Below are 53,121 nucleotides of genomic sequence, written 5' to 3'. Positions count from 1 at the left end.
GGAGTCGGCGATGACTCTGACTCTAGATCTGCACCTGCCGCGGCTTCCGCGGCGCCTGGCCCACCTGCCCCACATCGAGCGTGATGCGGAGTTCTCCGCGGATCGCACCTATCGGCACTGGCTGACGCGGCGGTGGGGGACGGGCCCGGAGCTGATGTTCGTCTCGCTGAACCCCTCGGATGCCAACGAGCACCGCGACGACGCCACCACCCGGCGAGACATGCAGTTCGCTGAGGACTTCGGTTATGACGCCGCTCTTCTGATGAATCTCTACGCCGGGGTTTCCCGCGATCCTGAGCAGCTCGCCAGGATGGCCGATCCGATCGGCCCCGAGACCGATGCGCGACTTGATCGCGCGGCGGCTGAGCACGACGTCATCGTGTTCGCTTGGGGCGCCAATGCCGATCCGGCGCGGGCCCGCGCGGTGGCCACCCGGCTGTGGCGGGTCGCGGCCGCGACCGGCGGCACGGTGGCCGTGCTGGGATGGACCGAGGACGGGCAACCGCGGCACCCGCTACGGCTGCGCCGTGACACCCCGCTGCAGTGCTTGACCGCCTCGGCGCATGACGACATGCGCGACGTCGACCCGCGGTGGGCCCGGCTGTTGAGCGACAGCACTGTGATCGAGGGCCCGAACCTGGAGACGGCGTCATGAGCGGGGCCGTCGCATCCGAGGCCACCCCGGTGGCGATCGCCGAGCGCGTCGTGGCGGTCCTGGGGGAGCGGATCTACCGGGCCAGCCGCGAGGTCGAGCTGCAAAACGGCGTCGAGCTGGTATTGCGTGAGGCTGGGTTCGGCCTCGAGCGGGAATTCCGGCTCAGCGCGCAAGAGCGCCCCGATTTCCTGGTGCAAGGCTGCGTCGCGGTCGAGTTGAAGATGCGGGCCAGCGGCTCGGCGGTGCTGTCCCAACTGGTGCGGTACGCCAATCACCGCAGAGTCAAGGCGATCGTGGTCGCCACACCGCGGCTGTCGTCGCTGTCCGGGATGCCGGCGGAGATCCTTGGGAAGCCCGTGCGCGTCGCTGCCCTACCCGGACCGGGGTTGACCCGATGACCGCGCGCGTGGTCGGCCGGTACCGGTGGCTGTCGACCGGTTTCTGGGAGGTCGAGGCGGCACCGGATGTCATGATCCGCATCAAGCGCATCTTCCCGCGCGTTTCGGCCACCACGCGGGGCACGGTGACCCTGAAGGCGACCCTGGAGGTGGCGCGCGACCTGGAGTGGCTCGTCGATCGGCACCCGATGAGTGCCAGCGTGCAGGACCGGCGACGACTGCGGGCGCTAGCCAGTGAGCATCGGCGTACCGAGGCAGCTGTGCAGCAGGTGCTGGCCGGTCGACCGCTCGATGTCGGCGGTGGGCCGGGATGGGTGACTCCGGCTGTGCCGCTGCGCGAATATCAGCGCACCGCACGAGATTTGGTGTGGGCGACTGGTGGAGTCGTGCTCGCCGACGAACTGGGCATGGGGAAGACCTTCACCGGTCTGGCCCTGTTGGAACAGCCCGAGGCCCGTCCCGCCCTGGCGGTGACGCTCACCGGGGCGATGCCGCGGCAGTGGCGCCGTCAACTCAGAGAGTTCTATCCGCAGCTGACGTCGGTGGAGGTGCGCACGGGACCCATCCATTCCCTGCAGCGCCGGGGCCGCACCGCCGACCTGATCGTCATGAACTACGCGAAGCTCGATAAGTGGCAGCACCACCTCAAAGGTGTTGTGCGCACGGTGATCTTCGACGAGGTTCAGGAGTTGCGCCGCGATGAGTCCAACCGGTACAAGGCAGCCGCGACGATCTCGGCAGCGGCCACATACCGCATCGGGCTCTCGGACACCCCGATCTACAACTACGGCGGCGAGATCTACAACGTCGTCGACGTGCTGCGCCCCGGTGCCTTGGGTAGTCGGGAAGAATTCGCCCGCGAGTGGTGCCACACCAGCAGCTTGAATTCCAAGACCCGCGTGCATGATCCGGTGGCATTGCGCTCATTTTTGACCGCACAAGGCCTGCTGCTGCGCCGCGAGCTGGAAGAGGTGGGCATCCAGGTCCCGCCGGCCATCCCCATCGAATGGTCGGTGCCCTCGGATCCCACCGTTCTCAACGAGATCTCTGGCAACGCCGCAGCGTTGGCGCGGCTGATTCTCGATCAGTCGGCCAACCCACGCGAGCGGTGGACCGCAGCAGGTCAATTCGACTGGATCATGCGCCAGCACACCGGGATCGCCAAGGCGCCGTTTGTGGCCGACGTGGTGGATCTGATGTTGCAAAGTGAGTCTCGGGTGATGCTGCTGGGCTGGCATCACGCCGTGCACGACATCTGGGCCGAGCGGCTGCGCCGACACAATCCGGCCATGTACACCGGCCGACAGACCGACACCCAGAAGGCCCGGTCCCTGGAGGATTTCATCGCCGGCCGATCACGCGTGCTGATCCTGTCCCTGCGCTCCGGCGCGGGCATCGACGGACTCCAGAAGGTGGTCTCCACCGTGGTGTTCGGCGAGATGGACTGGTCACCCGCGGTGCACCGCCAGGCCATCGGGCGTGCGCGGCGACCAGGACAGACCAAGCCGGTGCGCGCCTACTTCTGCACCACCGACCAGGGGTCGGATCCGGTGATGCTCGAAACCCTCGATCTGAAAAAGATGCAGTACGACCTGCTCATTCAGGGCGTGGATGAGGGGCAGGCCCAAGCCACACCCGAGCGGATGACCGGCGAGCGTTACGACCAAATCCGGCGGATGGCAGCGCAATACCTGCGCCAGACCAGCAACGCCGAACCGATCAGGAGGACCGCATGAGCGCGGCGTTCGACTACGACACCCACCGCTTCGCCATCGGCGGCGGCGGGGCGTCCTCGGGCACCCGCTGGCATGCCGTTGACCTCGAATCGCTGGCCCCGCGAGTGGCGCTTGCGCGCGATGAGGCGCACCTGGAGAGCCGCAAACCAGCTGGGGTGGAGTCCTTTTCGGCGTGCGGGGTGAAAGTTCAGCTGCTGCGCGCGATGGGTCCGTTCGCCTATGACAGCCCGTGGTTGACCAAACTGCGCTGCGAGCGGTGCAGCTGGGTGGTCGCGATCGACCGCGGCACCATCGAGCAGGAAATCGCGCTCTATGTCGCCGACGCGGGGGAGGACCCGCGCGGGGTGCTGCTGCGCCAGATCTTCACCGCGATCCTGGCTGACGCTCCGCCGGGACAGCCGGGGACGGCCGACCATCGCAGCGATCTGCTCGCCCACGCCGCCATCCACCGGCCGCGGCTCACGGTCTGCCAGGGCTGCATGGATCACGGCTGCCGAGCTGCGCACGGACCCGCGGCGACGTCGTGCCCGCACCGGGAGGTGCTGTGCCTGGAGTGCTCATTCACCGCTGGGCCGTGGGCGCACGAACGTGAGGGGTCGCTGAGCGGGGAGTGCACGGTGATCTCGCCATGCTCGACGTTGCTGGCCTTAGCCGCGCATTACGACGTGGCGCTGCCGGGGACGGAGGGCCGGCGATGATCGCCAACAATCCCCGTCTGGCCGCAGTGGGGTCGGAAGCCAACCAGCAGCGCGCCCGCCAAGCCGGCCGCACCCAGGCCGTGCTGGCGCGGATCGCGGTGGAGGCACTGCAGGCGCAGCGGCCCAGCGTGCACCGCGACCGGTGGATCACCGCCCTGCAGCACCGCATCAGCAACCCCGACGCCGCCTTGGCCGAACTCGGCCAGACCATGACCCCGCCGATGACCAAGCACGCCTACGCCGCCCTGCTGCGACGCGCGCTGCGCGGCGGCGGGATCACCACCGAGGACGCATCAAACAGCTCAGAGGGGAGTCGACGTGGTTAAGCGTTGGATCGGGCGAGCAGCAGCATGGGCAGGCCTGCGCGGTAGCGCGGCCCCCGACACCCCTGGAGCCCTTGACGAGCGACTGGAGCGCGAAATCGCGGCGTCACTGACCGACGAGGCCCTGGCGTGGGCCGTGGGCACCTGGCGCAAGCGCTACCTGTGACGAGTGGGACGGGTGTCTATTCCTGCGACAACGACCGTGGTGGCGCTGGCAACGCTGCTGCGGAACGTGTCGCTCCAAGATCACCGGCCAATGGCGTGGTCGGATGGACAGTAACGACTCGGTAAAGGAGGTCTAACAAGCAGATCTAACCGTCTCGCGCCAACGAGACGACTTACAAATCAATAGCGGGATCAAGAGGACACAAGCCCCCCGAGGGGGATGTGAGGAATCAAGAGAAGTTCTCTCCCGGAGCGCCAACTCCGAGCCTCGCGAGATCCGAAGCGCCAACTTCGAGTCTCAGGGTCCTGCATCTATCAGGGAGAACACCGTGGAAGGTAGTTCTCAGGGTAGCGCTTACCCTGGACACAGATCAACACATCTGACCAGGGTTTCGCAGACATACCCCGTGACCTGCGTAAACGCAGGAACTTCATGGGCGTGTCGCGAAGCCCGAAACCTCGAGAAATGCGTTTGCCAGAACCGGCAGCGCGTGGACTTTTCCGACGCCGCCACCGTGCGCGAGCGCGTCGAAGCCGACGCCGCCCGCCTGCGGCTGCGCGGCGCACGAAAGCACGCACTGACAGCCGTGCTGAAGCTGCTGTGCGGCTGGAGCAAGATCGCCGACGACCGTGTCGGCCTGCCCCAGGTCGTCGAGCTGATCGCCGCGGCCGGCGGTCGCCGCTACGACCTCAAGACGATCGGCCGCGCACTGGCCGGGCTGGCGGCCGACGAGCTGATCGTCTACCGGGCCGCACAGGGCCGCGGAGCGCGGTCATTCATCGCCATCCACGACCGCTTCGTGGGCGACGTCAAGGTGCTCGAACGGGACCGTTCCGGGCGCGTCATCGTCGACTACAAAGGCCGTCCCAAGCCCGAATCCGTCACCTTTTCCGAGCCGCTTCCTTATAAAGACCAAACTCATTACCCCCCTACCCCCCGGACCGAAACGGCGGTGGCCGGCCCCCGACCGGTTGCGGTGAATGTCTCCTCAGCCGATCTGACCGACGTGATGCGCGCACTGCCGGCACCGTTGGCGCGGCTGCCCAAGCACCTGCGCTGGATGCTCGGACGCGAGATCCGCCAACGCCTGGAGCGCGGATGGCGCCCCGAGCAGATCCTCGACGTGCTGAGCGCCCCGATGCCCGCTGACATCGAGCGGCCGTGGCGGCTGGCGCTGTGGCGGCTGCGGCACAACGTCATCGGTTCCGGACCGCGGCTGCGGCCCCTGCAGGCCGCCTGGGACGCCCGGCAGGCCGCGGCCAACCGTGCCGCCGCCGAGGACGTCAACGCACGCTGGTACGCCGAGGTCACCGCCGCGACCGACCCCGAGCTGCGCGCCGAAGTACTTCACGCCAGCGAGGTCAAGTTCGGCCGCCCGATGAGCGACCCGATCGCAGCGCTGGCGAACGCGGGCCGTCGGGTCGCGCGGCTGTTCCCCGAGATGCCCTTGACCGCGGCGTTGGCGCGCTGGGCGGGCGACATCTTGGCCGAGTGCGAGCCGAAATCCGTTGTGAATGAGCCGGTTCCGGCGGCGTCGTCGCTGAGCACCGAGCTGCTGATGGACCTGGCGATCAGCGGTGGTTGCAACTGCGTGGTGTGCGGTTATGACCGTGGCATCTACCGCCCCGAGCTGCCGCTGAAAGCCATGGCGACCGTGTGTGACCAGTGCTGGCCGCACATCGCCGCTGACCTCGCCGCCGGCGAGGCCGACGCCGAATTCGAGGAGGCGATCCCCGCATGACCGATCTCGACGAAGCACCAGCCCGTACCCGCCGGCGCCCGTCGGTGCAGCCATACACCGATCTCGACAACGGCCGTCAACCGCCGCAGGATCTGGCCGCGGAGCAGTCCGTGCTCGGCGGGATGCTGCTCAGCAAGGACGCGATCGCCGACGTCATCGAGCGCCTGCGCCCCGATGACTTCTACCGGCCCAACCACCGCCAGGTCTACGACGCCATCTTGGACCTCTTCGGGCAGGGTGAGCCGGCCGACGCCGTCACCGTCGCCGCTGAACTCGACCGGCGCGGGGTGCTGCAACGCATCGGCGGAGCGCCCTACCTGCACACTCTGATTGCTACCGTGCCGACCGCGGCCAACGCCGGCTACTACGCCGGCATCGTCGCGGAGAAGGCCCTGCTGCGCCGCCTGGTGGAGGCCGGCACCCGTGTCGTGCAGTACGGCTACGCCGGCGCCGAGGGAGCCGACGTCGCCGAGGTCGTCGACCGCGCCCAGGCTGAGATTTACGACGTCACCGAAGACCGCGGTAGCGAGGACATGGTGCCGCTGGAGGCGCTGCTGCAGCCGACCATGGACGAAATCGACGCCATCCAATCCGGCGGCGGCCAAGCGGCAGGCATTCCCACCGGGTTCGTGGAACTCGACGAGATCACCAACGGTCTTCACGGCGGGCAAATGATCATCATCGCCGGGCGTCCTGGGCACGGAAAGTCGACCTTGGCAATGGATTTCATGCGATCCTGCTCGATCAAGCACCGCCGCCCGAGCGTCATCTTCTCGCTGGAGATGAGCAAATCCGAGATCGTGATGCGACTGCTCTCGGCCGAAGCCAGCATCAAACTGGCCGACATGCGCGCCGGCCGTCTCAGCGATAACGACTGGACAAGAATGGCGCGACGGATGAGCGAGATCAGTGAAGCGCCGCTCTACATCGACGACTCCCCGAACCTGACCATGATGGAAATCCGGGCCAAGGCCCGACGGCTCAAACAGCGAACCGATCTCGGACTGATCGTCGTGGACTACCTACAGCTGATGAGTTCGGGGAAGAAATACGATTCCCGACAGCAGGAGGTGTCGGACTTCTCCCGCAGCCTCAAACTGCTGGCCAAAGAGTTGCACGTGCCGGTGGTCGCGCTCAGCCAGCTCAACCGTGGCCCCGAGCAGCGCACCGACAAACGACCCCAGGTGTCCGATCTTCGCGAGTCTGGATCGCTGGAGCAGGATAGCGACATGGTCATGCTGTTGCACCGTCCCGACGCGCACGACCGCGACGATCCGCGTGGCGGCGAGGCGGACATCATCCTGGGCAAGCACCGCAACGGCCCGACCGCCAATATCACTGTGGCACACCAACTTCACATGTCCCGGTTCGCGAACATGGCACGCGGAATCTGACGATAGTGGCGGCGGCCAGCGCGGCTAACCAGGAAGATCCGACCTGCCTCACTAGGGTGTCGTGGATGATGCCCTTCGTGCGATGCGCGTGGAAAGCCGGCGCGCCCTCTGCTCGGCCAACTACTGATGCTCGATGACTGAACAGTCACGCCAGTACGTTATCCGCGGAGACGACGCAGTCGTCGAAATGTGGTCCGGGAAGCGCGTCCAGCACGGGTCTGATGTTCGCAGCGACTGGCAAAAATCATTGAAAGAGGCGTTACGGGACGCACTCTCGAAGCTGGACACCTCACACAGCACAGTGCTTGCCGGCCACTACAGCAGCACCACCCCGGTCGCCGCGCGCATGGGCGACGCGGAAAACAGCCTCTACACCAACCTCGCTGAGACCATCCCCCGCGCGTTCACCACGCTGCGCTTCGAGCGGGGGCACAGCTCACCAAAGTCGCCGCCCACGCCCATCGAACTGCCCAGCGGTCATCTGCACTACTACCGCTACAGCGTTGGCGGTACGTGGACATCTTGGGAGCCAGACCGCACGCTGGCACGCTGGGCACGCGTACCGCGTCGGATCGCCGACGGGACCGACACCGCTCGGCCAGTGTGGTTCGCTTTACGTGAGGCCAACGCGCGCCGGCTTGTCTCGGTGGCTGGTGATTGCGCCTTGGAAGAGGATGCGAGGTTCGGCGTGCGGGTGACCGTCCACGCCGCAAAGAACAAGTCCCACATCGCGATCACGAATAGTGAGTACGGCATCGACGGAGTGATCGCAGCCTTCCACGATGATCACCTATCCGATGAACTAGTTGCCGCCATGCTCCCGAAGCTGCGGTCGGTGTCCGAGGATGAGCTTCGGCGGGCACTGGGCAGCGTCGCAGGACCGGTGTTTCCAACCGCAGCCGTCGAGGTCTCTGCGCAAGGCGCGGTCAGGATCAACCCGGCCGACGAGCGCTGCTGGGTTGGTGAGTACTCGGTGCGGCGCGATGACTCCGTGGGGAGGTATCCCGAGATCAGCGGAGAGTTGTTCACGATCCGATCAACCACGCCAGGTGTTTAGACCTGGCGGAAGTCGGTGCTTATGCCGTCAGCGGCGCCAGGTACGGGTTGGCGCCGCTCGTCGAGCAGTGAAACTATGTCCCGGCTGCCTGGTGTGAAGACGTTGACCTGGTAGGCGAACCGCAAGACGACGCCCTCGGCTACAGCGATGGCGACATTCATGAGCAAAACAACGCCTTCGCGGTCCTCGTGGAAATGGGCGGGCCGAAGCTCGATTTGCGCCCAATCCACCGCGGCGACCCGAGGATTGTCTCCGAAGCTCGTCAGGGATGCGGTCATGGCGGTTTGGACGGCCACCTCAGCTAACGGTCCGGGGTATTCCTGCACCCGGAAGGGGTCGGGCGGATTTTGGCGAGGCAGGGGCACAAGGGAATACATGTTGTGGCGGCGGACTTCGCTGCCGTGATCAACGTGAATCTTTGCGTAGCCGGTGTAGATATCGAGGACTCCGCCGTTGGCGGGGACGCGAATCATCTGCGGCTTCTCGATGTCGCGAATGGGCATGTATGTGAAGGCGGTCGCCATCTACCGAGTCTATGAGGGGCGCGAGCGTTTCGTGGTCAGTTGGGTCGCCTGGGAGGCTTCAGGGCTGAGCAGTGATCGAACCGCCGCATGTCAGGGGTTAGAGGGAGGAGTGTAATAGCCGGGTGGTGAATTGCTGTGACGCAGAACCGATATGGGAGTTTGGGCGGTTGGCATCGGTGATGCAGGCTGCATCACCGGTGTGGGTAGCGCCTAGCGTGAGGCGTATCGCCGGTCGCGGAGAAACGGGGCTCCGGCAGGGTGCAGGAATGAGCGTTTGAGCTCACCGATCGACCAGCCCAGCATGTGTGAGAGCGGCACCAACGTCACGAGGCTCACGGTGGAATCTGGTGCGGCGGCGACTGGACCCGATCCTGATCGGCTCAGTGTGCGGTAGCCGCGCACCATATCCGAGAGTTCGTATCCCGGAGCCAGATCCTGGGTGTCCCAACTTAAGTCAAGGAAGGGCAGAGCGAGGTCCTCGCGGATGTCATCGGCGAAGAGGCCGACGAGGTAGCGGTCCAGGACTGTGATGTCGGCGACGAACAGGACAGGGTGTTCGTCGTCGCCGTCGGCGGTCTGGGTTAGCTCCCAGCGGGCGGTGCCGCGGCGGCGGATGTAGTACCGGGTTGGTGCGCCGGCTTCGGAGCGCAGCTGGAGATCGCCGTCCTCTGCGATGGTGGTGACGTAGTGCGCGGTACGTGCCCAGCCCAGGACGTCGGCCCTCAGGGTGAGTGGGTCAGGCACGCCGGCTAACGCTGATCGCGGTGGCGCTCGATGTGGCGGTGGGTGCGGGATGTGGCCGAGGTATGCGCAGCGGCGGCAGAGGTGGTGTGGTCGGGTGTCGCATGCCTGCGCGGCGGGGTGTCGAGCACGTGGGCGTGAGACGGGTGGTGGGGGAGGGTGCGGTCGATGCGGACGGTCATGGGGTGCTCGCTTTCGTTGCGGCGGTAGTGGTGTGGGTTCGGGAGGGGCGCTGGCGGGTGCGGTTGGCTTCCCATTGCTGGTGGAAGGCCTGCACGGCGGGACGGCTGTAGACCCGGCCGGAGGCTGGATGTGCGACGGGCGCGGGGAAGCCCGGCAGCTCGGCGATCTTGCCGGCGCGTTGGCGGGTGACGCCGAACTCGGCGGCGATCTCGGTGATACCGATGAGGTCGAGGGTGAACGGAGCGCGGCCGCGGCCGAGGAATTCGTCGGTGGGTAGGACCTGGAGGTGGGTGGGCTTGAGCAGTCCGGTGGCGGCGGCCGCGACGCGCAGGGCGGCATCGGTGGCGTCTTGGAGGGTGCTGGCGTCGACCTCGAGTCTGATCTGTAGCCGGCCGTCGGTGTAGGCGACGTCTGCGCCGGTGAGCGTGGTGGCCAGTGCCGCGGTGTCGGCCTCGGTGAGGCCGTCCGCGGTGTAGGTCAGCTGCGTTGTCCAGGTCATAGGGGTCTTCCTGCTGGGTCGAGCGTCAACGGCGGTGGAACTGTTGACAGCCGCAACGGTACCGTCGGCGCCGGATGCTTCGGGGGAACTTGCCGGTGCTGTCGTCGTGATGGTCGTGTCTTTCCTTGTGGCGTCGAGGCGTGCTCAGGCCGGGCGGTGGCCGGTGATCTGGTGGCGGCGGATCCGCGAGGTCCATGAACGCTCGCCGAGGGTCACCTGAACGTGAATGTCGTTGTCGACGTGTGTAACTGGGAACCAGTCGCCGCCGGTTTGGATCTGGTCACCGGGACTGATGTCGTCGTAGGACTGACGGGAGGCCTCGATGTGCAGGGTTACTCGGGTGAGCACGGTTTGGGTTTGGCCTTGATAGGTGTCGTAGTCCTTCACTGTCCCTGCCACGGTGACGCGATCGCCGCGCTGTACTTGTGTGAGGGCGGCGCTGGTGCTGAAGGTTTTGAGGACCTGACCGGTGTCGAGTGTGACGATCACGAGGCGTTTGTAATCGGTTCCGTAGCCGCGGAATCCGGTGACTTCGATACTCTTCGCGAGTTCGACGGTGCCGGCTAATCCTCGCAGCCGCTGTCCCGGCTGGCCGGCGGGAGTGTTGTTGAGCCCGGCGCGGCGCTTCTGCTCGGCATGAGCCTGATCCCATGCTTCGGCCAGTTCGGCGGCGTGATGCCGGGCAGCGGCCGCCGCCCTGGTGGCGTCGTCGGCGTCGCGCTGCAATGTGGCTTTGACACTGCGGCGGATCCGGGAGCGGACGCTGGAGACCTTGACGTAGCGGTGCCCACGGCCGCGGCAATCGAAGCATCCTTTGATTCCGTCTCCGGGTCGGCCGTAGGGGTTCTGAATCACGTAACCTGATGGGGCGTGGTACATCCCGTCGCCGCCGCACTTCCCGCAGGTTTCTTTGACGAGGTCGTTGCCCTTGGCGTCGGGGTAGGGGTCGGTGTAGATGCGGGGGTCGCCACTGCTCACCGGTGCCGTGGTGATGACCGTGACGTTGGCGCTGTCTGGCATGGCTTCTCTTCCATTCCCGCGTGGGTCCTGATGGCTACTACTATACCCGCCAATGGTGACAGAGGCAACGATCCAGTGTTGACAAGCGCAACGATAGCGGAGAGGATGAGCGTATGCCGCAAAAGACTCCGAAGCTCAGCAACGATGAGATCGCCGGCCTGCTGCGCCGCGCCGACCTCGACCCTGCGGACTGGGATGTCACTGGCATCGCCGCCAGGACCAACGAGTGGATCGCGGACAATCACGCCGAACTCACCGACGCCGAGGTTGCGAGGTGGAGTGCGCAGCTGCAGGCCGAGCACTATGCCGAATTCGGGTCGTTGGCCGCGGTGGATTTCTTCGAGCAGTGCGTCATCGAGACGGGCCCCGACAGTGCTCCCTGGCAGGGCGTGCAAGCCCGCGTCGACGCCGGCGAGTTCGACACCTGGGATCCGGTGTGGACTGCTCCCAAACCGTAACCGGCACAGTCGAAACACTTGCAGAAAGGGCACCAGAGATGACCCTCATGACCCGCAAGCAGTTCGCCGTCATGAAAGCCCAGCGGTGGTATGACGCCGGCTGGTGCGCCGCGGCCGCCGCCGATGTCCTCAACCACCCTGGAAGCGACCTCGCCAAGGTGCGCCGCGCGCTTCGGGCACTGACCGAGCGAGGGATCACCGAAGCCGCAGCGCGGCGTAACTACGCCCAGGGCGTGCGCGCCAAACTCGCCGACTACCGCGCCAAGGGTCTTCTGTGACCACCGCCACCAGCGGTGATCGCCAACGATCGACCGTGTCCACCTCCGCTGTTACTGTCCGGGCCATCGTGCCCGGTTTCGCCGTTTGCTCTGCGCGGCAGATCCATTCGGGCTCTGCGCCGACGTCGCTCCACCTCCACCTGAAGGGAAGCAACTGACCATGACCGTCCTGGACGAAGCGCGCACCCACAACGGCGCCGAACTCACCGCTCCGCAGCACGCCCTGGCGCCCATGTCGCCTCCGGCGGCCGCCGAGGCGCCGGCAGCCGCCACTGCGGCCGCCGTGCCACCCGAGCCCGCCCAGGACGATCCGGCGCAGACGGTCGGCAAGGCCGGCGCAGACGCCGCCCGCCGGCATGCGCTGTGGTTCTTTTGGGCGTGGCTGCTGTTCACCACGGTTGTATCCATCGGCGGCAACGTCATTCATGCCTGGATGACCGCACCAGAGATGCACCTCAAGCTGCTCGCCGCTATCGCCGCTGCGGTGCCTCCGGCGGTCCTGCTCGGAAGTACTCACAGCGTCGCGCTGCTCATCCGGACCCGCCGGCGGGGATACCGCCGCGTCGACGCGATCGTCCTGGGTGCGGCACTCCTGCTGACCGTCGGAGTCGCCGTGTGCGCCTTCGCGATGTCGTTCTTCTCGCTGCGGGATCTGATCATCATGCTCGGCATGAGTCGCGACATCGCCTGGCTATGGCCTATCGCGGTCGACCTCTCGCTCATCTGCTCCACCCTGGCGCTGCTGTCGCTCACCCCGCCACAGACCGAGGACTCCCATGCGTCGGCCGTTCGGACGATCGTCTGGCACGGACCTGCACCGGCGTCGGCCGCCGGCACTGACGCAGCGGTGGCCGCGGCCGCGGTCAACCCCGGCCCGCAGTCACCGGCCGAACGGCGCCTGTGGTGGGAAGGGATCGCAGCCGCCGTCCGCGAGCAGCTCAGCGGAGTCCGCAAGGTCGCCGAGATGACCACCGGGCAGCTCGGCGAGGTCCTGGAGCGCATGTATGACAAGAACGAGTCGGGCCGGGTCATCTCGGACACCACTCCGCTGCACCACCGCGAGATCAAGGCCATCAAAGAAACCGCGGACGGCGTGCTCGCTCGCACCGCTGTTCCGACCCTCACCTGAACGCCATCAGCGATAGCCGTCGGTGTCCATCGCTGAAGTTACGGTGAGCCCGATCAAGAGAGGGGACCGTCATGAGCCATGTGTTCACCGTGTGGGGTCAGCTGTATGTGTACGCGATCATCTGGCTGGCTTTGGGGCTGACCATCGTGGCATCGGTGCTCGCATCGTCGAAAGCACTGGTGCGGAGCCGGAGACGGTATGTCATATCTGGTGAACCGTCCGGTTTAGGGGTTCTGATCTCCGGACCGATCTTCGGAGTGGTCTTGATAGCCCTGGCGCTGAGTTACCGGCTGCTTGACGTCGGCGTCGACGCAGGTGGGGAGACGGTGCCTACCCCCGTGCAGGTCGTCGCCAACAGCGTGACCATTCAAGCGGGGATCATCGTCACGGCGTTGGTCTGGTTTGCGGCCCTTGCATTGATTGTTAAGTCAATACGTAAGCGGCGCAACGATACTGCCGCCGATCTGCCAGGGCGTGCTTAACTGCCACGGGGTGGGGGAATGGACCAGCGGCTCAACGTCAACCCTGCGGATCTGCTGCGCGCCGCCGACGCCTATGGCGACCTCGCGGCGCGCGCATTGCTGATCTCGCCGCAGGCCGCGGCCGAGGTGCAGCGAATCGGCGCCACTCACGGCCCCATGGGCTATCCGATCGCGGTCGGTATCGCCGCCGGCCTGGCGGCCAGAGAGGGCCAGCTGCAGTCGAAAGCCGCCGACTTCGCCACCTACGATCAACGACTCCGGGATCACGCCGCGGCGTACATCGACGAGGACCAGCTGGCCGCGCAACGCATGCGGGCCATCAAGTGGGCCAACGACTTCCCGGAGATCCACGTCGGACCCAAACCTCCACCACCGGAGCAACCGCAGGCCTCGGTCTGCTACATCGGCACCGAGAACGGCGATGTCGCCAAGCTGTGTCCCCCGGACACCGACACGGTGAGCTACGTCGATAAGGACGGCAATTACGTGTTCAAGGACCTGCACTCCGGCGAAGTGACCGTTCAGATGAAACCGGGTCCCGTGGACGGCAATCCGCAGACGTGCTGGCTGCCCAGCGCCGATGCTAGCCGCGCGATCTGCGGGCCCGACACCACGTCGTGGATGTACCCGCGCGACGGCTTTCTCATCACCGAAGAACAAATCCCAGACGCGAAGCCGCGCATCATCTTTCAGACGCCGCCAGGACCGCTCAACCCATGACTGCCTGCCGGGATGGCTCAGCAGGGTGTGCCCGCGGGACGCTCACGTGCCCGCCGGTAGGCCTGCCGGTAGGTGTGCGCGCTGATCCCGAGCAGCCCAGCCAGGATGGCGGCGCTGCCTTCCGAGAGCGGATACTCACCGCGCTCGATGCGCTGCACCATGGCCGTGGACATCCCGGCTGCCGCCGCGAGTTGGGGCTGAGTCAATCCCTGCATCACGCGCCAGTCGCCGGGGAAGCGATCGGCGGCGTCGATGCTCACGACCGCCTCGATGGGTGCGCCGATGACCGCCATGACGGTGGCCAACACGTCGACCTGCGGGGTGCGGCGCCCGGCCTCCCAGTGGTGGATGGTGCTCAGCGACGCCCCCGACAAGCGGGCGAGATCGCTGACGCTCATCCCGGCCTGTCGGCGCAACGTCGAGAACGCCGCAGCGTCGAAGCCGCGCAGAACCCGGCGCGTCACGTGCGGTCTGTCCCGATAGCGGTCATCACCGGACAGAGTCATGGTCAAGCCACCGTAATGCGTAAGAAGAGTGTCATTGTGTCGTGTTATAACGTAGGAACATAAGCTAGATTTATCCCAGCGGGACGTGCCGGGGGGCACTTCTTCCAGCGGTTTCGCGATCTCAGACCTGTTGAATTACTTCCTGCCGTGGAGGCCTCAGTGGAATCGTTCGCCCGTCCCTACATCAAGGCTGGCATCGCCGCGACGATGGCCAGCGCCATCGTGTTCAGCCCGCTTGCCGTCGTCAATCCACATCAGCTGACCGTCCCAGCCGTTCCGCACGTGACGGTCTCTGAGATGCAGCTCGCGGCGGTCATCAGCCCCGCCGACATCGCCGCCCTGGTGGCCAACCTCGATACCGCACTGCGCACGGTCGGTGACACCGTCACCTCCGTCGTCGACACCGCCGGCAACACTCTCACCGGGGCCCTGCACTCGGCCGCCACACTCAACGACACCGTGTGGGACCAGCTCATCGCCGCGGCCGCCGGCAGCCCACCCCTCAAAGCCGTGCTGGTCGCTCTGAAGTCGGCGTCTTCCGGAGGGCTCGGGCAGCTCGCCACGACGGTATCGACCGCCGGGGCCGCCATCACCTTGAGTACCGGCCAGGTCACCGAGATCCTGACCTCGGCAGTGACCGGGAGCCTGGGCACCGCCTTGCAGGCCGTCGCGAACGTCGTCAACGATCCGTTGGCCGCGTCGAACTACATCGGGCTGCTCGCCTCCCCTCTTGGGATCGCCGGCTTGGTTCTGCAGCACGGCGTCACCGGCGTCACCGACCTCGCCTCCAACGGCCTCACGCTGGCCAACTCCCTCGTCCACGGGGTGGGCTCCCAGATCACCAACGCACTGTCGGCGGTCAACGACCTGCTCGACGCCGGCAAGGAACTCACCGATATCGCACTCATCAACGGGGCGCTTACCGCGGTGCAAGGCATCGTGTCGGCGCCGGTCACCGCCGCCGTCGCCGGCGTCACCGGCATCTCCACGGCCATCTCCACCGCCGGGGTCGCCACTCTCGATCGACTCGCCGGCGGCGCGAACGCGATCATCGGAACCTGGCTGGGCAACGGCAGTGAGGCAGGCGCAGTACAGGAAGCTCTGTCGAGCATCGGCACCGCACCGCTGAGCCTGGCCAGCTACACCCACGCCGTGTCCGTCATCGTGGGTGCAGCCGGAACAACCGTGAAATCGGTTGTGGGAACGGCTAGCTCGTTCGCCTCACTGCCGTTTCGCGTCGGTGCCGACCTCACCGACACCGCGGCCGACGTGGTGAACTCGCTGGCCAACGGCCTTGCGACCGCAGCTACCGGCGTCCTCCAAGCTGCTGGAGTGTCACCACTGATCGCCGGCCTCCCACACACCCTGGCCGCTGCCGTGACCACAGCGGTCAAGGTGGCCGCATTCGCTGCCAAAACGACCCTCAACACGATCGCCTCGGCCATCGACTTCGGCCAAGCCATCGGCGGCGCCGTTACCTCACTGGCGGTGCCCACGGCGAAACTCAGCGCCACCGCGGCAACCGACGATGCCGTCGCCACCCCCAACTCGAGGCCACTTCACACACTGACCCTCAACACCGCGGACGTCTCACCGGCCACGGCAGAAGAGGGGAGCACCACCAGCCGGCATGCCGCACCAGAACCGGAGGCCCAGGGAGAGCACACAAATTCTCCTGCCGCGCAGACAGAAACAGCGCACGACAGCACTGCGGCGGGAAGCGAGGCAGCGACTCCGGCGACGAATACGGATACGGCCGAACCTGCACCCGTCGCCACGACCACGCCCGAGTCCGACACGACGCGCAAACCGACCACGCCGCGAGACACCCCAACGGCGACGGAGCCCGCTGCACAGCAACCGTCGTCGAAGGCCACGCCGGCAGCTGCTGAGGTCCCCACGACCAAGCTGACCACCAAACGAGACACGGCGACGGCGAAGACCGCAGACACCTACGGCCGCCACGCCGCGCCGGTCGACCGTGACGCGACAGCCTCCACGAGCACCTCGACCTCGACTGCTGCATCGGCAGGCGGGGGACGCCACCGCCGCAGCGATGACTCGACCAACACCGCCGGCAAACCCAATCCTGCGGCACACGACGGGGCGTCGTCCAACACCGAAAAGAAGGCCGCGGCCTGATCGCGAATTCAGGGAACCCCTACACACCAGCGAAACCCAGAAGGGAGCGCGCGGGCGAGTCACGGCGCAGCGCTAGCCAGCCTATGGGCGCCCGCTGATAGTTTTTACATTTGCTGCACACCGCCCCTCGCAGGGACGAAACCTAGGAGTCAGCTCGAATGAAGAATGCGACCATCTGCACCGGAGCCGCGTCGATCGCCCTCGCGATGGGGATGGGCCTGACCGGCGCTCCCATCGCCGCAGCCGACGTCACCACAACCACATTCGGGAACGAGGCCAGGCTCGTCGACGGCGCGGTGACGCAGGGCTGGACCGTCACCGGACTCAAGCCCAGCAGCGACGCCATTCCCTACCCCGTGCGAGGCACCCTGTGGGAGGCGACCGCGACAGACACCGCGATCTCCGGCGGGGTCACCCCGATCGTGTCCAACTTCAACGCCAGGGCCCGAAACGGAGACACCTACCGCGTGCTGTTCACCGTCGCCACACCCCAGGGTGTGAACCCTAGCGGGCTCGCCCAGGGGCAGCAGACGACCGGCAAGCTGTACTTCGACGTCACCGGAGCCAACCCGGACAGCGTCGTCTACAACGCCGCCGGCACTGATCTGCTGCTGTGGCTGACACCGCCGCCGGCACCCAGCACCGGTGGCGCCGGGACCTCGGGATCGACCCGCGGATCGGTCTCCACCCCCGCGGCGCCAGGTGCCGCCGCCGCGGCGGGCGGGCCGACGGCGCCGCCACCTGGAGTTGCGCCTGGCCAGCCCGCCGCCGCAACGGTGCCGGGCGCGCCGGCCGGCAGCGCTGGCACGCCACTGCCCACCGGCAGCTCGGGCACACCGCTCCCTGCTGGTAGCCAGGGCACCCCGGTCGACGGTGCTGCGCCGGCTGGCAGCACTCCCACCCTCCAGGCCGTGCCGCCGGCCGCTACCGGCAGCCAGGGCACCCCGGTCGATCCGGCGGCTACACCGGCGCCGGCGCCGCCTACCGCTCCCTCACCCGCGCCGACGACGACGGTCCCGCCGGCAGCCGCCACAGCGCCAGCGGCGGCCATGCCCGCCGGCAGCCAAGGGACGCCGGTGGCGCCGAGCACGACCGCAGTGGCCCCGCTGCCGCAGTAGCACCTGAGCAGCACGCGGAACAGCCGTGGTCGTCGGTGACGGCCACGGCTGTCTCGTTGAGGTTCGAGCCGATAGCGGCGGGATCAGCGCAGGTTTTTGAGTGCGTCGAAGACCGCCCAGCTGCCGCCGGTCCCCGCGCTGCCGGCTGCGGCCAAAACTGCTGCGGTCCAGATCATCCGCTTGATGCGCCGCAACAGCCGCAGTAGCGACAGCGCGACGAATACACCGACCGCGCCGATGACCACCATCAGCAGCGGGCTGTTCTCGATACCGGCGGAGTTCAACAGCTGCGTCATGAGCCGGTCACGACACGTGCGGCCGCGGCCGCGGCTTCGGCGCAGTGCGCATCGGTGACCTCTGAGTCCTGCGCGGCGTGACGGCTTTCGGACTGAGGCTCAGCAGCGTCCGGCGTCGGTGAATCTTCGGGTTTGGAGTGTCGGCCCATGCCGTTAAATCCTGTTCCTGGTTGATGATTCGGAAAAACTATCGTGCTCTCGTTTCACCGGACGAGCTGCGCCTGCGCGGCGGTCAGTTCCCGGCGAGCGGTCTCAATCAGTGCGGCGAGATCGCGGCCGCGCTCGCCTTCTGCGTACTCGACGTCATAGACCGGGCCGGACAGCTCCGCCAATGTGCGCGCCGCTTGTCGGGCCGCGCCGATCGCCGCCTGCAGTTCGTCACCGAGGCGGGCCCGCAGCTCGCGGACCGCAACCTCGTGGTCAGCCTCTGCGGCTGTCAATCGTCCTGCTGCACGGTCGGCGGCGTTCTGTGCCGCAATGCCTTTGCGCACGAAGTCGCTGATGCCCTGAGCCGACGTGGTCATCGTGACGCCCCGTGTACACCAGCGGCGGCCGCCTCGGGCGACACCCCTTGCTTCCAGCTGTCGTAGAAGCCGTCGAGTGAATATCCGTCAGTGTCGGCGTCGCCGTCGGCGCAGTGCCCGAGGATCTGCTCGACGGCTGCGATCCAGCGTTCCCACGCGGTGGGCTCACACGCGGCTGACTCGTAGGCCCACAGGTCGGCGTGGTCAGTGCCCGCGCTCACCGCTGGGACCTGCCCGTCGCCGGAACGGGTGCGGGGTCATAGCAGGCCCGGTGACCGTCGTTGGAGTAGTGCTCGGTGGCGCCGGCGCATCCGCGCGGGCAGCCACCGGTGTCGGTGCGGCTTGCACCAGAGTGCGGGCAGACCCCACGCTGACCGCCGTCCTGGCCGTCGTCGAGGTGGTGAGTCGGCAGCGCGTCGTCGGGGAAGAACCCCTCGCCGGCCGGGATGAACTCGTCGAGCAAATCGTGCTGCATCATGGTGTCCCCTTCGGAGTTGTGAGGCGATTGTCCCTCGGAGGGCTGACACCGCGGGCTATCAGACCCTGGCGGGGGCGAGCCATACCCACACCACCGCCCATCCGGCACCGGGGTGGGCGGTGGTGTGTAACCCGTTGTGAGGCTGGCTGTTTTGCGTCGGTGTCGTCGGGTAGTGTCTGTGGTGAGGGAGCACGCCATACGGGTGGGCTCGCAGACCCGCCAAGGGGTTTGAATCATGGCTGGACCGGTTTTCTACCTGGGTACGCATATGGACGGTTGGTTGGCGCACGTGGGGGTGCCGCTGTTCGTGTCGCATCGCCGGTTGGCTCGCCGCAAGACGTTGCCGGTGGCACGGTCGGGGTGGGCGCTGGATTCGGGTGGGTTTTCCGAGTTGTCGCTGTACGGGGGGTGGCGCACGACGCCCGAGGAGTACGTCGCGGCGGTGAAGCGCTATGACCGGGAGATCGGGCAGCTCGAATGGGCGGCCGGGATGGACTGGATGTGCGAGGACGCGATGATCGCGCGGACAGGGCTTTCCGTGGAGGAGCACCAGCGGCGGACGGTGGCGAATTTCGTTCTCCTGGAGCAGCTCTGGTTTGAGGACGACGACGCTGACGTGGCGCCGGAAGCACCGTTCATGCCCACCGTTCAGGGCCAGGACGTGACCTCGTACTTGCGGTGCTGGGATATGTTCGGCGAGGCCGGGGTGGATTTGAGCAGATACCCGTCGGTGGGGGTGGGATCGGTGTGCCGGCGTCAGCACACTGGTGAGATCCGGGAGGTGCTGGAGGCGCTGCGGGACCGTGATCCGGGGGTTCCGCTGCACGGGTACGGGGTCAAGACTCAGGGGCTGCGCATCTACGGTGACTTATTGGCCAGCTCGGACAGCCTGGGGTGGTCGCTGAACGCGCGAAAGAATCCGCGGCTGCCGGGGTGCACGCACCAAAAGTGCTCGAACTGCCTGCACTGGGCGCTGCGGTGGCGCCGCGGCCTGGTGGCCGGGGGTGGGTGCGAGGAGCACGGGGAACCGTGCGACGGCGGGTCATGGTGCTGGCAGCGCCAGCTATGGGAGCTAAAGCAGGCCCGCGCCGCGGCGGTGGCGGCCGCGGCAGCCTGACGACGTAGAGATGGGCCGGCCAGCCGGGCGGGCCCGACGATCCCGAGGGAAGGGGAGAAGACGATGAGTGAGCGACTCGACAGGGCTGACGCCGAGGGGTCTGAGCCGCGGTGCATCTTGCCCGGCTGCAGGAATCGAGCTGACGAGCAGGGCATGCCGTGTGCTCAGTGTGCCGCGGATTTCGGCGACCATCTACGACAGACCGACAGGCCTGCGATGACCGCTGAGGCTCAGGCTGAGCGGGACGCACAAACCCACGCCGCCTATGCGGTGCTGCTGGCCGGCGGCGATCCCGCGCGCGTCGCCGCGGTGAGCGGCCACCCGATGGTGCGGGACGGCAAGGTCGGACCGGAACGCAAAGCCAATCAGCGGTGCTGGATGTGCGAGCAGCGACGCACGTGTACCAGGCAGGCCGCCGGCTGGGAGTGTGACGTTTGTCTGCAGATCACATGAGCGCAGCGTCAGCGGAGAGCGGGGAGGCTGGCTCGACCAACCTCGGGACCACCGGTGCCGGCGTGCCCGAGGTGCACCGGCACTACGGGTACTGGATCGACCGGGAATGGGGCCGTGCACGCTGCTACGGATGCGGCTTCCAATTCGCCGGGACCGACGACACCGCCGAGGACTGGCAGCCGGCCTAACCTTCGGCGGGGCCTTCGGCGGGCATCCGGCAGCCGAGCCGAACCACCACCCCACCCGGCACGGGGTGGGGTGGTGGTTCGTGTAGGGCGTTGGGGGCGTGCGGTTTTCTGTTTTGGGCTAACGCATGTCGGTGGGTGTTGGTAATCTCTTAGGTGTTGGGCAGGCCACTCGGGTCGGCCCGGAGATTCCCGGAAGGGGAGTGGCATGACTGCTGTTTTGGAGCCTGTGGCGGCGGATCTGGTTGTCGAGTCGCAGCTGAACACCATGACGGCCAAGGCGCTGTTCACCGCCCTGTCGGATGCCCTGCTGTTCACGGCCCCGGCGTCGGCGAAGATGCCGATGCTGGAAGCGGTGCGCCTGGAGTTCGGTGGCGGTCAGCTGGTCGCGGTCGCAACGGATCGGATGGCGCTGGGGGTATCGAAGGTGGCCTACAGCGGGGCGCCGTTGACGGTGATGATCGCCGGGGGTGATGCCAAGGCCTTGGCGCGGATGGCGAAAACGGGCAAGCGAGACGAAGCGTCGCGCACAGTGATCATTGACGTCGCCGATGCGTTGACCGAGTTGACGTTTCGGTTCAGCACGGGCGAGGTGATGGTCGTCCAGGGGTTGGATGTGCACTTCCCGAAGTGGCGGTATCTGCTGCCCTCGGATGCCTCACGAATGGGTGGCATCGTCGGGATGGGCTATAACGCAGCGCATTTGAGCAGGTTCACCAAGGCCCGCGCGGAGGAGCAGGCGGCCGGGGTGCAACTGGTGATGTTCCCCTCTGTGACATCGAGCGGGAAGCCTGGGCCTACGGCCATCACCATTGGGGCGGACTTCTTCGGGCTGTTGATGCCGGTGCGCCCGCCGGGTGACGAGTGGCTCTTTCACCGGCCGGGCTGGCTGGACACGGCCACCACGGACATGGTGGGGGTGCGCTGAGATGGGGATGGTCACGACTACCGACACGTCTGGTGCGATGGACGCGCAGCTGGCCGCACTCACGGCGCGCCAGGACGCGTTGCGTGCGGCGATCGAGCGGCGCGCGACGGAGGTGGTCCGGGCGTGGATGATCGCGCAGGGCCGGACCTGGCTGGCGGTCGAGTTCACCAAGACGCGCCCCGAGCCGCCGTTCGACGCAGATGCAGCGCTGGCCGCTGCGGTGGCCCAGCTGCCCCGCAGCGCGTTCGGGTGTGGGCTGGACGTGCGTGGCAGCTTCATCGTGCGTCTGGCCGATCTCAACGCCGTGTTGCGGCGTGCACACGACGACGCGGCCGCCGATGCGGACCGCGCGCGGCTGGAGATGGTGCTGGTCGTCGACCCCGACGGCGGCACCGATGCGACGCTGTTCCTCGACGGCGTGGAGTTCGACGACTTCACCGAGTTCGTCGTCGATGCCGGTCGGGGCCACACCTTCAGCGACTGGACCGAGTCGCGTGATGAAGCGATCGCGGTGGCGTCTCCGGCTGCGGCTGCTCTACTGGCGGCGTCGTTCGACTATCCGCCGGGACACCGGTACATCGACGATGCGCCCGATGGCTGGCCAGTCGAGACAGGAGGGTCACGGTGATGGTCGATTCCCCTGTGCCCGAGACGAAGACAGTGGTGATCGAGTGGACCGAGGAGTCGCGGCACCGGGTGACGGTGCGGGTGCCGCTGGACTTCGACGCCGATGAGTGCGACCTCGGCGACGGTTTAGCGGAGTTGAACGATGACGGGTTCCTGGGGTTAGAGCGCAGTGGAATCGAGGTGCGCGACGCGCACCCCGATCCCTCGGCGGAATTCTTCGACCCGCCCCGGTACCAGGGAGCGGGATCGTGAGCAGCCATTACGAATGGGGTCACGCCCGCACGGGGCTGTACCAGCTGGTGACGCGCGAATCGGCACCCGAGCAGTGGCACGTGCCCGAGCCGGATTCGGGTGGGCCGGTGACAGCCGCTCACGCCCTGGGCTTGTTCACCGAGAACGGTGACGGCACGGTGTTGCAAGGCGAACCCGGCGAGATCCTGGACTATGTCGATCTGGTGCACGCCTACGCCCACTGGGAACTCGACGATCTGATCGAGTACGACACCCGGCCGTGCGCGCTGTGCGGTGACCAGGTGCGTGCGCTGTCCTCGCGGGACTGGTGCGATGCCTGCGAGGCCACCGTCATCCCTGGTGACGTGTGGCGGGCATTCCTGGCCCAGGAATCACTGCTCGACGACGAGGCGCCCGGCCCGGTGTCGCTGTCAGCGGTCGTCGGTGAGTTGCGGCGCATGATCGCCGAGCACCAGCAGGCCGACGGGGGCGGATGACGCCGCGCCCAGATCCGCCGGCAGAAACCGCCGGCGGATCTGGGCCGCTCGGCATCGCTATCGGCTGTCGCGCTTCGGGGCTAGCATCCCGATTCGTATCCGCCGAGCACGAAGGCCACCGCCATGTCCGCGACCTCGATTCCGAACCCTGCTGCGATCCTGGCTGAGGCCCGGCTCAACATTCACTCAGCGGTCGCCGAGCACGGCAACCGGCGCCGGATGTTCGCTCACCACGCGGCGACGTTGTCGGCCGATGCAGCGCTTCATCCCGACGTCGAGGCGTCGCAGTGGTCGACCGCGCAGCTGTACCTCGACGAGACGGCAGGGCTGCTGGCCCTGGCCGACGAGGAGATGGCTGCCGCGCCGAGCTGCCCGGCCTAACGACGCGCACCACCCATGCCCCACCCGGCACCGGGGTGGGGCATGGGTGCGTGATGGTGTTGTGCTGGAGCGTGATTCGTAGCGCTTACGTCGGTGCGGGCGGGTAGACTGACAGGTGTTGGACAGGCCAGCGGGGCCGGTCCGGATTCCCAGGGAAGGGGAGCGTTGTGACTGCTGCGGTGTTGGGGTCGCGGGTGGTGGATCGGATGCCGATTCCGGCGGGTCTGGTGACGCGCACGATGGTGGTGGTTCGCCCGGTGGCTGGTCATGTGTCGGTCAGCGATGCGCGTACGGATCTGGCGGTGGTGTCGGTGCAGTGGGGCGAGATCTTCATGCGGTTCACCTCCGCTGAGCAGGTGTGGACGGTGTTGGCCGCGTTCGGCGCGGTGCGGGAGGCACTGCGCGGCGCGGCGGGGACGGCGCCGCTGGAGTCGGTGAGCAGCGAAGCGTGGCCGGGGTACTCGGTGGTGTCGGTGACGTGGACGCGGGCGCCGGAGTGGTCGGTCGTTCCGCAGTCGAGCTATGACGAACGCCGTCGCCGCGCGGTGCACTACGTGGACGTTCACATGGGGCCGGTGCAGTGGCGGATAGTCGACTGGGCTGGTTACGAGGCTGCTCTGGCGCTGCTGCGCAATGCCCACCGTACGGCGGTGGCGGTGTGTCGTGACGGTGGCCGATTCAGGGCCGACCCGTCGAAGCTGGATGCGTTCACCGAGACGGCAGGGGTGCCGGCATGATCCGCCGGGTCACTGGTAGCGCGGTGCGCCTGGTCCGCTCGGCGGTGATCGTCGCGGTCCTGGTGGGTCTGGCCAGTCTTGTGCTGCGGGTGCCGATGGACGCCGCGATGGGCTACGGCTTGCTCGGCTGGTGGGCATGGGCACTGCTGCGCGGGCCGGTGCGGGTGACACGCCGTCGCCTCGGACGTGGGCGGGCCAGGGCGAGCGCATGAGTGGTCTGACAGATGCCCGCCGCTGTCCGTCCCCGACATTACGGTTGGCCCCGCCGATGATTACCGGTCACACAGGAGTAGGAGAACGCGCATCGTGAACCCATCTGAGCAGTACCGCAGCGCTGCCGCTGAACTGACTGAGCTGGCCGCAGCGCTGGAGGGCGGTCGCACCGACGCCGACACCGCGCTCGGCATCACGATTCGCGTCCTGCAGCAGCTGGCCGAGGTCGAGCCGCAGCGAGGCACCGCCGAGGCGATACATGGCCTGGGGGAGCGCCTGCAATCGGGCGGAACGATCAACCCCGACAAGTTGCGTGAGATCGCGGCGACACAGCACAGGGTGGCGCAGAGCCATGACGATCTCGCGAACCAGATGAGAGGACTGTGGTCCTGACCGAGTAACCCATTCTCGGCGCGCGGAGCGCGCCCCACCCGATGCCCCGCAGGCACCCCCGGCCTGCGGGGCATCGCCACATCTGGACTGCATCAACCGAGGCGCGGAGCGCCACGCAAAGATGCTGAAGTGCAATGGGTTTACAGTAAAGAGTGTATGATGACGCTATGGCATTGAGCACCAACACAATTCGCGTCTACCGCGCGAGCGGTAGCAGCAACCGCGAAAGCGGTTGCAGCGCAATGCATAACGACGGATTGACACGCAACGATGCAACCGCGGCACCGCGTCAGCGGTGCGAATCACGAAATCCAAACCGCAGCAACATAATCGGAGACAACCGCGTAAGCGGTTGGCGCGCAGCCTAACTCGCGGGCGGGCTTGCCCGCCCGGTCATGGGAGCCGGCGCAGCCGGCTCACGTCTGTCTTCGTGAGCCGGCTGCGCCGGGCTCCCATGACCGGGCGGGCAAGCCCGCCCGCGAGTCACCCTGTCCGCCAACCGCTTACGCGGTTGTCTCTGATTGTGTTGCTGCGGTTTAGGTTTCGTGAATCGCACCGCTGACGCGGTGCCGTGGTGGTGACGTTATGCCCGCATCCCTTGTTCTGCATTGCGCTGCAACCGCTTTCGCGGTTGTCGCTACCGCTTGCGCGGTAGGTGCGAATTGCTTTGCTGCTCAACGTCATAACTCTATCGTACACCACATTATCGAAACTTGCTGCATTCCAACATATTTACGATTCGACCATCGTCGCTCGCGCGCCGAGAGTCCAAAAAGGTTTGGATATGACGGTGCCCGCAGGCGGGGGAACCTGCGGGCACCGGGGGGCAGGCGCGCTCCGCGCGCCGTGTGGGGGTTCTCAGCGGCGGTCGTAGTCGCGGCGCTGGCTGGCTACCTCGCGGCGGTCCTTGCGGCGCTGCTTGCGCACCGCGCGTTGGTGATCGCGCTTGTCCGTGGGTAACCGCCATGCACCCGTCCAGGCCGTCACTCCCGCGGTCTTGGTCACCTCAGCCATGGTCATCACTTCCCCTATCGAGAACTCCTAGGCCCGCCCTGCTGGCTTGCCCCAACACCGCACACGTTACCGGCGGCTACCGACACCGCTGAAGATCTGCGAGGCCTCCCGCAGCTGCATGACCCTCCGTTGGCGGGTACGCGAGTCCATGCACACCAGAGAGCTGTAGGCCTCCACGATGGAGGCCAGCACCAGTTGGTCGCGGCGGCCCAGCCCCTCGGGGGTGTAGCGCAGCCGGTGTGCCAGTTCGCGCGGGTCAGTGGGATCAGGCCAGCACGTGTCGTCGATGCTCAGATAGCCGCTGGGTTGTTCGTTCACCGCTGGGCTCCCGGTTCCCCGCCCATATCGGTGTCCGGCCACACCAGCAGATTCGAGGCCACGACGTCGAGGTACTGCGCGGTCGCGTCGTTCTCGTTGATCGCGCGAAACGTCGAGGTCTCGCCGGTCATCAGACTGCGCACGCTGAACAGCCGGCGCCCCTCCTGCCAGCCCTCACCCCGGTAGTGCGCCCCCGGCGGTTCGTCGGTCTCCGGATCACCGTCATAGACGGCCCCGTCGTTGATGAACACCCGTACCCGGCCCGTCGTCTCTGCGGTGTCGATCTGCACCACATGCGCGTCGTCGAAGGCGCTGGCGAAGTCCGACACCTCCACCGCGGCGGACCGATTCTCGCCGCCGCCGTCGAGGACCAGTCCCGCCAGCCGCTCGGCGCGCTCAAGCAGCTCCTCGACGATGCCGAAGTCTTCCTCGTCGTGCGCCGCGGCGTGCCGCCACTGGGCCAGCACCGCACGCACGCCCAGCGCCTCATATCGGCGCAGCACGAACGGGCGGGCCGGGCGCAGCTCGTCGGCCACGTAGCGCACCTCTATGCCCTCCAGCGCGCCCGTAGCGGCATCAACCTGGCGGACGTCGCGCAATACGCCCTGGACGCCGACGACGCGATACAGCGGGCCATCCAGGCGACCGCTGCGCTGATCCTCGACCAGCTCGACGTCCGCACCCGTCGGGAACACCCCGGCGGGCAGCTCGCCCCCGCTCACGCTCCCACCCACTCGTTGCTCAGCCCGACCAGCTCGGGCCGTTGCGGGCACGCCAGCACCGTCACCTCGTAGCAGTAGCCCAGCGAGCCGTCGGTGCCGTGGCCGTCGCCGGTGAACTCCTCCAGCCGCTCCCACAGCTCCTCGACATCCGCGAACGGCTCCACGGTGACCGTCTCCACACGCTGAGACTCGTGCCCATCGCTGTAGGCGTTCTCCACCTTGATCGTCAGCTCCAACGTCATCAGTGCTGCCCGCCCGCATGCGCAGCCAACACCGACCGCCGTGCCAGGACATCGCTCGACGCCGCGGCGAGCCCCTCCAACTCGTCGAGCTGCTCCACCGACAGACCCGCGCTGCACTCACCGTCCCCGCTCAGGAACACCGCCACCCCGAACACCGGCATCCGCAGCCGCGCGGTACGACTGGCGGCCATCGTCGCCACGACATTGACCGCCGCAGACACCGCGGCACGGTCGTCGAGATCGAGGAACACCAGCGCCTCCTCGTCACACCACAGCTCCAGCCCGTCGGCCAACGTCACCAGCTGCACCACCTGACAGCCGATCTGCTCGCACAGCATCCCCACCGGACTGCCATGCTCATCGAGCACCAGCGGCACCCGCTGCACGGTCCCGTCCAACGCCACTCGCAGCCCCACCTGCACACCATCGACAACGCTCACAGCACTTCCCCTTCCCTGGGAACTGTGGGCCAGCCCGATCGGCCTGCCCAACACCCATAACCCTACCGCCGACCACCGACAAATGCCCGACTCAAAACGCCTGCACCACCGCCACTTCCGCCAACCCACTCCCCACCCCTGTGCCGGGTGGGGAGTGGGGGCCGGCCAGACATGGCAGTGCCCGCCCGGCGGGTGAGCGGGTCGCCGGGCGGGCACTGGGGTGGCGGGCCGGCGCGCAGCACCGGAGGGGAAGTTGTTGGGGACTTCTCCGGCGCGCGCGGCACGACCCGCAAGATTTACGCGGCGTCCGCCTCCTCGTCGTCGGCGATCTCGGCCAGGGTTCGGCCGGCCCGCAAGATCTTGTCGGTGGCGGTGAACACCGCTCGGATGTGGCTATCGGTGACCCGCTCGTCGCCCAGCCAGTGCTGTATGTAGGCGCGCGACTCCTCCGGCGCCCACTCGGTCAACTCGAGTTCGTGGGCCAGCAGGTAGGCCACCGCCTCGGCGCCGAACTCCTCGACACCGCGGCTGCACGGGCTCTCCCCATCGCCCAACCCTGTTGTGTGGCCGAGCATTACATGCCCGCACTCATGAAACAGTGTTTTCAGGGCAAACTTCGCCACCGGGCTCACCGCCACGTTGCGCTCGAAGCTGTACCCCTGGCAGTTGCCGTCGATGAGCGCGTATGGAACCTGTGTGATGTCCAAGGCGGCCAGCGCTCGCTGGGCATCCCACGCGGGCAGCTCGGGCCACTCGATCTCCGGGCCCACCGTGTTGGAGTACGGGAAGGTGCTACGGCGCAGCACGAATCGGACAAACTTGATGGCCCGCTCACCGGTCTCTGCATCCTTTTCGTACACGGGACGCGGGTGCCGCACGAAACGAGCACCGCCTTTGACCGGGATGCGGCCCAGCGCCTTCCAAACCTTGAACGGCGCGCACGGCTCGGTCACACCCTGCGACAGCAGCAGCAGCTGATTGGCCAGCGAGTACTGATGAAACCGGCAATAGGTGTCACCGAGGCGGCCCGGCACGGTCATTGCCTGTTCGAGCAACGCCCGCCAGTCGACGTCGCCGTCCTGGTCGACGGCAGGCGCGTCACGCGCTCGATCGTGGGTGCAGTCATGGCAGTCCCCTTCCGGGATTCCGGGGCCCGCCCAACTGGCTTGCCCTACACCACGAACACTACCCACACCCACCGACAACTTGCCGCCGTCACACCGATAAGCCCCCTTATCGGCGCATCTCTTGCCCACCCCTAACGGATCGGATGTGCTGCTAGCCAACGGATCAGCTACGCACCAGGAGTCCCCGCCCCATGCCCGAACCCACCACTGCACCCGCCTGGCACATTCAGCACGCCCAGGTGCTCGACTTCGGCCGCATCCTTTCCGCAGCTGACACTCTGACGAGCGCGGCCGACGTCCTCGACTACCTCACCACCCCTGACGCGTTCACCCGTGAGCATGACCTCTGGACCCAGGCCGGGCGGCCTCGTCCCCCGTGCGTCGACGACCTCACCGAGGCCCGCACACTCGGCCCTGGCCCAGCCGCAGCGGCGCTATGGTCCCGACACCGCGCCGCCGGCATCGCCTGGCGCGCATTCTGCGACCTGCTCGACGAAAGCGCCCACACCGGCCGCCCCCTACACGTCGTTGTCGACGGCCTAGCTCCGTAACCTCCGCCTCACCCCGTGCCGAGGGGGCGGGGGTGAGCGGTGGTCAGTGGTCGAGATCCGGCGGGTAGCGCCAGATGAGTTCGCCTTCGTCGGTGATCACCGTGTGCCCGTTGTTGCGGATGATCAGGTCGTCATCGTCGATGGTGCGGGCCCGGTACGCGAAGCCAGGGCGATCGTCGATGCCCTCAGCGGCGGTGATGTTGGGGTCGTACTCGACGACCCAGTCGTGCTCGCGCAGCTGCGCGTGGAAGGCGTGCACCGCGGCGACGTCGGCGGGGGGCATGCCCCGGCCGCCGGTCGCGACGTAGTCGCCGTGCAGGCGCATCAAGACGTAGACGGGGTGGTCCTGCAGGTCGGCCGGGACGTCCCAGGGGAAGTGCAGTCGCACGATCTCGCGGGGTGTGGACACCGTAGACCCTTTCCTCGACGCGATCAGCCGGCGATGCGGCACCTTGGCGACGCTACGGCCCCCGCTGCCGGCCCCCGCGGGGTGGCCCTCGCTACACCGTCACCTTGTCGGCGAGGACCACCCCAGAACACGGACCGTCTATGCCGCCTTGGGCCGCTCCTCCTCGTTGAGCGCGTCGCCGATCGCTTTGTTGACCGCCGCCAGCTCGGCGCGCGCCGCGGCCAATTCGGCGGGTTCCCCGACATCAGTGGCGGCCGCGGCCGCCCGCGCGTCCTGGGCCCGCCGCTGGCACTCCTCGACGCGGCCGCGAGCCTGCACCATCTCGCGGTCGACGCCGGCCACCCAGGCGGCCACCATCGCCTCCGCCCACGCTTGCACCGCCTCGGGTCCTCGCCGGCGCACCTTGCCCGGTAGCGGTTCGGCCCACAGCACGCGGTGATCGAACGCCAACTCCAACCGCTGCCCAGGGTCGGTGTCCACGGTGCGCACCGACACCCGGCGATCGCCCCACTCGGCCCGCAGCCGTGACCGGTAGTCGTGAGGCTCGCGCTGCCGGCACGCGTCCGCCGCCACCCGTGTCAGGTCGACCTCCCCCATCCCGGCGCGGTGCTCGGCGAAGGCCTCCAGCCGCTTCACGCGGGCACTGGCGGCCTCCGCCGCCGTCTCGGCACTGGCCGCCTGGTGCAGCAGCGTTCGCACGTTCTGCTGCACAGTGACGTGCTCCAGCCGCAGCGACCGCACCCGGCTCTCCAATTCGTGCTGGCGTAGCAGCAGATCGTTGCCGGCCGCGGCTGCCTTTAGCTCACCGAAGGTCAGTACCTCATCGCCGATGTCCTCGATTTCGCGCGCCTGCCCGTCCATCCGGTAAAGCTGCGCGAAACCGCGCGCCTTGCGCTCCACCGTCCCGAACATGAAGGCGTCGAACGTACCCCGCGACACGTGGCTGTGAATGTCGACGACGTCGTGTTGGTTGCCGTTGCGCTGTATGCGACCGTTGCGCTGCTCCCAGGCCGCGGCCGTCCACGTCGGGTCGACGTGGTGCAGCGAGTGCAGCCGGTGTTGCACGTTTGTCCCTATGCCGACCTTCGGCGTCGAGCCCATCAATACCGCGACCCGGCCGTCGCGGCACGCCGCAAACAGCGCCTCGCGCGCCTTGGCGGTCGTCGCTTCGTGCACGAATCGGATCTGTTCGGCCGGCACGCCGCGTGCGATCAGACCGGCGCGAATCCGCCCGTAGCTCTGCGCGTCACCGTCCTTCGGCGTGCCCAGGTCGCACATCACCAGTTGGAAAGCGCCCGGACGCGATGAGCCTGGATAGACGAGATCTCTTGTGTCGTGGTAGATGTCGGCCACCAGGGCAGCCACCCCATCGAGTTTCGGCGCGGATTCACTCAGTCCGACCAGGTTGGGATCCAAGGCCACCTTGCGCCCGTCGTTGCAGATCACCAACATGTTGTCCGACGCCGCGGACGCGCTGCGCGTCCGTAGCGCGTCGGCGCGTACGACCAGGTTCGCCATGAACTCTCGCTGCGCGTCGGTTGGTTCGCTCAGGTGGGTGTGGTTGCGGACTTCCGGCCGCGCCAGGCCCACGCTGTCAGCTCGCACCATCGACATGAACTCCGAGAGCATGGTGCGCAGCTCTGGGACATTCTGAATGGTGCCCGGACGGCGCCGCGACCGGAACCCGGACCCGTCCGGGCTGGTCTCGATGAGCACCTTGTAACGCACGAATTGCGCTGCCCACGCGTCGAAGTGACCCAGCCCTGTGCGCTCCAATTGTTCTGGCGCGAGCATGCTTTGCCACACATATCCCTCAGCGAGGGTGTTAGTGAACGGCGTTCCCGTCAGCAGGCAGGCGTGCGGGCGGTTCGGGTTGGCGCGCCGCAGCAGTGACAGCTTCAGGTAGAGATCCAACGCCCGTTTGCTCGATCCGAGGCTGAAGCCATCGGCTCGTGTAGTCACTGGCAGTCGGCGAAACTTGTCCGCTTCATCGACGATCAAGTAATCCAGACCAAGGCTCTTGAACGTCACGGCGTTGGGATCGTTGACCGCGCTGCGCAAACGGCTCAACCGCCCTTGCAGCGAGCGCACCGCGGCGGCGATCCGCTTGCCGGTATAGCCCTCGGTCCGCGCGTAACTCTCCAATTCGCTGAGTTGATCTTCCAGCCATGCCCGTTCCGCGCTGTCGGGCACCGGCAGCGCGGAGAACGTTTCGTGCGTCATGATCACCAGATCCCAGTCCCCGGTGGCACAACGGGCCACGAACCGGCGGCGAGCATCCCCGTGCAGATCGTCGCGCGTCACGATCAGGAACCGACCCGCCGGCCACGCCTGGTAGCACTGGCGGGTAGCTTGCTCGATGAGATGCAAGGGAACAACTAGCGCGGGCCTGTTGGCCAGCCCGAATTGTCGTAGCGTCATCGCCAAAGTTATTGCAGTGAGCGTCTTTCCGAGCCCGACCTCATGGGCGCAGAACACTGCCGGCGTCGATACGGCGCGGTCGACGAAGTCGCGTTGCCATGGCCACAGCTCAACACCGCCGGCCAGACCCGGAAACGTCAGGTGCGACCCGTCGTGGCGGCGCAAGACGTGCGCGTTCATCGTGAGGTTGTACTGATCGACGATGCGCCGCTCCCGCTCGGCGCTCTCCCACACCCACAGCGAAAACCGGCCCTGGATGGCCGCTAGCTTCTGTTCGGCGGCCTCGGTGGCGTCGGCATTGCGAACCTTGCGCCGGGTGTGGGAGTGCTGGTCATAGAACTCATCCCACACCACCGGCGCCGCGCCGTTGAGACCGATCTGCAGCAGCTCGAAGGCATCCAAACGGTCTGTGCAATAGGCGATTCGAGCCTCCGGCGAGAGTCGCCCGTGCGCGGTGACCTCCCACGCCGCCAGCGGGGCAACGTGATCGACGCTGGCACGGGTTCCGAACACTTCGCTGCAGAAGTCGACGACGTCACCGGCGGTGACCCACGGCGAGCCCAGCTCGATACGGATGTCCTCTCGGGTCAGCCATGGCGGCTGTACCGCCTCAAGCGCGGCCACGTTGCGCTCGAATCGCGGATCCACCGCCGCGGCAGCCAGCGCCTCACGCAGTTTCGCGCGCACGTCGCCGCACAGGTAGTCACGCGCGATCACTGCCCGGCCGTCTCGGGGGTCGCGGTAGGTCAGTTCACCCAGTGCGGCGAACGTCTCCTCCGGGTCCGACATACCCAGCAGTGCCCCCACACGGCCGAGGTCCAGGCCGCGGCCTTCACCGAGGCAGATCGCCAGCGCCTCGCCGGGGGTGTCCGCTCGCGTAGCGGGCTGAGGCCGCTTATTGACCCGGTGCAGCAGAATCGGCGCCGGCGCCGCCTCGCCGCTGTCCTGATCGAAAGACTCCATCGCAAAAACCACCGGGGCGTCCGGGTCGCTTCTGAAGCCCCCCAGGGGCGGGGTGCGCCACCCCAGCCGCGGCATACCCGTCTCCGGGTCCGGCTTGCCCTCAGTGAGGGTGCCACGGTTGAGCGCACCGTAGCGCTCCACGTACGCCGTATAGGCATCACGGCAGGCCACCCGCAGCGGTTCGATTGCCGCGTCTGGGCGGTCCCAATCGGACTCGGCGTCGAGCAACGCGACCGCCGCGTCGCGTAACCCGATCAGCGCCCGCAGTTCGGCGCTGGGCCGATTCACCACCGTCAGCTCGCCGTCGGCGACCCGGACCACCTGACCGTCCACCACGTGCAAAGACCCCTCTTTGCGGCCCTGGTCATCGACAAGGCGCACATCCGCCAGATCCGCCGGCACCGCGTCCGGCTCGGCGTAGGGCACCAGCAGCGGCACGACCGCCTCGAAAGCGCCCGCCACCGCGGCGGCCGGGTCGCCGGCATCCACGGCCAACGGATTGCGGTCGTAGCCGGTGACGCGCATGGTGCCGGCCACCAGCTCCGGGTGCAGTTGCCAAAAGCTGCTCACCCACTCCCGTGCGTGACGACCACCGACGACGCCCTCGACGGCTTCACGCACCGCGCCCTCGCGGGGCTGGCGCCAGCCGCGGACGTCGCTCTCGTCGTCACGTACGCGCAGGATCAGCACGTCGGCGACCACGTCAGTTCCCGACCCGCGGAAGTAGCCCGACGGCAACCGCACTGCGGCGATCAGGTCGGCGTGCTTCTCGATGCTGCTCGCCAGGCCGTGGGCCGCGTCGAGTTCGTGTCGCGAGGTCACCACCACCACGTAGCCGCCGGGACGTACCGCCGTCACCGCGCGGGCCACGAAGTACTCGTGCAGCGGCCCGTAGAAGCCGATCGCGCCATCGTGCACGCGAGCCGCCGAGAACGGCACGTTACCCACAGCGGCGTCGAATCGCCGGTGCGGCAGCGACACCCGCTGCAACTCGCCGGTGACGATGGACGCCTCCGGATGCAACGCCCGTGCAATACCCGCCGAGATCGGGTCCGCCTCCACTCCGGTCAACACCACGGGCAGATCGGCCGGCGCATACCGCAGAAACGCCCCGGAGCCGCAGCCCAAGTCGAGCACCGAACCGCCCGCAAAACCCGCCGCCCGCAACACTGCCCAGATGTGGCCCACCAACGCCGGCGGGGTGAAGAACGACGTATCGACGACGCGGGCCGCCGCCGACATCGACTCTCCGGCCGCGTCGTCGAGTTCGTCGGCCAACCCCGCCCATGCTCCGGCCGGCTCCGCATCAAACAGCGCCGCCACCGGGCCCCAGCCAGGGAAAGCCTCGAGAATCTCTCGCTGCCGGTCATCGGCAACACCATCGCCCACCTCGGCGAGGGTCCGCGCGGCCGCGATCGCTCGCCGCGCCAACTTCACGCCGCGAGCACTAACCCGGTCCAGCCGCGAGATCTCCAACGTCGACATATTCGTCTCCCCCTTCGGGAGTCCTGGGCCCGCCCGACTGGCTTGCCCTCTCGATCGACACCATACGACGAGCCACTGACAAGCCGCCGAGACTCCTCACCCGATCTGTGACACCCACACGCCCACCGACGATTTCGCCCACACCACACCCCTGTGCCGGGTGAGCCGGGGGTGGCGCACTCCCGGTGTGGTGGCCGGCGCTTGCTCTACCGGCCACCACAACCACTCAGACGCGCTCAGTCCTCCTCGACGTCCACGACGTCGTGCTCTTGAATCGCATCCGTCAGCGCCGAGCCGTGAAGCTCCGCAACCGCCGCAGCCACCGCCTGATCAGACACCTCCGAGCCGGCCGCATCAGCGCTGTGCGACGCCACCGGAATACGCACCCGCACTGTCACATCCACCTCGCACACGTAATCCCGCGAACGCGGACGCAACCCCTGCGAAATCATGAACCGGTCGAATCGCTCACAGAGATCGTTGTCGCTGGCATACTCATGCGCCGCGTCGACAATGCGCTCCAGGCGAGCCTCATTGTCTAACAGCGCCGACCGAGCTGCCGCCACCTCCCTTTCATAACGACGACTCACCCACGCCGCAGCCGCCAGCGCCGAAGCCCACGCCGGCATCTCCCCCTCTGTCGGCACCGGATCGCCGGCCAGCATCACCTCCGACACCGCACCGGCCACCGCCACAGCGCACCCGTCCAGCCGGACCACGGCGCACTGGCGTTGCGCGCCGGCCCCCTCGTTGTCCTCAACCACCAGCCAGCCGGCCACCGGACCGCTCGACAGCGGCGCACACACGATCGCACCCGCCGGCACACCCGCGGCCATAGCCTCCGCCACTGACCGTGACACCACGGCCACCGAACCCTCAACGACAGCAGTCACCACAACTCCCCTTTCCGGGAACCGCGGGCCGACCCGATTGGCCTGCCCTACACATGCGATTCTACTGCCCGCCACCGACAAACAAACCCAGGCCGCCGCCGACGAAACCGACTCATATGAGCCTCTTTTCACCCACCACCCCACCCTGTGTCGGCTGGGGTGGTGGGGGCGCCGGCCATCTCGGTCGGCGCCCCCACCGGCCCGACTAGACCGACACTGCCGGGGTCAGGTTCGCGGTCAGGCCGCGGATCGCCTCCGGTGGCATCCCGCTCTGCAGCGCCTTGTCCAACATCACCGCCATCCGGTGGGCCGGGTCCTCAGCCAACAGTGCCTCCAACCGCACACCCGCCAACGGCCCCTCACCACGGACGTAGGCCGCATGCGCCGCGGTGCACATGGCCTCCACCCGGAACGGCGGCGGCAGCACCCGCGCCAACTCCGACCACAACTGCTCGGCCGGCGCCGCTTCGTCCTCACAGTGGACCAGAGTCATCGCCGCATCGCGCACCCGCAGATCCACCAACGCCGCCCCGATACGGGCCAGCTCGACATCTGACAGGACCACACCCTCTCCCACACGCCGCACCGCGGTCACTACCTCGCGCACCGCCACGGCCACGTCCTCGACGGGACCCCCGGCACCAACGAGCAGCGGCGCCAACTCCGCGACCCGCGCCCGATCGACCGCAACGCTCGCCTTCAGCTCCTCACGGCTGCCGTACAACCGGTGACCCGCCACCACCGCCGCAGCAGCCGCCACCGACGCCGCAGGATCATCGAGCACCCCACCATTGCCGCACTCGTCAAGGCACGTCCACCGGCCGCCCACCTCGATACGGTCGACCACAACCGCGTCGAGCATCTGCACCCCACGGCGATTCAGCGCCGCCGCCAACTCACCCACCATGTCCCGGTACTCCCCCGCGCACATCGCGCAGCTGGCACCCTCAGCTGACACGAACACTGCCGCCACACCTTCGGCGCCACTGCGTGCCGTGGTGTCCGCCAACCGCTCCGGTGCCTCGGGCAAAGCCGCATCGGTGAGGTCCAGGCGCAACACGCAACCCAGAGCATCCCCTGTGACAGTCACCAGCACCAGCGACTCGAACGGCTGGAATCCAAGAATGGCAACGAGATTCGCGATGACCGATCCCAGCGCCTTGATTGCGTGCATTGCACTCCCCTTCCGGGAATCGAGGGCCGGTCCGACTGACCTGCCCAACACAAGTGATCCTAACGCAGCCCACCGACAACACCATCCGAATGAACCGCTGCGCAGCAACATTCACCACAGACGCAGAACCTCTGCCCACTCCTGTGCCGAGTGGCCAGGGGTTCCGGCTTGCGCCGGCCAGGCCGAGGCGAAGCACCCCCGACCCGGCCAGCGAACACCGCCTACCAGTCGTCCTCGTCCCAGCGCTCACCGGCATACATCGGATCGAAATCCGCCGGCGCCCGATCCGGATACCGACGCCGGATGGCATCCATCTGCGGCTGAACCCGCTCGACATACGCGGCGTAGTGCCCGTCACACCGGTAGTACTGGTCCCCGCTCCCCGACAGCGTCGAGCGCGCGAAGGTCTCCCCCGTGCACCCATCCGGCCCGTCCAAGCACTGCCCATCACCGTAAATCGCCATGGTGTTCCCCTTCCCGAAACGATGGCCAGCCCCCATCGGCTTGCCCCAACACCAACGACACTACCGTCGACCACCGACAGGCAAACGCCCTCCCGCACAACCGTTCCGGAACCACCACCTCACCCCGTGCCGGGTGGGGTGGTGGTTGGGCGATCTGCCAGGCCACCACCGTCGAGCGGGGTCTGTTCATGAGAGCGCGGCAAGCACTGCCCGCGCCTGCGCGGCCTGGGGATCATCGGTAACAGCGTCGAGTAGCGCTGCGGTCGCCGGATCGGTCAAGATCGTCAGGTGCGCCCGGTGTCGGCTCAGGGTCACGCACATGCGGCCCGCATCGAGCGCGAACGATTCGGCGCGGCGGTATCCGGCCATCGGATGCAGCGCCACCACGGCGGGACGTTCCAGACCCTGCAGCGCGTTGACGGTGCCCACCAGTACGTCGGGCATGTCAGCCAGCATTGCTCGGACCGCACCGGCCTGCGCTACGTGCGGCACGACCACGGCGATGTCCGCAGCGGTCAGCGGCTCGCTGATGCCACCGCGCCGGTAGTCGTGCCATGTCAGTTCGCGCACCCGCTCGGCCAGCGCCGTCAGTAGCGCTGGGTCGGTTGGCCCGTGACGCGCCTCGGTCGGGCGACTCAGGATTTCGGGCAACACGGTGCCGTCCGGTGCGATCACCGCTTCATCGGGGCGTCGTGATGTGAACGGCATCTGCGGGTAGAAGTGCTGCGACACCAGTGCGCAGGTCTGCGGCCCGAGTCGCCAAGAGTTCGTCAATTCGTGCACCGTGACCGCCTCGCCGTGCGCGGCCAGCAGTGCGGCTGGGGCGGGCTGATGCGGGCCGGTGGCCTGGCCGTCCCACCGCTCTGTCGAGCCGGTCACCACTGGTGCCACCTGACCGGGATCACCCACGCACACCACCTGGCGCGCCAGCGCCCCGAGAGCGCCCAAGTCGGCATACGTTGCCTGCCACGCCTCATCGACTAGCAGCACGTCCGCCGAGGCCATGTTCGGATCGACGTAGAGCCACCGGGCGGCGGTGCCGATCAGGATTTCTCCCCCGGTCGAGTGTTGCCATCGCACGCTGCGACCCGCGACGGTGCGGATACCGTCCACGGTGACCGGCTTCTTACCGGCCCCCGACACGATCAGTGAGGATCGGTCGCTGACAGCGGCGATGCGCCGAGACAGCTCGGCGGCTTGCTCACGGGTCTGCGCGGCCACCGCCACCCGCAGCCCCACCCGGTGCGCCAGCGCACCGGCCAGCAGCGCCACCAGGCGGCTCTTACCCGCCCCTGGGCAGGCGGGCACGCACACGGCGGCGTCGCCTCCCCACGCGGCCAGCAGGACTCGCGCCAACATCGGGCTGTCCAGCAGGTCGCGCCCCGGCCAGGCGTCGGTCACCGGGGCGGCGGTCGGCAACGTCGGGGTCACCGCAGCCGGTACCGAGGTCGTCGCGACCGGGGCGGCGGCGCTGTTGTCAGGCTGGGCCAGTCGCTTGGGCAGAGTGCGCATGTCAGTTCTCCGTCGTTTCGGGTTGGTCGTCGGCGGCGGCGATCATCACGGCCAGGGGCACCGGGCGGCGACTCGCAGTCGGCGTGGCCCCCTGTGACAGCCAGGAGAACCGCCGCTTGTACAGCCGCGCCACCGCCGAGCGGCGCGACCGGATCGTGGACACCGAAGGCGGGGCGGGGATCACCGTCACTGTCTCCCCGGCAGCAGGCCGGTACCCCGTCTTGCGGAGTCCACCGATGGTCACCAACAGGGCACCGTCCTCACGCACTGCGGTAGCGAAAACCTCACCGCTGAAACGGTTCTCCGCATTCGGCATCGTCGTCATAGGGGACCCTGCCCATCCGGTGACGGCGGTCCCGGCCTTCAATCGGGTGTCGAGCCGGTCAGCGCGCACCGTCACGCGGTTGCCTTGCTGACCCGTTCCGGTGACGGCCTCACCGTGGCAGACGAACCCGGTGTGCACCCCGCGCGCCCGCCACAACGGGTCAGTCAGCAGCGCGGCGTCGTAGAGGTCAGCGGCATCGCAGCGGCTCGCCAATCGTGCCGCCGCGATGTGCAGCGTCTCGGGCCGATCCCAACTGCGGCCCTCGCGTAGCGCATCTTGCGCCGCCTGCAACTGCCAGTCGTCGTCCTCGCGCAGCGCCTCCAATCCCGCCAACACGGTGCCGCCCGTTACGGTCTGATGCCAGACATGCAGCCCGACAACACCATTGGGCACTCCCAACGCAGCCCGCCACGCTCCCGCGTGATCCTCACCGGGCACCACGCCGAGCATGAACCGTGCGCGCGTGACACCTAACACGTCGGTCACCGCCGACGTGCCGGCGTGCGCGGCCCGCTCGACCCACCATCCTGCCAGTGCCGATCCCGCCGCCACGTCTATGTGCGCGCAGCGTGCCGGGTCCGCGTAGTTGCGGGCCAGCCCCGCCAGTGCCCGCATAGTGGCGGGGGTGTCGACTAGTGCAGTCGCCCCGGTGCCGAGGTCACCGCCCGTGCACCCTGCTGCGCGCGCCAGCGCGGCCAATCCGTCTGCTCCGCTGCCGGTGCGCGGGCAGCCGTCCGGTCCCACCGCTTGCACGTGCACGACCGGCCCGGTGCGCCTCGCGGCGACAGCCACCGTCACGTCACGCGCTGGGGCGGGGTTGTGCACCAGGCGTGGGACTGGTCCACCGGCCTCGCGTGCGGCCACCCGCAGCGCGAGGTCGAACAACGCGGCGCTCATGCTGCACCGTCCACGCCTTCGGTGAAAGCGGCCAGCCCGCGCGCAGCGGCGGCGAACCCATCGGCCAGCGCCGCCGTCGCCAGATCGGCACGCTCGCGCTGCGCGGCCTCACGCACGGTGTGTGCGGTCCACCCGGTACCAGCGAGCACCGTGTCGGCCCATCGAGTGAAGTCGGGCGTCGCTGCCCGTTTCGTCATGCCGCCACCGCCGCTGCAGGCGTGACCCGCACCGTCTTGGCCCATGCCGGCGCGGTGTCGGCGGCGTGCGTGCCGATCAGCGCCACGATCAGCGGTACCGGCAGCCGATGGTCAGGCCATGGTGTTCCCCCATCGGTGAACACCACGATCACGTCCGCTCGCGGACGTGCTGCCAGCGCGGCGTCGATACCGACCCGCAGATCAGTGCCGCCACCACCGGTCAGCGTCACGTCACTGATGGACCGCACCGCACGCGGACTGCTGGCCGCTGCGTCACAGCACAGCACCCGCACCTTGGCTCCGGTGCGCCGCAACACACCCCGCGTCTCGGATAGTGCGGCGGCAAGATCGTCATCGCCCATCGAGGCCGACGTGTCAATGATCAGATCGACGGTGATCTTCGGTGCCCGCAGCGTCGGCAGGAGCAGCCCCTTGGGTGCGCGGCGGTTGGGTCGCCGCCAGGAGTGGTGCACCTGGCCCGCCTGATCCTCGACGGCGCGGCGCACCGCAGCGCGCAGCACCTTGGGCCACGGCACGACGGCAGGAGCCAGTTGAGCAGCCGCCCACCGGGCCAGACCCGCTGGCATGGTGCCGCGACCGGCCCCGCCGCAGCGCGACAACTCCTGCTGCACAGCGCGGGCCACCGCCACCTTCACCAGGTCAGCAGCGGCCCCGGACAATCCCGTGCCGCTGCCCACGTCGGCGGCGGCGGGAAGTTCCCCCGGCACGGGCACGTCCCCGGCCCCCGATCCACAGCCGAACCCGTCGTCCTCACCGGGTGCGGGGTCGGCGGGCGGCGTACCCGGTGGCACCAGATGGCGGTAGTAGACCTCGGCGGCGTGCCCGTCCTCGCAGCCGATCCCGGTCGGGGTCACCACCCCCTCGGGCAGGCGTACGCCCGCCGCGATCAGGTCGTCGTTGATTTCGGCGTCGGCGGCGACATTCCACATGGTGTGGTCCACCGGGCAGGCCACCGCTTCGGCGCGCCCCGCGTGGTCACGCAGCACATGCCCGACCTCATGGAGCAGAACACTACTGGCGGTCGGAATTGTCCATCCCTGCTCGGTGCCCAGCATCGCCGGATCGACGTAGAGCCGCCAATGCTTGTCAACTGCAAACGTTTTCAGGCCCGGTGCGGCGACCGGAACCAACGCGAACAGTGCGCGCGCGAAGTACGGCATCGCCTCGACTGCGGCCATCCGCGCCAGCCGCAGCCGCCGCCATTCCTCGGCGGTGAGCGCTCGGACCTCGATCATGCTGCGCTGCCTACGTCCATGCCCGCCGCGATCATCACGTCGGTGAACTTGCGCGCCGCCGCAGGCGGTTTCGCACCGGGCGGCATCGCCACACTCAAAGCGCGCGCGGCTGCACCGGCCACATCGGGAGCGCCGTGGGTCGCGGCCTCCACCAGCGGCCCCCATGCGGTCATCCACGCATCCTTGGTGCCCTTACCCGAGGCCCACGCCACGACACCGGACAGAACCGCCCACACCTGATCGGGACGCGCCGTAGCCCATTCCACGATGCTGGGGTCCGCGATCACGTCCACGACGGCAGGCAGGTCCATACTGGCCCGCCATTCCATGAATTCGCTGCCCGCACCGTCACCCACTAACCCGAGAGCCACCGCCGCGATCGCAGCGGTGTCGTCGCGGCGCAGATGCGCCAACACCCGCGCCATCGCCTCCCACGACCGCCGTGACGGCCAGGCCCGCCCTGCGGCCTCGTCAGTGTCCGGATAGGCGTGCAGCAGCGCAGGACGCCGCTCGATGAACGCGCAGACGGCCCCGATTTCGTCGGCACGGCGCAATTCGTCGGCGGCGACAGCACGCGAGGCGGGCAGCGCGGCGAACGAGGACCGCATACCCGTCAGCCATTCCTCTGCGGTCGGCTCAAATTCGATGTGCAGGAACCGATTCGCCATCGGTGGCGTAAGGTCTACGCCACCGGCACTGCGGTCGGGAGGATTGGCCGCAGCGACGATGCGCACTTCATCGGGAAGTTTGGTGCGGCCCACCACCCGTTCCAAGGCCACCGTCAGCATCGCGGCCTGCACGGACGCCGAGCATGTCGAAATCTCGTCCAACAGCAGGTAGCCGCCGTTGGCGTCCAAAAGCGTTTTGGCCCAATCGGGTAACGCGAGGGTCTGCACGGCACCATCGGCGACCACCGGCCAACCCGCTATGTCCACCGGCTCACGCTGCGAACCGATCACCGTCTCCACCGGCACCCCATCGGCAGCGGCCAGCGAGCGCACGATTGAGCTCTTCCCCATGCCGGGATCACTCCACAGCAGCACCGGCACGTGAGCGCGTGCCGCCGCGTCGATCACAGTGACAGTCGTATCCAAATCGGTCATCGCCGAATCCCCTCCCGAGGGAACATTGGACCGGCCCCGATGGCCCGTCCTCACATCACAGGACACTACCGGCCCCCACCGACAAACACGCTCGACCACAACCGCCAATCATCATCAATCGGTCGGTACCGCAGCGCCTTTCACACCACCACCCCACCCCGTGCCGGGTGGGGTGGTGGTGTCGCCTAAGCGCAACACCACCACCTTCCCGGCTAACTTGCGATCACGCTGGGATGCCCAAGTCGTAGTCGGCCCAGAGGTCGTCCGCGTGCTCGGCGGCGGCCTCTGCCAGCGCAACTTCTGCGGCCTCAGATTCCAGCCACGCGATCTGCCCCTCGACCTCCGCGATGGCCCGCCGAACCCACTCTGCGTGCGCCGCGTTGTACGCCGCCACCAGCTCGCCCTTCAATCGGAGTTCGACGTCCACCGGATCGGCGTCCTCGACATAAACAACAACGACCATCAACAGCCCCCAGTTCGGGTGAGTGGGCCTGCCCCCAACGGCTTGCCCTTACCCTCATCACACTACCCAACGCCACCGACAGGAATTCGCTAATCACCAAGGGCGGCAGTGCATTTAACATATCTCCGGGCCTCGCGAGCAGCGTTGCCGGTGGAGGACCACGACACTCCCTGACTGCCACCAGCAGCGCTAAAGCTCGCCGAAGATCTCCGCCCGATAGTGACCGCCAGAGGCCTCCACCGCAGCGTCCCAATCGACGCCCAGCGCATCGAACAGGTGCCGCAAATCCCCCAGGAGGTCGCCTGCGGCCACCTCAATCTCCTCACTCAAGCTGGCACCGCCCACGTGCTGGGCATAAGCCACCAGCGCCCTAGCTGCCCACCCTGCGCGGATGTTGTTGTCCTCCTGCGGCTCCGCACCGTCACTGTCCAACAGCGACCGGCGCGGCTGATCGCCGATAAGGTCGGCAAGCTCTTGCGCGGTGGTCACCGGCAACCGGCTAGCGTGATACAGCGGTCGAGCCTGCGGAGGGCGGCCCCGCACTGGCTGGTCATCCTCCGTCACCCGGCTGCCCTTTTCCCATGGCAGCACCCCGGCGCCATCGGGCCACACCACCTGCACCGCGGCCGCGACCGACCCATAGATTTCCCGCACCAGGTTCAGCTCCCTGGCATCGCTCATCGCCACCGCCACCAACGCCATGTCGTCGGCCAAGACACCCTCGACGCGCTCGCCGGTCGCCAGGCCCACAGCCGACGCGACCATCCGGCGAGCCACCTCGTTAAGCAGGCTGTGCGCCACCCGTCCCGGCAGCCCGTACACCGACAGCTCCGGCAGACCCCGCTCCGACAGGCCCACCGTGTACGCGAACGACGGCCCCGGATCATCCGCCGTGGGAAACACCGCGATCACCGTCCACCCGTGCGCCGCGATCTTCGCCCGTGTGTCGGCCAAAACTTCGGCGCGGAACGCAGATGCCTCCGACCTCTGCGGTTTCTGAATCCCCATGATCAAGCCCCTTCCCTGGGCTCAGTGGCCCGCCCCATCGGCAAGCCCCAACATCACGATTCTACGATTCACCACCGACACAATGACACGCCGAAACCTGCGGAAGGGCAACCCTTTTGGCCACCCACTCCCCACCCCTGTGCCGGGTGGGGAGTGGGTGGCTTATCGTCTTGTCAAAGGGTGATGATCCGGGCGTACTCCACGCCTAGTCTTCCGCCACGAGTATCCGGGCCGATCTGCCGGCAGCCTCCAGTTCGTGCGCCCGACGCGCAGCTGCCACTCGGTGCACGCGCCGCGGGAAGACCGTCCCATCACGCTTGGTGCGGGCCTGCGGATAGGTCCGCTCGAACTCGGCCTGGTCGTCGATCATCACTACGATGCTGACCCCGTCGACGTCGGTGACGTCGAGCTGGCCGGAGCTGTCGACGATGAAGTCATCGACGGCCTGCAGTTCGGCTACCAACCCTGCCGGCGGCGCCGCGGTGCTGCGCTCGAATTTTGCGTACTTCTTGGCGTCGATGCCCAGCAGCCGCGCCGTCTCCTCTTTCAGCAGACCGCACGCCAGCCGGCGGACGGTCAAGTCTCCTCGCTGCTCTCCGCGATACACCTGCACGTCCCGGCCCTGCCGGCTCAGCTGCGCTGCTGCGCGGCCGACCGCGACGTGCTGCAGCGACAACGGGTAAGGAACGAGATCCCGAACCGTCCGGGCATCCGGGTGCGCTTCCTCGAAATCCGCCTGGTCGACCACGGCCTGCAGCACCACGATGCCGTCAGCCGGCGCGGTCGCGACCAGCCGTGCAACCTCGTCGTCGACGAACTCCTCCATGGCGATCAGCTCGTCGACGAGATCCGGGCCGACTTCGAGCGCGCCTGTCTCCCTCGACCGATACTTGCGCAGGTCGACCCGCAGCACAGGCACCAGGTCCTCGACCCGCAAGCTCAGCGCGTTGCGTCGAGCGATCAGGTCCGACCACAAGTAGGGCGGCTCGTCGATGTCGTCCTCCTGGATGTAGACAGCGGCGGGCAACACGTCCGCCAGTCCTACAGTCATGATTCCTTCTCCCTTCCGGAGATGTCGGGCCGACCCGTCTTGGCCTGCCCTTCCACCACGATGCTACCGCTGAAGTGCGACGCCGCCCCTTAACCGCTGGCTGACGGCTGCGATCGCTCCCATACGACCGCCACAAGCATGCGCAACCAGCCCGCCAGCACCCGATCGGCGCCGATCTCCATCCGAGGTCGCCACCACGTCGGCGGCCCGGTGTTCACGTGCATGTCCACCACCCAGGGACCCACCCGAAGCTGACGGCTCCGGTTGACCTGTCCGCTGATTCGAGCACTGAAGGCGACCGTGTGGGCTGCGACGAGGTCGGCCTCGGTGAACCCGTCGGCCCGAGCGGACCGGTACACCGCCCGGTGCCCCTGCTCCGACTCGATGGTTAATTCGCGCCGGTCGTCACTGACACTTATCCGTCGCCCACCCCCGCCATCAACAGCCTCCTCCGGCTGTTGGCCGGCGGTGTCGTTCATGTCCACTCCGTCAAACGCGGCAGAACGCTCTTGAGGCGGTCGAAAAGCTCTGGCCAACCGGCCTGGAGCCAGGCGATGTGCCCGTTGGACAGCTTGGAGGCGTCGATGATCGAGTCGACCCGGATCTGCTGCTCGGGGACGCCGAGTTCGGCGAGCTTGCGGTAGAGCGGATTCGGCTCGATGCCGCGCCCGGCCAAGTACTCGAAGACGTGCGAGCGTTGCCAGTCCCAGATCGGCCCGTAGGTGATCGTGCCGTCGGCCCTCCGCACGACACCACCAGCTTGAGCGCGGACCTCACTGCGCGAACTTTGTTGCCGAGCACGGGTTTCAGCGGCCAGGCCACGTCGGTAGAGCATCCGCCTGCCGTGGGACTCCTCGGCGCGCACCCCCCACAGCGAGCCCCGGCCGTAACGACTGTGGGCTTCGGCCGCGGGCCCGGTGATCATGATGTCAGCGAGTTGCCCACGTAGCTGTCGATCCACGGCGTCGTGGTCGAAGCCCCCGCCGGCGATGAGCACCGTCAGCAGGTCAGGCTCGGCGGTGATGACGTGATAGTTCAGCTGCCACGCTTCGGCGAGGTCCTCCAGGTAATGCAGCGTCTCGGGAAACTGCAGTCCGCTGTCGAAGAACACCACCGGAATGTGCGGGTCGACCTGGCGGGCGAGATCGACGACGACGGTTGAATCCTTTCCGCCGCTCCACGATACGAAGCCGTCGTGCTCGTCGAGGTGTTCGGCGATCCGGTCGAGCAGCGGCTGGTGAGCCTTGGCGCCACGCCGGCGGGCGGCGATGCCGCGCAGGGTGTGCACGTCCAGGCCGGCCGGCGCCGCGGTCATCGGGCGTCGCTGACGGTGATAGCGAACTTGGGGAACAGTCGGTCGAGGTACTCGCGGACGTACTCGATGCCGTCAGGTCCGTCGAGGATCGACTCCTCGCTGGTGGTGTTGTCCCACCACAGCCACTGCCCGCCCCGCTTGAACCCGAACGGCGGCGGAACGTCGGAGTCGACGTGAGTTTTGGCGAAGGTCCGGGCCGCGCCGACGACGAACCACCAGTCAGGGCCGCCGAAGGTGATGGTGCCGTCGGGATCAGCAACGCCGGCCAGCTTGTGTGGCAGCGTGACCTGCGCGAAGCACTTCGACACTTTCACCCGCGACCGAGGCCGAGAAACGGAGCGGAAATGACCGTTCTGTCCGGGCTCGTCGGGCCCGATGTCGGAGCGGTTCGGATGCACGATCCATTCGGTGGGGCTCATCAGCGCTCCCTTAGTTGCAGTACGACGCGTTCGTTGAAGCCCCCGGATCGGGTTGCGTACGCGACGTGTTCGGCCGACGCCACCTCGAACTGCATTCCCCGCGGTAGCACGTGCGTGGTGTCTTCCACGCTGTCGGAGCGGCCCATGTACATGCCGCGGCTGGTCACCATCTCGAAGACCACGTAGCGGGAACTGTCGTGTCCTGGCGTCTCGTGCAGGTTGTGCCGGCTCACGGTGAACTGGTCGAAGGCCACAGTGGCGCCCGGTTGCAGGTTCGCCGGCAAGTCCTCGGGCATGGCGACATCGCGGTGGTTGTCGGGCAGCTTCACCGCGACGTAGACCCGGTGGGTGCGGTCGTTGAGCCGTTCGTAGGACTGGATGGCCCGATCAAGGCGCTGCACCTTCGCGCGGTCGCTGTCATCCAGCTGCTGGGCGTCACCGGCGGCGTGGTGCAGCCGTTCGTTGACCCGACGCCATTCAGTGGGGTCCTCGCCGGAGAGCAGGCTCGCGATCGCCGCGTGCTGCGACGCCGGGGCCGCGGCCATGACTTGGTTCTTGGTTGCCGAACGGATCTTGCGTTGCCGCCCGCTCAAGGTCTCGCGGAACTCCTCGCGCGCCGGCAGCTCGCCGCGCAGCCGTTCGGAGTCGACGTGGCTCACGTCTCGAGGTGTGGCGCGATCGCGGTCGCGTGCTGCCCGAGTCAATGTCGAATCGCTGTCGCGGAGTTCGTCGGTGATCTGGTTGGCCAGTCGCTGAAAATCGCGCTCGGTCATCGCGTCTTCGGCCATCTCGCGAGCAGCCTTCACGTCCCGCGCAGCGATGACGCCGCCCTCGACGTCAACGACGACGGGCTGCTCCCTGTTCGGTCTGGCGGTCTTGGCGCCCACGCGGTCTCAGACTTCCGTAGCTGGCTGATCAACGGCAGTGTATGGCCCGAAGTGGACACCGAGCGGGATGTGCCGCGGCTCGACATGACGAGGGGGCCGGCACCTAGGCCGACCCCCATCTGGGTGAGGAAGGAGCGCTAACTACCTTCGGATTCGATCACTGGCGAGCCATCTAGGCGGACACGACGAGTCGAAGCGAGACTCGCGTGGCCTTGCGCCCGGCAGATGTACCTGTCACCCCGGTCCCACTGCGGCCGGAACGGGCTCCGCCCGTGGATCGACCGGGAGTTGTCGACCACCAAGATGTCGCCCGCCTTGAGAGCCACACCGACGCGGCGCTCCAGGTAGACCGCATGTACCAGCTCCAGCGCCTCCTGGTGCTCAGGGCTCGGACTGTACATCAGCTCGCCGTCATACCGCAGCAGCGGATCACCCAATGGCCCACCGAGAACCGCCATCGGTCCCCGGTCCTCGGCCACCGCTCCGCCACGGATGAACGAGGTGTCCACACCGGTGTAGTACGCCTTGTCCTGCAGGAGTTCGATCGCGCGCCCCGGCAGATGCCGAACCAGAGCCCTGGCGGACAACAGGTAGGTGATCGCGTGCGGATCACCCCTGAAGCACGCCAGCCCCAAATAATCGGGACGGAAGTCGCTGAACGCTTGCTCGGTGTGCGCCAACAACTCGGCATGACTGCCCGTCGACGTCTGTTCGTAGCGATCCGCCTTGGTAGGCAGCAGCGACTGAATCAACGCCCCACCGGATTCCGCTCGAAAACCCGCCAGGTGGCAGATCACGGAAAGGACCACTGCCAACTCTTTAGCCAGCAGCGTCTTGTGGGTGATGTCGTTGATCGCCGATTCCGGCGTCGGCGGCGCGTCACCGACGATGACGCCGGTGAGCACCAGGCCGCCGTCGCCGTAGACGATGAAGTCCTCCATCTGTTCCCGCAGTTCTACGGGAAGCAGGGCGGTGGCGCGGCGCGCTTGGAGCGCGAACGCCGCCGGGTTGAGGACCGCATCGGCCGTGATCGCCATTGTCGCGCGGGCAATTTCATGCCTCATCTGCCCGACAGGCACAATCGTTACCGTCGACCAGGGCTTTTTGACTGGTGGTTCCAGTGGTTGTTCAGTCATACTGACACCGCTTTCTTCGTTCTCATGCTTGGAGGCAGGGATTCGATAGGAAGTGGCGACGTCGTCGCCGTCAGAAATGTGGTCCGGTGGCTCGCTGGTCAGATAGTGGGCCGCCGGACCACCATGACGCCCACATGTGGGAGTCGGCGCGTGATTGCGAAGGGCCAGGCTGTTTCGCTCTCAATGAGAAAGTATGCCGTCCGGCAAGCCCGGAGACAAGGGCTGTTACTGCCCGGTATATGCCTCTGACGTGCAGTTATTCCCACTTTTCGATGCCGCAAGGTACGCCGCGGACAGCGATCAATCCATATATCGGGCCAGCTGAAACGGCGAATCCACATGTGGAAGATTGGCCGATTTTCCTAGGCTGCAATCCATGCAATGCCCAATATGTGGAAGTGATACCAATGTTTCCGACAGCACCCCTCGACAGGCTCAGACCCTGCGAAAACGGGTGTGCAAAGCACAGGGCCACAGATTCCAGACTGAGGAACGTCGGATCGGGCTGCGCCTCACAGAAGACGTGCACCTACGACATTCCGGCGATGGACAAGTCCAGAGCGTCCCCTTCCAGCCAGAACGACTACAAGATGAGGTCACCCAGGCGGTAATGGGCCGCTTGTCGGAGGCAGAGATCGCTGACGTGGTAAACGGCGCCATCTCATACCTGCGCTTCGAGGTGGTGCCCGAGCGAGCGAAGTTCCTCGAAGGCGAGGAGTACGACAAGGTCATCAAGAGCCGATTAGCCCAAACCGGAAAACCCCACCAAGGCCCAATTTCAGCGATCTACGACCACGAAGTGCGCTCGGCCGTCCTGCGCCAACTACGGATTCGGGAACACCGCCTCGCGCATGTCCTCTATGCCATGTACTTCGAGGGACGACGTAACCCGATGATTGGAAGGCAGGGCTGGAGCAAAGCCGAAGACGTGCTGGAGTGGCTCTTCAGCGAAGACGCCTACCCGGACGTCCGCACGGATATTCCCTCTCGGCCTCAAACATCGACCTACGAGTGGCAGCCCCAAGAGCCCTCAACGCATCCGGAATTCGTCGTCAAACGCGGCCCCGAACTCCTCATCACCGTGACAGGCGGAAAACCCAAAAGACCTCCAGAACCGGAGGGCCAGTACGACATCCAGTGGCCAGCTACGGTCCGCGACCGAGGTGTCGTTGGATTTCTAGAATCCAGATTCCGCGGCAGTATTCGGCATGCCGTGCTGGGGCGACCCAACGCCAAAACTCTGGCCCCAAACGTCGCCTGGTGGGTTCTTCACGACCTGCAGGGGCAACGTCGAGTCGATTCTTCGCAACTCGCCAACGGCGTACTGGATTGCCTCCGCCGCGTCGACGACGTCGCCTACTTGCGATGGGTGACCAAGCGTAAAGACTTCCGGGCCATCCGCGAATTTCGTGACGAAGCTCTTGGTCTGATCTCGTATCCCTCACCAGGGCTTCAGTTCTCAGCCAGAGGCCCTTCACACAAACACGTCACGTTGATCGACACCGACGCGGCAGGGAAAGGCTCCTTGATCCCCAACTCGACCCAGACAACGCCAGCCCCCCTCGACGCCGACCGAACTCACACGAAAACCGACGATGAGAGAACGTAGCTGACGTGGAGGGAGACGGCCCCCGCCAGCTGTGCCCAGCCACCGGGAGCCGCCTCCAGGGCGAACCTTCACCCGACCCCTGTGTGCGTTTCGTGCTTCTTACTTTACGGCCGCTGCCGGACACCGGGTCACCGTCTCGGTACGTCCATCCACATCGGCGGCGGCGCTGCCTGAGGACCGACGATGAGCGCCGTCCGAGCGCGCTTCAGACACACGAAGGCGACCAACCCCACAGCGCCCGCGGCCGCAGCCTGGACGTAGGCGCCGGTCAGAACCCAGATCACCCCGAACAACAGCGCACCGAACACCACTAGGAGAAGAGCTACGTGTCCCGAGTGGCCTGCGGCCTTGATCTCCGATTCAGAAGCCCGCACCTCCCACTCCCGTTCCAAGTCCTCAACGTCCACGGGCAGATCGACACTGACGTCGAGCAAGGCGGAGCGCGTCGCCACACACCAGCGTCGATAGGCGTCGGCCTTCCGCAACGCCGTGACACTAGGCAAGCCCTGCCGTCCCAACCAGAGCGCGAATTGTTCGGCGATGGACGCATCTCGACGCAGATGATCAGCGATCACGTCGAGCCGAGTCAGTGTGGCCATGCGGCGAACCTAACGCGGCCGACGGACACCGACGGCGATCTCACCTCTCGGGCATACCCTGATCACGCATGCTTTCCGATCCCGCCGCCGCGGCGTGGGTTGCCGCCGGCCGGCCCAACGTCGATGCACCCACACCGGTGGATGGTCGCTGCGGTCGTTGCGGCGCCGAGGGGCCCACCGTCACCAGCGCCCGCATCATCTCCGAGAAGTTCACCGCCTTCGACGCCTGGCCCTTCGGGTCCCGCCGGTTGTGTGTGCCGTGTGCGTGGGCCTACAGCCGCCAGCCCACCAGCCAACCCTCCCTGCTCATCACCACCACCACGGTGACGGAGTACTCCGCCGGCGCCGCACTGGGCGACACCCTGGCCGCGGGCCCACTACCGGCGACTCAGGCTGTGGTGTTGCCGACCGCGCGGCGCCGACACATTCTGCCCACCGCGGAGTGGGGACACCTCGCCACCGACGGCCTGGTCCTCAAGTGGGACGCCGCGGCCGCGACACGGCTAACCGACCTGGCCTGGCTGCGCACCACGGTCGGGGCAACCTGGCCGCAACTGAGCCGCTCAGCACCGCCGTCACGGTTGCTCGGCGAGCAGCCCTCCGATCGCTGGCCACGCATCCTTGCCGCCTGGTCGGCGTTGCAGCCGTGGCGCACCGTCCCCCCGTTGTGGGCAGCTGCTCGCGTGCTCACCAACCCGATGCCGGCGCCGCAGTAGGCCGCGGCACAATCCCCGGCGGTGACAGCGCCGGCCGCTACGCTTCGCGCCATGACGACCGCCCCCACCCCCACTCAGGTGTGGCGGGCCGCGGTGCCCGAGCTGCCACCGTTCATCGACCCCCAGCGCGCGCAGGACCTCGATGGCGATGATCCGGGTCGCGCCGCGGACACCGCCGAACGGCTGCTGTTGCTGCTGCACTACGGCATCGACTGGGAGACCAGCTGGGTCGCCGACCCGCGCTATCGCAAGACCTACTGGGACGAACAGCTACCCGGCCGGGTGCGTCGCGCCGCCTATCGCGCCGACACTCTGGACCGGTGGTGGTCCGACGTCTCCAGCCAGCTCGGCGCCCCGTCTCCCCGGCAGAGGGATCGACGCCTCGAATTGGCCACCCTGTTGCGCGAACCACCGCTGCCAGTGATCGCCATCCTCCGCGACAGCCTGCCCGCTCTCCTCTTGCGCGTACGCATCATCGCCGAGGCCGTCGCCGGGGAACGCAGGGCGGCCCGCGCGTGAGTCTGCTGACGGTTCACTTCGACATCGACATCGTGGCCCAGTCCTCGATCGTGCACCGCGAGGACTACACGGCGGTCGGCACTGACAACTTCGCACTGTTTCGTCGCGAGAAGATCATCACCCTGACCGGGCAAGTCATGCAGGTTCCGATCGTGTCGGGCAGCAGCTTTCGCGGCATCCTGCGCCGCATCGGCGAAGCCCTGACCGCCGCAGTCCTCGACTACGAGGACGCCGCACTGCCCATCCCGGCCGCGCACCTGCTGACCAATGGTGGGCGGCTCGCCAAGTCCGCGAAGCCCCTCACCGACGAGCAAGAACGCCGGCTCAAGACTCTGCTGCCCCAAGTTGCGGTGTTCGGCGGCGCCGCCTCCGGGCGCATCATGTCCGGTCTGCTCACTGTCGGCAAGGTTCTCCCCGAGATCGCCGAACTCGCCCATCTTTTGCCTCGGCCGCCACGCACGCCCACGCTGCCCGCGGTACTCGGTGTCGCCGAGGAATCGTTTAGCCACCTGTCCGACCACCGTGCCACCACCGCCCAGCCACCCAGCACCGATCGCGACGAGAACTCCAGTCCGCTAGGCCGATTCGGAGTCGAGACGCTACCGGCGGGCACCCGCCTCCAAACGTGGGTGCGGCTGGCCAACGCCACCGCCGCCCAGACCGCGTTCGTGCGCGATGTCCTGGACTCTTTCGCCGCTTACGGGCATCTGGGCGGACGGATTGCCGCCGGCCACGGACAGGTCACCGCCACCATCTCCACCACCGTCCAGCGCGGGGAACTCCCCGGCCCCGACACCGACTGGGCAGCCGAGCTGAGCGCCAACCGCGCTGACGCGATCGCCGCGCTGACGCAATTGA

The 53,121-nt window shown here is 67.4% G+C and carries 68 protein-coding genes (1 of these 68 cut by a window edge); 32 read left to right on the top strand and 36 right to left on the bottom strand.

The features are described 5' to 3' along the window. Window positions 1-10 precede the first annotated feature (10 nt). The 9 genes from MYCSM_RS35115 to MYCSM_RS35080 all read left to right on the top strand — a co-directional run bounded on the left by MYCSM_RS35115 (window position 11) and on the right by MYCSM_RS35080 (window position 8,168). Window positions 11-655 carry a DUF1643 domain-containing protein gene (locus MYCSM_RS35115; protein ID WP_015298303.1) on the top strand — a complete coding sequence of 215 codons (645 nt, stop codon included), beginning with the start codon at window positions 11-13 and terminating at the stop codon, window positions 653-655. Continuing rightward, window positions 652-1,053, top strand: a complete 402-nt coding sequence (locus MYCSM_RS35110) for a hypothetical protein (protein WP_015298302.1) — start codon at window positions 652-654, stop codon at window positions 1,051-1,053. The genes MYCSM_RS35115 and MYCSM_RS35110 overlap by 4 nt, the downstream gene beginning before the upstream one ends. Next, the gene (locus tag MYCSM_RS35105; RefSeq protein ID WP_015298301.1) at window positions 1,050-2,789 is read left to right on the top strand and encodes an SNF2-related protein; all 1,740 of its coding nucleotides are present in this window, start codon (window positions 1,050-1,052) and stop codon (window positions 2,787-2,789) included. Before MYCSM_RS35110 ends, MYCSM_RS35105 begins: the two co-directional genes overlap by 4 nt. Beyond that, window positions 2,786-3,487 carry a hypothetical protein gene (locus tag MYCSM_RS35100; protein WP_015298300.1) on the top strand — a complete coding sequence of 234 codons (702 nt, stop codon included), beginning with the start codon at window positions 2,786-2,788 and terminating at the stop codon, window positions 3,485-3,487. Before MYCSM_RS35105 ends, MYCSM_RS35100 begins: the two co-directional genes overlap by 4 nt. Continuing rightward, window positions 3,484-3,813: a helix-turn-helix domain-containing protein gene (locus tag MYCSM_RS35095; RefSeq protein ID WP_015298299.1), complete on the top strand. Its 330-nt coding sequence runs from the start codon at window positions 3,484-3,486 to the stop codon at window positions 3,811-3,813. Before MYCSM_RS35100 ends, MYCSM_RS35095 begins: the two co-directional genes overlap by 4 nt. Beyond that, complete coding sequence (locus MYCSM_RS37980) at window positions 3,806-3,976, top strand: hypothetical protein (RefSeq protein WP_015298298.1); 171 nt, start codon at window positions 3,806-3,808, stop codon at window positions 3,974-3,976. The genes MYCSM_RS35095 and MYCSM_RS37980 overlap by 8 nt, the downstream gene beginning before the upstream one ends. A gap of 490 nt (window positions 3,977-4,466) precedes the next feature. After that, the gene (locus MYCSM_RS35090; protein ID WP_015298297.1) at window positions 4,467-5,717 is read left to right on the top strand and encodes a hypothetical protein; all 1,251 of its coding nucleotides are present in this window, start codon (window positions 4,467-4,469) and stop codon (window positions 5,715-5,717) included. Window positions 5,718-5,761: 44 nt separating this feature from the next. Next, window positions 5,762-7,111 carry a replicative DNA helicase gene (dnaB, locus tag MYCSM_RS35085; RefSeq protein WP_232425908.1) on the top strand — a complete coding sequence of 450 codons (1,350 nt, stop codon included), beginning with the start codon at window positions 5,762-5,764 and terminating at the stop codon, window positions 7,109-7,111. Window positions 7,112-7,244: 133 nt separating this feature from the next. Further along, entirely contained in the window at window positions 7,245-8,168 is a 924-nt protein-coding gene (locus tag MYCSM_RS35080) for a hypothetical protein (RefSeq protein ID WP_015298295.1), read from the top strand. Here the strand turns inward: MYCSM_RS35080 and MYCSM_RS35075 are convergent. The 5 genes from MYCSM_RS35075 to MYCSM_RS35060 all read right to left on the bottom strand — a co-directional run bounded on the left by MYCSM_RS35075 (window position 8,165) and on the right by MYCSM_RS35060 (window position 11,135). Then, window positions 8,165-8,692: a hypothetical protein gene (locus tag MYCSM_RS35075; protein WP_015298294.1), complete on the bottom strand. Its 528-nt coding sequence runs from the start codon at window positions 8,690-8,692 to the stop codon at window positions 8,165-8,167. The genes MYCSM_RS35080 and MYCSM_RS35075 overlap by 4 nt on opposite strands. Before the next feature lie 210 nt (window positions 8,693-8,902). Further along, window positions 8,903-9,436, bottom strand: coding sequence for an Imm61 family immunity protein (locus tag MYCSM_RS35070; RefSeq protein ID WP_015298293.1), 534 nt, complete (start codon window positions 9,434-9,436; stop codon window positions 8,903-8,905). A 5-nt stretch (window positions 9,437-9,441) separates the two neighbouring features. Beyond that, window positions 9,442-9,615, bottom strand: a complete 174-nt coding sequence (locus MYCSM_RS37655; protein WP_015298292.1) for a hypothetical protein — start codon at window positions 9,613-9,615, stop codon at window positions 9,442-9,444. Then, on the bottom strand, window positions 9,612-10,115 hold the full coding sequence (locus MYCSM_RS35065) for a hypothetical protein (protein ID WP_015298291.1): 504 nt from the start codon (window positions 10,113-10,115) through the stop codon (window positions 9,612-9,614). The genes MYCSM_RS37655 and MYCSM_RS35065 overlap by 4 nt, the downstream gene beginning before the upstream one ends. A gap of 144 nt (window positions 10,116-10,259) precedes the next feature. After that, window positions 10,260-11,135 (bottom strand): hypothetical protein, encoded by an 876-nt coding sequence (locus MYCSM_RS35060; RefSeq protein WP_015298290.1) that lies wholly within the window; start codon window positions 11,133-11,135, stop codon window positions 10,260-10,262. 113 nt (window positions 11,136-11,248) lie between these two features. Between MYCSM_RS35060 and MYCSM_RS35055 the strand changes: the two genes are divergently transcribed. The 5 genes from MYCSM_RS35055 (at window position 11,249) to MYCSM_RS35630 (ending at window position 14,202) form a co-directional block, all read left to right on the top strand. After that, window positions 11,249-11,593 (top strand): hypothetical protein, encoded by a 345-nt coding sequence (locus MYCSM_RS35055; protein ID WP_015298289.1) that lies wholly within the window; start codon window positions 11,249-11,251, stop codon window positions 11,591-11,593. Between the two features lie 47 nt (window positions 11,594-11,640). After that, a complete protein-coding gene (locus MYCSM_RS35050; protein WP_232425900.1) occupies window positions 11,641-11,871 on the top strand; it encodes a hypothetical protein in 231 nt (76 codons plus the stop codon). Between the two features lie 160 nt (window positions 11,872-12,031). Further along, entirely contained in the window at window positions 12,032-13,000 is a 969-nt protein-coding gene (locus tag MYCSM_RS35045; RefSeq protein ID WP_015298287.1) for a DUF2637 domain-containing protein, read from the top strand. A 71-nt stretch (window positions 13,001-13,071) separates the two neighbouring features. Continuing rightward, window positions 13,072-13,482: a hypothetical protein gene (locus MYCSM_RS35040; protein ID WP_015298286.1), complete on the top strand. Its 411-nt coding sequence runs from the start codon at window positions 13,072-13,074 to the stop codon at window positions 13,480-13,482. 18 nt (window positions 13,483-13,500) lie between these two features. Continuing rightward, entirely contained in the window at window positions 13,501-14,202 is a 702-nt protein-coding gene (locus MYCSM_RS35630; protein ID WP_015298285.1) for a type VII secretion target, read from the top strand. A gap of 17 nt (window positions 14,203-14,219) precedes the next feature. Here MYCSM_RS35630 and MYCSM_RS35030 read toward each other — a convergent pair whose 3' ends face one another. Next, window positions 14,220-14,708, bottom strand: coding sequence for a helix-turn-helix domain-containing protein (locus tag MYCSM_RS35030; protein WP_015298284.1), 489 nt, complete (start codon window positions 14,706-14,708; stop codon window positions 14,220-14,222). A 159-nt stretch (window positions 14,709-14,867) separates the two neighbouring features. On the opposite strand from MYCSM_RS35030, the gene MYCSM_RS35025 reads away from it, so the two are divergent. After that, window positions 14,868-16,850 carry a hypothetical protein gene (locus tag MYCSM_RS35025; RefSeq protein ID WP_015298283.1) on the top strand — a complete coding sequence of 661 codons (1,983 nt, stop codon included), beginning with the start codon at window positions 14,868-14,870 and terminating at the stop codon, window positions 16,848-16,850. Window positions 16,851-17,008: 158 nt separating this feature from the next. Next, window positions 17,009-17,968, top strand: a complete 960-nt coding sequence (locus MYCSM_RS35020; protein WP_015298282.1) for an MPT63 family protein — start codon at window positions 17,009-17,011, stop codon at window positions 17,966-17,968. A gap of 83 nt (window positions 17,969-18,051) precedes the next feature. On the opposite strand, the gene MYCSM_RS35015 is transcribed toward MYCSM_RS35020, so the two are convergent. From MYCSM_RS35015 to MYCSM_RS35000, 5 genes are read right to left on the bottom strand one after another with little or no spacing between them, the layout of a single operon-like run. Continuing rightward, entirely contained in the window at window positions 18,052-18,264 is a 213-nt protein-coding gene (locus MYCSM_RS35015; RefSeq protein WP_015298281.1) for a hypothetical protein, read from the bottom strand. Further along, the gene (locus MYCSM_RS37650; protein WP_015298280.1) at window positions 18,261-18,413 is read right to left on the bottom strand and encodes a hypothetical protein; all 153 of its coding nucleotides are present in this window, start codon (window positions 18,411-18,413) and stop codon (window positions 18,261-18,263) included. The genes MYCSM_RS35015 and MYCSM_RS37650 overlap by 4 nt, the downstream gene beginning before the upstream one ends. 54 nt (window positions 18,414-18,467) lie before the next feature. Further along, window positions 18,468-18,788, bottom strand: coding sequence for a hypothetical protein (locus tag MYCSM_RS35010; protein WP_015298279.1), 321 nt, complete (start codon window positions 18,786-18,788; stop codon window positions 18,468-18,470). Beyond that, window positions 18,785-19,009, bottom strand: a complete 225-nt coding sequence (locus MYCSM_RS35005; RefSeq protein ID WP_015298278.1) for a hypothetical protein — start codon at window positions 19,007-19,009, stop codon at window positions 18,785-18,787. The genes MYCSM_RS35010 and MYCSM_RS35005 overlap by 4 nt, the downstream gene beginning before the upstream one ends. Next, window positions 19,006-19,266, bottom strand: a complete 261-nt coding sequence (locus MYCSM_RS35000; RefSeq protein WP_015298277.1) for a hypothetical protein — start codon at window positions 19,264-19,266, stop codon at window positions 19,006-19,008. The genes MYCSM_RS35005 and MYCSM_RS35000 overlap by 4 nt, the downstream gene beginning before the upstream one ends. A gap of 235 nt (window positions 19,267-19,501) precedes the next feature. On the opposite strand from MYCSM_RS35000, the gene MYCSM_RS34995 reads away from it, so the two are divergent. The 11 genes from MYCSM_RS34995 to MYCSM_RS34940 all read left to right on the top strand — a co-directional run bounded on the left by MYCSM_RS34995 (window position 19,502) and on the right by MYCSM_RS34940 (window position 25,028). Continuing rightward, window positions 19,502-20,383: a deazapurine DNA modification protein DpdA family protein gene (locus MYCSM_RS34995; RefSeq protein ID WP_015298276.1), complete on the top strand. Its 882-nt coding sequence runs from the start codon at window positions 19,502-19,504 to the stop codon at window positions 20,381-20,383. 63 nt (window positions 20,384-20,446) lie between these two features. Beyond that, a complete protein-coding gene (locus MYCSM_RS34990; RefSeq protein ID WP_051074016.1) occupies window positions 20,447-20,836 on the top strand; it encodes a hypothetical protein in 390 nt (129 codons plus the stop codon). Continuing rightward, window positions 20,833-21,024: a hypothetical protein gene (locus MYCSM_RS34985; protein WP_015298274.1), complete on the top strand. Its 192-nt coding sequence runs from the start codon at window positions 20,833-20,835 to the stop codon at window positions 21,022-21,024. Before MYCSM_RS34990 ends, MYCSM_RS34985 begins: the two co-directional genes overlap by 4 nt. Before the next feature lie 205 nt (window positions 21,025-21,229). Further along, the gene (locus MYCSM_RS34980; protein WP_015298273.1) at window positions 21,230-21,949 is read left to right on the top strand and encodes a hypothetical protein; all 720 of its coding nucleotides are present in this window, start codon (window positions 21,230-21,232) and stop codon (window positions 21,947-21,949) included. A 1-nt stretch (window position 21,950) separates the two neighbouring features. After that, complete coding sequence (locus MYCSM_RS36650) at window positions 21,951-22,577, top strand: hypothetical protein (protein WP_232425899.1); 627 nt, start codon at window positions 21,951-21,953, stop codon at window positions 22,575-22,577. After that, window positions 22,577-22,828, top strand: a complete 252-nt coding sequence (locus MYCSM_RS34965; protein WP_015298271.1) for a hypothetical protein — start codon at window positions 22,577-22,579, stop codon at window positions 22,826-22,828. Before MYCSM_RS36650 ends, MYCSM_RS34965 begins: the two co-directional genes overlap by 1 nt. Further along, window positions 22,825-23,304: a hypothetical protein gene (locus MYCSM_RS34960; RefSeq protein ID WP_015298270.1), complete on the top strand. Its 480-nt coding sequence runs from the start codon at window positions 22,825-22,827 to the stop codon at window positions 23,302-23,304. Before MYCSM_RS34965 ends, MYCSM_RS34960 begins: the two co-directional genes overlap by 4 nt. A 123-nt stretch (window positions 23,305-23,427) precedes the next feature. Next, on the top strand, window positions 23,428-23,685 hold the full coding sequence (locus MYCSM_RS34955; protein WP_015298269.1) for a hypothetical protein: 258 nt from the start codon (window positions 23,428-23,430) through the stop codon (window positions 23,683-23,685). Between the two features lie 167 nt (window positions 23,686-23,852). Next, window positions 23,853-24,422, top strand: a complete 570-nt coding sequence (locus MYCSM_RS34950) for a hypothetical protein (RefSeq protein ID WP_015298268.1) — start codon at window positions 23,853-23,855, stop codon at window positions 24,420-24,422. After that, window positions 24,419-24,634: a hypothetical protein gene (locus MYCSM_RS34945; RefSeq protein ID WP_015298267.1), complete on the top strand. Its 216-nt coding sequence runs from the start codon at window positions 24,419-24,421 to the stop codon at window positions 24,632-24,634. The genes MYCSM_RS34950 and MYCSM_RS34945 overlap by 4 nt, the downstream gene beginning before the upstream one ends. Window positions 24,635-24,728: 94 nt before the next feature. After that, window positions 24,729-25,028: a hypothetical protein gene (locus MYCSM_RS34940; RefSeq protein WP_015298266.1), complete on the top strand. Its 300-nt coding sequence runs from the start codon at window positions 24,729-24,731 to the stop codon at window positions 25,026-25,028. Window positions 25,029-25,886: 858 nt separating this feature from the next. Here MYCSM_RS34940 and MYCSM_RS37975 read toward each other — a convergent pair. From MYCSM_RS37975 to MYCSM_RS34915, 6 genes are all read right to left on the bottom strand, one after another. Then, on the bottom strand, window positions 25,887-26,042 hold the full coding sequence (locus MYCSM_RS37975) for a hypothetical protein (RefSeq protein ID WP_198345151.1): 156 nt from the start codon (window positions 26,040-26,042) through the stop codon (window positions 25,887-25,889). A gap of 66 nt (window positions 26,043-26,108) precedes the next feature. Further along, on the bottom strand, window positions 26,109-26,360 hold the full coding sequence (locus tag MYCSM_RS34935; RefSeq protein WP_041316240.1) for a hypothetical protein: 252 nt from the start codon (window positions 26,358-26,360) through the stop codon (window positions 26,109-26,111). After that, window positions 26,357-27,082, bottom strand: coding sequence for a hypothetical protein (locus MYCSM_RS34930; RefSeq protein ID WP_157681640.1), 726 nt, complete (start codon window positions 27,080-27,082; stop codon window positions 26,357-26,359). The genes MYCSM_RS34935 and MYCSM_RS34930 overlap by 4 nt, the downstream gene beginning before the upstream one ends. Further along, complete coding sequence (locus tag MYCSM_RS34925) at window positions 27,079-27,324, bottom strand: hypothetical protein (RefSeq protein ID WP_015298263.1); 246 nt, start codon at window positions 27,322-27,324, stop codon at window positions 27,079-27,081. The genes MYCSM_RS34930 and MYCSM_RS34925 overlap by 4 nt, the downstream gene beginning before the upstream one ends. Beyond that, complete coding sequence (locus MYCSM_RS34920) at window positions 27,324-27,764, bottom strand: hypothetical protein (RefSeq protein ID WP_232425898.1); 441 nt, start codon at window positions 27,762-27,764, stop codon at window positions 27,324-27,326. The genes MYCSM_RS34925 and MYCSM_RS34920 overlap by 1 nt, the downstream gene beginning before the upstream one ends. Before the next feature lie 296 nt (window positions 27,765-28,060). Next, entirely contained in the window at window positions 28,061-28,957 is an 897-nt protein-coding gene (locus tag MYCSM_RS34915; protein WP_232425897.1) for a hypothetical protein, read from the bottom strand. A 125-nt stretch (window positions 28,958-29,082) separates the two neighbouring features. Between MYCSM_RS34915 and MYCSM_RS34910 the strand changes: the two genes are divergently transcribed. Continuing rightward, window positions 29,083-29,442, top strand: coding sequence for a hypothetical protein (locus MYCSM_RS34910; RefSeq protein ID WP_015298260.1), 360 nt, complete (start codon window positions 29,083-29,085; stop codon window positions 29,440-29,442). A 43-nt stretch (window positions 29,443-29,485) separates the two neighbouring features. Here MYCSM_RS34910 and MYCSM_RS34905 read toward each other — a convergent pair whose 3' ends face one another. The 18 genes from MYCSM_RS34905 to MYCSM_RS34820 all read right to left on the bottom strand — a co-directional run bounded on the left by MYCSM_RS34905 (window position 29,486) and on the right by MYCSM_RS34820 (window position 48,820). Beyond that, complete coding sequence (locus MYCSM_RS34905) at window positions 29,486-29,851, bottom strand: hypothetical protein (RefSeq protein WP_051074015.1); 366 nt, start codon at window positions 29,849-29,851, stop codon at window positions 29,486-29,488. A 138-nt stretch (window positions 29,852-29,989) separates the two neighbouring features. Continuing rightward, the gene (locus MYCSM_RS34900; RefSeq protein WP_015298259.1) at window positions 29,990-34,720 is read right to left on the bottom strand and encodes a methyltransferase domain-containing protein; all 4,731 of its coding nucleotides are present in this window, start codon (window positions 34,718-34,720) and stop codon (window positions 29,990-29,992) included. 236 nt (window positions 34,721-34,956) lie between these two features. After that, window positions 34,957-35,613: a hypothetical protein gene (locus MYCSM_RS34895; protein ID WP_051074020.1), complete on the bottom strand. Its 657-nt coding sequence runs from the start codon at window positions 35,611-35,613 to the stop codon at window positions 34,957-34,959. Between the two features lie 205 nt (window positions 35,614-35,818). Then, complete coding sequence (locus MYCSM_RS34890) at window positions 35,819-36,787, bottom strand: DUF4192 domain-containing protein (protein WP_015298257.1); 969 nt, start codon at window positions 36,785-36,787, stop codon at window positions 35,819-35,821. Between the two features lie 221 nt (window positions 36,788-37,008). After that, the gene (locus MYCSM_RS34885) at window positions 37,009-37,251 is read right to left on the bottom strand and encodes a hypothetical protein (RefSeq protein WP_015298256.1); all 243 of its coding nucleotides are present in this window, start codon (window positions 37,249-37,251) and stop codon (window positions 37,009-37,011) included. A gap of 186 nt (window positions 37,252-37,437) precedes the next feature. Beyond that, complete coding sequence (locus MYCSM_RS34880) at window positions 37,438-38,763, bottom strand: AAA family ATPase (protein ID WP_015298255.1); 1,326 nt, start codon at window positions 38,761-38,763, stop codon at window positions 37,438-37,440. Window position 38,764: 1 nt separating this feature from the next. Next, complete coding sequence (locus MYCSM_RS34875) at window positions 38,765-39,985, bottom strand: hypothetical protein (protein WP_015298254.1); 1,221 nt, start codon at window positions 39,983-39,985, stop codon at window positions 38,765-38,767. Next, window positions 39,982-40,182: a hypothetical protein gene (locus MYCSM_RS34870; protein ID WP_015298253.1), complete on the bottom strand. Its 201-nt coding sequence runs from the start codon at window positions 40,180-40,182 to the stop codon at window positions 39,982-39,984. Before MYCSM_RS34870 ends, MYCSM_RS34875 begins: the two co-directional genes overlap by 4 nt. Further along, a complete protein-coding gene (locus MYCSM_RS34865; protein WP_015298252.1) occupies window positions 40,179-41,438 on the bottom strand; it encodes a vWA domain-containing protein in 1,260 nt (419 codons plus the stop codon). The genes MYCSM_RS34870 and MYCSM_RS34865 overlap by 4 nt, the downstream gene beginning before the upstream one ends. Beyond that, the gene (locus MYCSM_RS34860) at window positions 41,435-42,541 is read right to left on the bottom strand and encodes an AAA family ATPase (protein ID WP_015298251.1); all 1,107 of its coding nucleotides are present in this window, start codon (window positions 42,539-42,541) and stop codon (window positions 41,435-41,437) included. Before MYCSM_RS34860 ends, MYCSM_RS34865 begins: the two co-directional genes overlap by 4 nt. 223 nt (window positions 42,542-42,764) lie before the next feature. Then, window positions 42,765-43,004, bottom strand: coding sequence for a hypothetical protein (locus MYCSM_RS34855; RefSeq protein ID WP_015298250.1), 240 nt, complete (start codon window positions 43,002-43,004; stop codon window positions 42,765-42,767). A gap of 189 nt (window positions 43,005-43,193) precedes the next feature. Further along, window positions 43,194-44,012 (bottom strand): DUF4262 domain-containing protein, encoded by an 819-nt coding sequence (locus tag MYCSM_RS34850; protein ID WP_015298249.1) that lies wholly within the window; start codon window positions 44,010-44,012, stop codon window positions 43,194-43,196. 205 nt (window positions 44,013-44,217) lie between these two features. Then, window positions 44,218-45,063 (bottom strand): hypothetical protein, encoded by an 846-nt coding sequence (locus tag MYCSM_RS34845; RefSeq protein WP_015298248.1) that lies wholly within the window; start codon window positions 45,061-45,063, stop codon window positions 44,218-44,220. Between the two features lie 89 nt (window positions 45,064-45,152). After that, entirely contained in the window at window positions 45,153-45,542 is a 390-nt protein-coding gene (locus MYCSM_RS34840) for a hypothetical protein (RefSeq protein WP_015298247.1), read from the bottom strand. Continuing rightward, on the bottom strand, window positions 45,539-46,378 hold the full coding sequence (locus MYCSM_RS34835) for a phosphoadenosine phosphosulfate reductase domain-containing protein (protein ID WP_015298246.1): 840 nt from the start codon (window positions 46,376-46,378) through the stop codon (window positions 45,539-45,541). The genes MYCSM_RS34840 and MYCSM_RS34835 overlap by 4 nt, the downstream gene beginning before the upstream one ends. After that, on the bottom strand, window positions 46,375-46,797 hold the full coding sequence (locus MYCSM_RS34830) for a hypothetical protein (protein WP_015298245.1): 423 nt from the start codon (window positions 46,795-46,797) through the stop codon (window positions 46,375-46,377). Before MYCSM_RS34830 ends, MYCSM_RS34835 begins: the two co-directional genes overlap by 4 nt. Beyond that, entirely contained in the window at window positions 46,797-47,684 is an 888-nt protein-coding gene (locus MYCSM_RS34825; protein WP_015298244.1) for a hypothetical protein, read from the bottom strand. Before MYCSM_RS34825 ends, MYCSM_RS34830 begins: the two co-directional genes overlap by 1 nt. A 137-nt stretch (window positions 47,685-47,821) precedes the next feature. Next, window positions 47,822-48,820, bottom strand: a complete 999-nt coding sequence (locus MYCSM_RS34820) for a TauD/TfdA family dioxygenase (RefSeq protein WP_083906461.1) — start codon at window positions 48,818-48,820, stop codon at window positions 47,822-47,824. A gap of 376 nt (window positions 48,821-49,196) precedes the next feature. Here MYCSM_RS34820 and MYCSM_RS34815 point away from each other — a divergent pair, with 376 nt between their 5' ends. Then, the gene (locus MYCSM_RS34815; RefSeq protein WP_015298242.1) at window positions 49,197-50,429 is read left to right on the top strand and encodes an NrdR family transcriptional regulator; all 1,233 of its coding nucleotides are present in this window, start codon (window positions 49,197-49,199) and stop codon (window positions 50,427-50,429) included. A 128-nt stretch (window positions 50,430-50,557) separates the two neighbouring features. On the opposite strand, the gene MYCSM_RS34810 is transcribed toward MYCSM_RS34815, so the two are convergent. Further along, the gene (locus MYCSM_RS34810; RefSeq protein WP_015298241.1) at window positions 50,558-51,028 is read right to left on the bottom strand and encodes a hypothetical protein; all 471 of its coding nucleotides are present in this window, start codon (window positions 51,026-51,028) and stop codon (window positions 50,558-50,560) included. A 68-nt stretch (window positions 51,029-51,096) separates the two neighbouring features. Between MYCSM_RS34810 and MYCSM_RS34805 the strand changes: the two genes are divergently transcribed. The 3 genes in view from MYCSM_RS34805 to MYCSM_RS34795 are tightly spaced (at most 51 nt apart) and all read left to right on the top strand, a layout consistent with a single transcriptional unit that may run on beyond the window. Next, window positions 51,097-51,744, top strand: coding sequence for a hypothetical protein (locus MYCSM_RS34805; protein ID WP_015298240.1), 648 nt, complete (start codon window positions 51,097-51,099; stop codon window positions 51,742-51,744). Window positions 51,745-51,795: 51 nt separating this feature from the next. Next, entirely contained in the window at window positions 51,796-52,263 is a 468-nt protein-coding gene (locus tag MYCSM_RS34800) for a hypothetical protein (protein ID WP_015298239.1), read from the top strand. Next, window positions 52,260-53,121, top strand: the 5' portion of a protein-coding gene (locus MYCSM_RS34795; protein ID WP_015298238.1) for an RAMP superfamily CRISPR-associated protein. Its footprint extends 5 nt past the window's final position; only the first 862 of its 867 coding nucleotides appear in the window; its start codon is at window positions 52,260-52,262; its stop codon lies off the right edge, out of view. The genes MYCSM_RS34800 and MYCSM_RS34795 overlap by 4 nt, the downstream gene beginning before the upstream one ends.

Origin of the sequence: Mycobacterium sp. JS623 (assembly GCF_000328565.1) — a bacterium.
Taxonomy (GTDB): domain Bacteria; phylum Actinomycetota; class Actinomycetes; order Mycobacteriales; family Mycobacteriaceae; genus Mycobacterium.
This window is presented reverse-complemented; position numbering and strand designations above follow the sequence as displayed.

What these genes read in the sequence shown, in the direction of transcription:
- MYCSM_RS34955 (WP_015298269.1), top strand. Translation starts at nt 23,428, where the DNA reads ATGTCCGCGACCTCGATTCCGAACCCTGCTGCGATCCTGGCTGAGGCC.
- MYCSM_RS37650 (WP_015298280.1), bottom strand. Translation starts at nt 18,413, where the DNA reads ATGGGCCGACACTCCAAACCCGAAGATTCACCGACGCCGGACGCTGCT.
- MYCSM_RS35075 (WP_015298294.1), bottom strand. Translation starts at nt 8,692, where the DNA reads ATGGCGACCGCCTTCACATACATGCCCATTCGCGACATCGAGAAGCCG.
- MYCSM_RS34980 (WP_015298273.1), top strand. Translation starts at nt 21,230, where the DNA reads ATGACTGCTGTTTTGGAGCCTGTGGCGGCGGATCTGGTTGTCGAGTCG.
- MYCSM_RS36650 (WP_232425899.1), top strand. Translation starts at nt 21,951, where the DNA reads ATGGGGATGGTCACGACTACCGACACGTCTGGTGCGATGGACGCGCAG.
- MYCSM_RS34880 (WP_015298255.1), bottom strand. Translation starts at nt 38,763, where the DNA reads ATGCGCACTCTGCCCAAGCGACTGGCCCAGCCTGACAACAGCGCCGCC.
- MYCSM_RS34985 (WP_015298274.1), top strand. Translation starts at nt 20,833, where the DNA reads ATGAGCGCAGCGTCAGCGGAGAGCGGGGAGGCTGGCTCGACCAACCTC.
- MYCSM_RS34925 (WP_015298263.1), bottom strand. Translation starts at nt 27,324, where the DNA reads ATGACGTTGGAGCTGACGATCAAGGTGGAGAACGCCTACAGCGATGGG.
- MYCSM_RS34820 (WP_083906461.1), bottom strand. Translation starts at nt 48,820, where the DNA reads ATGACTGAACAACCACTGGAACCACCAGTCAAAAAGCCCTGGTCGACG.
- MYCSM_RS35010 (WP_015298279.1), bottom strand. Translation starts at nt 18,788, where the DNA reads ATGACCACGTCGGCTCAGGGCATCAGCGACTTCGTGCGCAAAGGCATT.
- MYCSM_RS34910 (WP_015298260.1), top strand. Translation starts at nt 29,083, where the DNA reads ATGCCCGAACCCACCACTGCACCCGCCTGGCACATTCAGCACGCCCAG.
- MYCSM_RS35065 (WP_015298291.1), bottom strand. Translation starts at nt 10,115, where the DNA reads ATGACCTGGACAACGCAGCTGACCTACACCGCGGACGGCCTCACCGAG.
- MYCSM_RS35080 (WP_015298295.1), top strand. Translation starts at nt 7,245, where the DNA reads ATGACTGAACAGTCACGCCAGTACGTTATCCGCGGAGACGACGCAGTC.
- MYCSM_RS34965 (WP_015298271.1), top strand. Translation starts at nt 22,577, where the DNA reads ATGGTCGATTCCCCTGTGCCCGAGACGAAGACAGTGGTGATCGAGTGG.
- MYCSM_RS34850 (WP_015298249.1), bottom strand. Translation starts at nt 44,012, where the DNA reads ATGGGGATTCAGAAACCGCAGAGGTCGGAGGCATCTGCGTTCCGCGCC.
- MYCSM_RS34860 (WP_015298251.1), bottom strand. Translation starts at nt 42,541, where the DNA reads ATGACCGATTTGGATACGACTGTCACTGTGATCGACGCGGCGGCACGC.
- MYCSM_RS34805 (WP_015298240.1), top strand. Translation starts at nt 51,097, where the DNA reads ATGCTTTCCGATCCCGCCGCCGCGGCGTGGGTTGCCGCCGGCCGGCCC.
- MYCSM_RS34835 (WP_015298246.1), bottom strand. Translation starts at nt 46,378, where the DNA reads ATGACCGCGGCGCCGGCCGGCCTGGACGTGCACACCCTGCGCGGCATC.
- MYCSM_RS34840 (WP_015298247.1), bottom strand. Translation starts at nt 45,542, where the DNA reads ATGAACGACACCGCCGGCCAACAGCCGGAGGAGGCTGTTGATGGCGGG.
- MYCSM_RS34995 (WP_015298276.1), top strand. Translation starts at nt 19,502, where the DNA reads ATGGCTGGACCGGTTTTCTACCTGGGTACGCATATGGACGGTTGGTTG.
- MYCSM_RS35100 (WP_015298300.1), top strand. Translation starts at nt 2,786, where the DNA reads ATGAGCGCGGCGTTCGACTACGACACCCACCGCTTCGCCATCGGCGGC.
- MYCSM_RS34800 (WP_015298239.1), top strand. Translation starts at nt 51,796, where the DNA reads ATGACGACCGCCCCCACCCCCACTCAGGTGTGGCGGGCCGCGGTGCCC.
- MYCSM_RS34885 (WP_015298256.1), bottom strand. Translation starts at nt 37,251, where the DNA reads ATGGCGATTTACGGTGATGGGCAGTGCTTGGACGGGCCGGATGGGTGC.
- MYCSM_RS35095 (WP_015298299.1), top strand. Translation starts at nt 3,484, where the DNA reads ATGATCGCCAACAATCCCCGTCTGGCCGCAGTGGGGTCGGAAGCCAAC.
- MYCSM_RS35030 (WP_015298284.1), bottom strand. Translation starts at nt 14,708, where the DNA reads ATGACTCTGTCCGGTGATGACCGCTATCGGGACAGACCGCACGTGACG.
- MYCSM_RS35105 (WP_015298301.1), top strand. Translation starts at nt 1,050, where the DNA reads ATGACCGCGCGCGTGGTCGGCCGGTACCGGTGGCTGTCGACCGGTTTC.
- MYCSM_RS34845 (WP_015298248.1), bottom strand. Translation starts at nt 45,063, where the DNA reads ATGACTGTAGGACTGGCGGACGTGTTGCCCGCCGCTGTCTACATCCAG.
- MYCSM_RS35000 (WP_015298277.1), bottom strand. Translation starts at nt 19,266, where the DNA reads ATGATGCAGCACGATTTGCTCGACGAGTTCATCCCGGCCGGCGAGGGG.
- MYCSM_RS35110 (WP_015298302.1), top strand. Translation starts at nt 652, where the DNA reads ATGAGCGGGGCCGTCGCATCCGAGGCCACCCCGGTGGCGATCGCCGAG.
- MYCSM_RS34990 (WP_051074016.1), top strand. Translation starts at nt 20,447, where the DNA reads ATGAGTGAGCGACTCGACAGGGCTGACGCCGAGGGGTCTGAGCCGCGG.
- MYCSM_RS34900 (WP_015298259.1), bottom strand. Translation starts at nt 34,720, where the DNA reads ATGTCGACGTTGGAGATCTCGCGGCTGGACCGGGTTAGTGCTCGCGGC.
- MYCSM_RS37975 (WP_198345151.1), bottom strand. Translation starts at nt 26,042, where the DNA reads ATGGCTGAGGTGACCAAGACCGCGGGAGTGACGGCCTGGACGGGTGCA.
- MYCSM_RS35020 (WP_015298282.1), top strand. Translation starts at nt 17,009, where the DNA reads ATGAAGAATGCGACCATCTGCACCGGAGCCGCGTCGATCGCCCTCGCG.
- MYCSM_RS34810 (WP_015298241.1), bottom strand. Translation starts at nt 51,028, where the DNA reads ATGGCCACACTGACTCGGCTCGACGTGATCGCTGATCATCTGCGTCGA.
- MYCSM_RS34865 (WP_015298252.1), bottom strand. Translation starts at nt 41,438, where the DNA reads ATGATCGAGGTCCGAGCGCTCACCGCCGAGGAATGGCGGCGGCTGCGG.
- MYCSM_RS34830 (WP_015298245.1), bottom strand. Translation starts at nt 46,797, where the DNA reads ATGAGCCCCACCGAATGGATCGTGCATCCGAACCGCTCCGACATCGGG.
- MYCSM_RS35060 (WP_015298290.1), bottom strand. Translation starts at nt 11,135, where the DNA reads ATGCCAGACAGCGCCAACGTCACGGTCATCACCACGGCACCGGTGAGC.
- MYCSM_RS34875 (WP_015298254.1), bottom strand. Translation starts at nt 39,985, where the DNA reads ATGAGCGCCGCGTTGTTCGACCTCGCGCTGCGGGTGGCCGCACGCGAG.
- MYCSM_RS35045 (WP_015298287.1), top strand. Translation starts at nt 12,032, where the DNA reads ATGACCGTCCTGGACGAAGCGCGCACCCACAACGGCGCCGAACTCACC.
- MYCSM_RS35115 (WP_015298303.1), top strand. Translation starts at nt 11, where the DNA reads ATGACTCTGACTCTAGATCTGCACCTGCCGCGGCTTCCGCGGCGCCTG.
- MYCSM_RS35630 (WP_015298285.1), top strand. Translation starts at nt 13,501, where the DNA reads ATGGACCAGCGGCTCAACGTCAACCCTGCGGATCTGCTGCGCGCCGCC.
- MYCSM_RS37655 (WP_015298292.1), bottom strand. Translation starts at nt 9,615, where the DNA reads ATGACCGTCCGCATCGACCGCACCCTCCCCCACCACCCGTCTCACGCC.
- MYCSM_RS35050 (WP_232425900.1), top strand. Translation starts at nt 11,641, where the DNA reads ATGACCCGCAAGCAGTTCGCCGTCATGAAAGCCCAGCGGTGGTATGAC.
- MYCSM_RS34870 (WP_015298253.1), bottom strand. Translation starts at nt 40,182, where the DNA reads ATGACGAAACGGGCAGCGACGCCCGACTTCACTCGATGGGCCGACACG.
- MYCSM_RS34945 (WP_015298267.1), top strand. Translation starts at nt 24,419, where the DNA reads ATGATCCGCCGGGTCACTGGTAGCGCGGTGCGCCTGGTCCGCTCGGCG.
- MYCSM_RS34890 (WP_015298257.1), bottom strand. Translation starts at nt 36,787, where the DNA reads ATGCACGCAATCAAGGCGCTGGGATCGGTCATCGCGAATCTCGTTGCC.
- MYCSM_RS34815 (WP_015298242.1), top strand. Translation starts at nt 49,197, where the DNA reads ATGCAATGCCCAATATGTGGAAGTGATACCAATGTTTCCGACAGCACC.
- MYCSM_RS35040 (WP_015298286.1), top strand. Translation starts at nt 13,072, where the DNA reads ATGAGCCATGTGTTCACCGTGTGGGGTCAGCTGTATGTGTACGCGATC.
- MYCSM_RS35055 (WP_015298289.1), top strand. Translation starts at nt 11,249, where the DNA reads ATGCCGCAAAAGACTCCGAAGCTCAGCAACGATGAGATCGCCGGCCTG.
- MYCSM_RS34855 (WP_015298250.1), bottom strand. Translation starts at nt 43,004, where the DNA reads ATGGTCGTTGTTGTTTATGTCGAGGACGCCGATCCGGTGGACGTCGAA.
- MYCSM_RS35015 (WP_015298281.1), bottom strand. Translation starts at nt 18,264, where the DNA reads ATGACGCAGCTGTTGAACTCCGCCGGTATCGAGAACAGCCCGCTGCTG.